We start from the raw sequence: 55,745 nt of genomic DNA, 5'->3' as shown, positions 1-55,745 counted from the left end.
ACCGGCGGTCCGCCGCGACGCACGAGCGGGTCGCGGACGAGATCGACCGGGCGCTCACGACGATCGCCGACGCGCTGCGGGCGGTCTCCTAGGACTGCCGGTCCGCCGAGCGGCGCTGCAGGACGTGTCGCTCCCGGCTCGCGGCCGCCCCGGCGAACCCCTGCACGACGAGCAGGGCCACCAGCACGACGATCGGCACCGTCCAGCTCCCCGTCACGGTGTGCAGCAGCCCGATCCCGAGCGGTCCGAGCCCGGCGAGCAGGTAGCCGATGCCCTGCGCCATCGTGGAGACGTGCGCGGTGTGCCGGGCGTCGGGGGACCGCCACACGATGTAGCTCAGGGACAGGCTGATCGCCCCGCCCTGACCCAGGCCGAGCAGGGTCATCCACAGCCACGCCCCGGCGGCCGGTGCGACGCCGAGCCCCACGAAGCCGGTGACGCAGAGGGCCACGACGACCAGGACCGGCACCCATGACGGGCGGACCCGTCGGGCGAGCGCCGGACCCGTGATGCCGGTCAGGATCCCGGGCAGGCTCGAGTACGCCAGCATCAGCCCCGCGGTGTGCGCGGAGACCCCGGCGTCCTGCAGCACCGTGGGCGCCCACGTCAGGAACGCGTAGTACGACAGGCTCTGCAGCCCCATGAACCCGGTCACCGCGATCGCCACCGGGTCCCGCAGCAGGGCCGCCATCCGGGGCTCGTCGGCCTCTCGCGGGGCGTCGGCGACCCGGCGCGACCCCCGGACGTGCCCGGGACTGCGGAGCGCCCGCGGGAGCCACACCACGAACGCCAGGGCCGCCGGCAGCGCCCAGAACGCCAGGGCCGGGCGCCACGCACCGCCGAACGCGGTCATCAGCGGCACGACGGCCGCCGATGCCACTGCCGCGCTCAGGAAGAGCGCCGTCGAGTAGAGCCCCATCATCAGGCCGACGCGGTGCGCGAAGTCGGTCTTGATCGCCGCGGGCATCAGCACGTTCGCCACCGCGATGGCCGCGCCCGCCAGGACGGTCCCGCCGTAGAGTGCCCACCCGTGCGGCTCGAGGCGCAGCGCGATGCCGAGCGCCAGGACCGCCATCGTCAGTCCGAGCAGCCGGTGCAGCCCGATCCGCCGGGTCAGGACCGGCGTCAGGAACGCGAAGGCACCGAACGCGAACACCGGGATCGTCGTCAGCAGGCTGGCCGCCGAGGGAGACAGGTGCAGGGACCGCTCGATCGCGGCCAGCACCGGTCCGACCGAGGCGACGCCCATCCGCAGGTTGATCGCCACGAGCAGGAGCCCCGCCCCGACGTACCACGCCGCCAGGACCCGGCGCCGAGCGGTGGGGACGGGGACGGATGCGGTGCTCGCGGTGGCCATGGCTCCATCCGACCAGCTGCCGCGGCTGCGCGGAACACGTACACTGCCGATCGATGTCGGATTCCCGCCTTGCTGACGACCGGCCCGAGGCCGCCTTCCGGTTCGACCACGCCGAGACCACCGAACCGCACACCCATCCGCGCGGGCACCTCGTCTACGCCGCGAGCGGCGTGCTCTCGCTCATCACGGACGGCGGCGCGTGGATCGCGCCACCCAACCGGGTGGCCTGGGTGCCGGCCGGTGCCGAGCACCGGCACCGGGCGCACGGGGTGACCGACATGCGCGTCGTGTACCTGTCCCGGGAAGCCGCCACGAGCCTCCCGTCGGGTCCCGCCGTCCTCGCGGTCACCGCGCTCGCCCGGGAGGCCGTGCTCGCCATCACGACGGACGGCCACCGTTCCGACGTGGCCAGGTCGCACCTGCGCGCGGTCCTGGTGGACGAGGTCGCGTCCGCCCCGGAGCAGCCGCTGCACCTGCCGGAGCCGGCCGACCCCCGGCTGCGCCGTGTCGTCGCGCTCGTCGAGCGGGACCTGGGCGCCCCGCGGTCGCTCGCCGCCCTCGCGCGGGAGACGGGCGTCGGGGAGCGGACGCTGACGCGCCTGTTCCGGGAGGAGACCGGGATGGGCTACCGGCAGTGGCGGGCGCAGCTCCGGGTGCACCGCGCGCTGGTGCTCCTGGCGCAGGGGCGGTCGGTCACCGACACGGCGGCTGCGTGCGGCTGGGCCACGACGAGTCAGTGCATCGAGCAGTTCACGCCGCTGGTCGGGCTCACACCGGGTGCGTGGCGTCGCGCTGCGGAACGCGGCTGACGTCCGCGGACGGGTCGGGTGACGCCTGTCCGCTGAACGCGGGAGGGGTCGGGGGACGTGTACCCCGGAAGTGCGTCGCACCGCCCCGGGAAACCGGGAACAGCCGATGGTCGGCATGAACGGAAGCCGTGAATCGACGCGGGCCCATGGCGAGCGAGGTCGGTGACGCCATACGGTCGTACCACCGCACGATGTACCCCGGAACGCGACAGGAGCAGCGCCATGAGCATGACCGCCAGCAGCACGAAGCCGCAGCGTGAACTGACCCTCGACACCGACACGGTCGACACGATCGCGGTGCTCGAAGCCGAAGCGACCAGCAGCATCCGTCCCGCGCGGGCCAAGCTCACCTGGACCCAGGAAGACGCCGGTGAGTGGATCGCGAACTACGGCGGCTACTTCGGCGGCTCCGTTGACAAGCGCGACGGCCGGTACGTCGCCTCCGACACCTTCGGCCTCGTCGTCGGCGAGTTCGCCTCGCTCGAAGACGCCCAGGCGAACCTGGCGGACCGGCTGCACGTGATGCTGCCGACCGTCATCCGCCCCGTCGAGTAGTCGGCCGCAAGAACCAGCAACCGCCCGGGCAGGGCACCGCGTCGCGAAGGAACACCACGAGCATGACCGACACACACCACGCACCGGCCGAGGTCACCCTCGACACCGAGACCATCCGCGTGATCACCGCGATCGAGGCAGAGGTCGTCGCTCCCGAGCAGCGCGCGCACATCACCTGGAGCCGTCCGGACACCGGCCTGTGGGCCGCGAACTACGGCGGCTACTACGGAGGCACCGTCGACCGGCAGGGCACCCACTTCTTCGTCTCCGACACCTTCGGGCAGTACGTCGGGGACTTCCGATCGCTCGACGAAGCGCAGGCGGCCCTCGGGGAGCGACTGCACCGGATCCTGCCCGACGTCATCCGGCCCGTCCGCCCGTAGTCCCGGAGCCCCGGAGTCCCGTCCGGGGGGTGACCCCGCACCCCGTGGAGTGCTCGGCGTGGGTGATCTCTGCGGTGGCGGTTTCCCGCACGGATCCCGATGACGCTGGCTCGAGTCCACCGGCGTCTCTAGCCTCGGCCCCGTGAGCATTGCTGACGTACAGGGGCGACGCAGCCTCGGCGCCCGGTTCGATCCGCGCAGGAACTCGCTGAACGCGATCCGGCTGATCCTGGCCGGACTCGTCGTGCTGTCCCACTCGTGGCCCATCGGTGGGTACGGCCCCGATCCCGTGCTCGGGGACCAGGGCCTCGGGAGCTGGGCCGTCGCCGGCTTCTTCTGCATCTCCGGCTACCTCATCACCACGAGCCGGGTGAACAGCCGCTCCCTCGTCGACTTCGTCTGGCGCCGGGTGCTCCGGATCTACCCGGCGTTCATCGTCGCGCTCGTCGTGGTCGCCTTCGGGATCGCCCCGGCCGTCGTCGCGATGTTCCCCGGCGGCGGGACCTGGACGTTCACGGGCGCGGCGGGGTACGTCTTCCACGACGCGTTCCTCTACATCCGCCAGTACGGCATCACGGGCACGCTGGGGCACGTCCCGTACCCGAACGCGTGGGACGCCTCGCTGTGGACCCTGTTCTTCGAGTTCCTCTGCTACCTCGCGATCGGGTTCCTGGTGTCGCTCGTCGCCGTGCGGTGGCGGACGCGCGCGGTCGTCGCGCTGCTGGTCGTCTGTGCCGCGATCGTCCTCCTGCAGGCAGCCGGGGTGCTGCACCTCCCCGGACAGATCGAGGCCACCGCCCGGCTCGGCGGGTACTTCGGCGGCGGTGCGCTGCTCTACCTGCAGCGCGACCGGATCCCGGTCGCCTGGCCGCTCGTGCTGCTGGCCGCTGCACTCGTGGTGGCCGTCGCGGCGCTCGGGGTGTCCGGTGCGCTGGTCGGCGTCCCCCTCGCCTACCTGTGCCTGGTCGCCGGCATCCTCCTGCCGCTGCACTGGATGGGCGCCCGCAACGACGTCTCGTACGGCCTGTACATCTACGGCTTCCCCGTGCAGCAGACGATGGTGCTCGCGTTCCCGCACCAGCAGCTGCCGGTCGTCGTGTTCGCGGCGCTGTCGGTCGTGGCGGCGCTGCCGTTCGCATGGGCGAGCTGGCTGTTCGTCGAACGACCGGCGATGCGCCTCAAGCGGGTGTTCGCCCGACGCCCCGTCGATGCCGAGGGGCACGTCGAGGAGCGGTCCCTGTCGGCTACGCCACCGGCTCGATGAGCTGTGGGCCGTTGTTCTTCACGCTGTTGACCGTCCGGGAGACCTCGTACTGCTCGAGGCCCGCGGCCACCGCGAGCGACTCGTGGTCGAGCAGCGCGAGCAGGTCGTCGGTGTGGAGCTCCCCGCCGAGCCAGTCGTCGTAGCCGTCCGGGGTCAGGAAGGCCGGCATCCGGTCGTGCACTTCCCCGGGGGCGACGTGGGCGTCCCTGGTGATGATCGCCAGCGACAGCTTCCACTTGTCCGGGTCACCCTCGGGCTTCGTCGGGTCCGGCCACGCGCTGACGACCCCGGCCATCGCGAGGGCACCGCCGGGCTCGTGCACGAAGTGCGGTTCCTTGCCGTCCTCGCGCACCACCCACTCGTAGTAGCCCTGCGCCGGGACGATGCACCGGTTCGTGGAGAAGGCGCGCTTGAACATGCCGCTCGTCGCGACGGTCTCGATGCGGGCGTTGATCGGCTTCGGCCGCTGCTTCTGGAAGTCCTTCGCCCAGCTCGGGACGAAGCCCCAGCTGATCTGCGGGAGTTCGCGCTCCCCGTGGCGCTGCCGGACGGCGAATACCGGGTCCGTGGGGGCGACGTTCCAGCTCGGGACGAGCCCGGTGCCGACGACGCCGGTGTCCTCGTCGACGTGCTCGGTGCGATCGGCGAGTTCCCCGATGAGCTCGGGGAGCAGGTCAGCGGTGGTGTCGGAGACGACGAAGCGGCCACACATGCGCCCAGTGTGCCCGCTGCCGCCGACAGTCGTCAGTCCCCGGGGAGCTGGATCTTCGACCCGTTCGGGGAACGCCGTCGCCCGGGCGGCCGCTCCGGAGCGGCCGGGACGTCGGGGAGCGTCGCGGCGAGGGCTCGGGCGCGCTCGACGCGGCCGAGCCGGATCACGTTCATGACGGTCCGCACCGCCGTGATGAGCGCCACCCAGACGACGATGCGTGCGGGGAGGTCGAGGAGGGCAACGCCGGCGACGGCCAGGACCGTCGCCGCGACGACGACCAGCCCCCGGTAGACCTCGGGGAGCACGCCGGCTCGGACGGCCTCGGCATCGCGCAGCACGTCGTCCCGGTCGCGCGGGTCGATCGTCGGGGCGGTCCTCGCCCGGAAGTACCGTTCGACGTGGTCCGGCGCAGCCATCTGCGATCCCGACCAGTACAGCCGTGCGCCGTCGGCGGTCCGCGGGCGGAGCGGGACGAGGGCGACCGCGAAGGCGCCGAGTCCGGTTGCGAGCAGCGCGGCTCCGATCCACGCCGCCGGCCCCTGGAGGTCCGGCCACGGGGCGACCAGGCCGACGACCACCAGCACCACGAACGCGGCGACCGCGGTGACGACGCCGACGACGAACCCGAAGCGGCGTCGGTCCGCGGGCACGTCCCGGCCGAAGTGGTCGCGGAAGACGCGCCAGCCGAGGGCGTACGTGCTCATGTGGTCCCTGGTACTCCTCAGCGCTGAGCATCGCTCGGACACGCCCGACGAACCGGGTTCGGACGCGCGCCGGTCCGCGTCGCGGAGCCGCTCGTCAGGAATCGTCCAGACAGGCACGGTCACCTGATCCCATGAGTCTCGACATCGTCTACACCGCCGTCGCCCACGCCTCGGGAGGCGGCCGCGACGGGCACGTCCGCAGCGAGGACGACCGTCTCGACCTGGACACGCGTCCCCCGAAGGAGATGGGCGGCAGCGGTGAGGGCACCAACCCGGAGCAGCTCTTCGCCGCCGGCTACGCGGCGTGCTTCCTCGGCGCGCTGCACGCGGCGGGCAAGGAGCTCGGCGTGGACACCACGGACGCGGAGGTCTCGGCGGAGGTCGGCATCGGCGGCAACGGCAACGGCGGCTTCGGGCTGGCCGTCGAGCTGGACGTCTACACGCCGAACGTCGAGCAGGCCAAGCGGCAGCGGGCCGTCGAGCGCGCGCACGAGATCTGCCCGTACTCGAACGCCACCCGGGGCAACATCACCGTCACGCTGTCCCTCGTCGACTGACCTCGTGGCCACCACGCGCTGTCCCTGTCTCAGCGGGAACCCGTACGACGAGTGCTGCGGCCCGCTGCACGCAGGCGCCGCGGCGCCGACGGCGGAACGGCTGATGCGCTCGCGCTTCTCCGCGTTCGCGCTCGGGCTGCCCGAGTACCTGCTGCTCTCGTGGCACCCGAGCACCCGACCGGACACGCTCGAGCTCGACGCGGAGCAGCGGTGGACACGGCTCGACGTCCTGTCCACCCGGGACGGAGGCCCGTTCGACTCGCGCGGACAGGTCACGTTCCGCGCGTGGTGGCGCACCGACAGCGAGCGTGGCACGCTCGAGGAGACGAGCGACTTCGTCCGCGAACAGGGCCGCTGGTTCTACGTCGACGGCGTGGTCGCCACCTGAGTCCCGACAGGAGTGCCCATGCCGTCCCGTGACCTCGCCGCCTTCGGTGCCCGGACCACCGCCGCCGAGGTCCTCGACGGCATCGACCTCACCGGACGGACGGCGATCGTCACCGGCGCCGCCTCGGGCATCGGCATCGAGACCGCCCGGGCGCTCGCCGGCGCCGGTGCCGTCGTGACGATGGCCGTGCGCGACGTCGCAGCGGGGCACCGTGTGGCAGACGACATCGCCCGGTCCACCGGACGAGCAGCACCCGCGGTGCGTGCACTGCACCTCGACCGCCCCGATTCCGTCGAGGCCTTCGCGGCGGACTGGGACGGCCCGCTCGACGTCCTGGTGGCGAACGCCGGGATCATGGACGCGCCGGAGTCGTACACGGCGGCCGGGTGGGAGTCGCAGTTCGCGACGAACCACCTCGGGCACTTCGCGCTCGCACGCGGCCTGCACCGGGCACTCGCCGCGTCCGGCTCCGCGCGGATCGTCGCCGTGTCGTCGAGCGGCCACGGATCATCGCCCGTCGTGTTCGACGACCTGTTCTTCCGCCGCCGTCCCTACGAGCCCGGGCTGGCGTACGCGCAGTCCAAGACGGCGAACGCCCTCTTCGCCGTCGGGGTCGGACTCCGCTGGGCCGAGGACGGCATCACCGCGAACTCCTGCATGCCGGGCGGGATCTGGACCGGGCTGCAGAAGCACTGGGACCCGGACGTCCTGGCGGCGACGAAGGTGGCTGCCGCCGACGTCGTGAAGACACCCGAGCAGGGCGCGGCCACGTCCGTCCTGCTCGCCACCGCTCCGGAACTCGCCGGAGTCTCCGGCCGGTACTACGAGGACTGCCACGAGGCCGCCGTCGTCGACGCGATCCAGGACGGGCTGTACGGGGTACGGCCGTGGGCGCTCGACCCGACGGACGCCGACCGGCTGTGGGACGTGTCGGTCGCGCTCCTCGACGCCGAGGGCCGGACCCGACAGGCCTGAACGGACGGCCGGGGTCAGCCGCCGATCTGCTCGGGCAGTCCGACGGCGACGCGCATCGCACGGCGGACCGCGGCCTCCGACGGCAGGAGCTCGTCCTCGTCGCCGGTCAGGAAGAACCGGATCTGGCCGATCGCCTGCTCGGTGAGCATGTCCAGGCCGTTCAGCACCCGTCCGCCGGCGGCTTCCCAGCGCGTGGACGCCGCGGTCGGCCACGGCTCGTACGCGACGTCGAAGAGCACCGCGTCGGGGCCCGACGGGCGCAGTGGCAGCTCGTCGGCCGCGCCGCCGGGGAGCGTCGAGATCACGAAGCCGAGCGGCCCCGCCTGCTCGAGGTCGGCGAGGGGGTGCACCTCGAGCGTGATCCCGAGCCGGGTCGCGAGGCCGACGAGGTCCCGCGCCTTCGCGGTGTCGCGGAGGAACACCCGGACGAGACGGGCGCCGAGGCGGAGCGATGCCGTCAGCGCACTCGCCGCCGTCGCCCCGCCGCCGAGGATCGTCGCCTCACCGGGGACGTGCCCGAGGGCAGCGACCGGACGGACCAGTCCCTCGACGTCGGTGTTCGCGCCGGCGCGCACCACCCGGCCGCCCTCGGAACGGAACGCGAGCGTGTTGGCGACCCCGAGCTCGTCCACGAGCGGTGTCGTGCGATCGAGCAGCGGGAGCACCTCGCGCTTCAGCGGCATCGTCAGGCTGAGCCCCCGCTGATCTGGACCGAGCCCGGCGATGAACGCGTCCAGACCGCCGGAGGCGACCTCGTGCCTCCCGTACGTGAAGGGCAACCCCAGGACGTCGTAGGCCGCTGCGTGGAGCGTGGGCGAGAGCGAGTGTGCGATCGGCGAGCCGAGCACGGCGAGGCGTGTGCGATCGGGGTCCTGGTACGACGTGGCCACGGGTCCAGAGCCTATCCATCCGCGTTTCGTGGCGGACCCTTAGGTTAGGCTTACCTTCGTGATCCGTACCTCCCTCTCCAAGCAGCGCTTCCGGCGCGTACTCGCCGCCGCCGGTGCCGTGGTGGCCGCCTCGCTCGTCCTCGCCGGATGCTCGTCCGGCTCGTCGACCACCTCGCCGGAGGCATCGTCGTCCTCCGCCGACGGTCAGTTCCCGGTGTCGATCACCACGGCACTCGGCACGACGAAGATCGACTCGCAGCCCAAGCGCGTCGTCGCCCTCGGCTGGGGCGACGCCGAGACCGCACTCGAACTCGGCGTGCAGCCCGTCGGTGCCAGCGACTGGCTCGCCTTCGGCGGCGACGGCGTCGGCCCGTGGCTCAAGGGTGCGTACACGAAGTCCCCGAAGATCATCAACACGCTCGAGCCCAGCTACGAGGACATCCTCAAGCTCAAGCCGGACGTGATCCTCGACGTGAAGTCCTCCGGCGACAAGGACCGCTACGCCAAGCTCTCCGCGATCGCGCCAACCGTGGCGATCCCGAAGGGCGCGGAGAACTACCTCGCCTCGACGAAGCAGCAGACCACGATGATCGCGAAGGCGCTCGGCAAGGTCTCCGAGGGCAAGAAGCTGCTCGCCGGCGTCGACGACGCGTACGCCGCCGCGCGGAAGGCGCACCCGGAGTTCCAGGACAAGACCGCGGTGATCGGCGCCTACACGTCGGAGGGCTTCGGTGCCTACGCCTCCGCGGACAGCCGGGCCACCTTCATGCAGAACCTGGGCTTCACGATCCCGGCGAAGATCGACCAGGAAGCGGGCAAGCAGTTCTCCGTCCACCTCTCGGACGAGAACCTCGACCTGCTGAACGCCGACCTCACGGTGATCCTGCCGATCTACGTCGAGGCGTCGGCGGCAGAGTCCGATCCGCTGTTCCAGAAGGTGCCGTCGGTCGAGGCCGGCCACTTCATCGTGTTCTCCGACAAGGACGTCTCGTCCGCGTTCTCGATGGGGACCACCGCTGCGATCGAGTGGGCGCTCAAGCGCCTGCCGGACCAGTTCGCGTCGAAGCTCGGCTGATCAGCGCGGTCAGTTCGCGAAGAGCGAGCCGAGGAACGCGAAGAGCAGCGTGATGAGCGGCAGGGAGCCCTGGACGAACGCGGAGTTGAGGTACCGGCGACCGGTCCCCGCGAGGATCACCGCGGCGCCGAGCATGCTCGCCGTCGAGAAGACGATCAGCGTCCAGCCGCTCACCGCGCTGCCCGTCACGACGAACAGGACACCGAGCACCGCGCCGATCGCGAGGAACAGGTTGTAGAAGCCCTGGTTGAACGCGAGGGCTCGCGTCGCCCGGGCTTCGGCGTCCGATGCCATGCCGAAGATCCGCCGGACCCGGGGGCTGGTCCACGCCACCGACTCGAGGAAGAAGATGTACACGTGCACGAGTCCAGCGAGGACCGCGCACACACTCGAGATGACGAGGAGCACCGACATGGGTTCCATTGTCCCAGCACCGAAGGGGTGCTCAGGTCCCACTCAGCTTCGGACGTGGCGCGCTCTCGCGTAACCGACACCTGGCGGCCAGCCGGACGCCGTTAGGCTCGGCACATGAGCGAGTACGACGACGCGGCCGTGGCGGAACTGCAGAGCATCCGGCAGAGCATCGACAACATCGACGCCGCCGTGATCCACATGCTCGCGGAGCGCTTCAAGTACACCCAGCGTGTGGGGTACCTCAAGGCCAGCGCGGGGATGCCGGCGGCGGACCCCGACCGCGAACGCATCCAGGTCGCCCGACTGCGCTCCCTCGCCGCCGAGTCCCACCTGGACCCCGCGTTCGCGGAGAAGTTCCTGAACTTCATCGTCGCCGAGGTCATCCACCACCACGAGCAGATCGCCGAGGAAGAAGCGTGAGCGCTCCGGCGCTGCCCACGCTGCTCATCGGGTCGTACACTGCCACCGGCGGGGGCACCGCGACCGGCATCTCCGTCGTCGAGGACGGCGTCGCCTCGACCGTCGCCGTGCTGGACGACCCCTCGTTCCTGGCCGTCTCCGGCGACCGCGTGTACGCCGTTTCCGAGCTCGCCGACGGCAGCGTGAGTGCCTTCCGCCGACGCGGCACCGCCCTCGAACACCTCTGGGACGCACCGTCCGGCGGGGACGCCCCGTGCCACGTCCGGGTCGATCCGTCCGGTGCGCTCGTCGTCACGAACTACGTGTCCGGCACCGTCACGGCCGTGTCCCTGGCCGCGGCGGAGTCACTCGCCGCGTCCGTCCTGGCGAGCGACGGGGTCGTCGGTGCGCACGGGGCAGGGGACTCCGTCGTCGTCCCGGAATCCGCCGTGGACACCGCGGTGCTCCCCGACGCCACCGGCCCCGTCGAGGACCGGCAGGAGGGGCCGCACGCCCACCAGTCGATCGCGACGCCCGACGGCACGCTGCTCGTCGCGGACCTCGGCGGGGACGCACTGCACGAGTACCGGGTGGACCTCGGTCCGGAGTCCGTCGCGCTCGAGGTGGTGCGCGTGCACCACGTCGAGCCCGGCGTCGGCCCGCGGCACATGGCCTGGTACGACGGCGACCTGTTCGTCGCGGGGGAGCTCGACGGTCGCGTGCACCGCCTCCGTCGTGACGAGTCCGGAGCGTTCCGCGTCGTCGCGTCCGCACCGACGTTCGACGGTCCGGTCGGCGAGTCGCTCCTCAGCCACATCGAGGTGGACGAGGACGGCCGCGTGGTCGTCGCCGTCCGTGGACGTGACGTGATCGTCGTGCTGGACGCCGCGGACGGCGGGCTGACGCTCGTCGGGTCCGCACCGTGCGGCGGTGTGTGGCCGCGGCACTTCGCCCGGGTGCCCGGGTACGTCCTGGTCGCGAACCAGATGTCGGACGCGATCGCGGTCCTGCCCGTGGGTGATGACGGCGTCCCCGGGGAGGCAGTCGCGCAGATCCCGGTCGGGACGCCGACCTGCATCGTCCCGCTGTAGCGGTCCTGCGGGCCGCGCTGGCTTGCGGACCTGCGGGCCTGCGGGCCTGCGGGCCGCGGACCTGCGGGTCGCGCTGGCTTGCGGCTCGCGCTCGGTCAGACCTCGATGAGGTTCTCGAACGCGCGGCCCTCGGCCAGCGCCGCCACCTGACGGCGCATCAGCTCGATGGACCGCGGCACGCTGAGGTCCGTGTTGCCGCCGACGTGCGGTGTCAGCACCGTGTTCGGCGTGGTCCAGAGCGGGTGCCCCTCGGGGAGCGGTTCGGGGTCGGTGACGTCGAGCCCGGCGGACAGCCGGCCGCTCGAGAGCTCGGCGACGAGGGCGTCGGTGTCCACGACCTTGCCGCGCGCGACGTTCACCACCAGGGCGCCGTCGGGCAGTGCGGCGAGGAGATCGGCGTCGACGAGTCGTTCGGTCTCGTCCGTCAACGGCGTGATGAGCACGAGCACGTCGGTCGTCCGCGCGAGCTCGGGCAGCTCGCTGAACGCGTGCACGTGCCGGCCGTCCTGCTCGCGGGCGGTCCGAGCCACCACGGTCACCTCGGTCTTGAACGCCTCGAACCGGGTGGCGATCGCACCGCCGATCGCGCCGTAGCCCACCACGGTGACCCGTCGGTCCGCCAGTGACCGGGTCTGCCGGACGTCCCAGACGCCCTTCGCACGGTCGAACTGGAACTGCCCGAGTTCGCGGAGGGACGTCAGCGCGAGCCCGACGGCGAGTTCCGCCGTCTCGTCGTCGTGGATCCCACGGCCGTTCGCCAGCTGCGCGTGTCCGGGGACGTGCGGCACCGCGTGCTCGTAGCCGGCGCTCGGCAGCTGCAGGAGCTGCAGGTTCGGCAGGTCGTGCACGTACTGCCAGCGGTGGCGCCCCTGGAAGTAGAACGGCAGGAGCGTGACCGCGACCTCGTCAGCGCGCGGGTACGGCGCCTCGAGGTCCCAGACGTCGAGCTCGACGCCGTCCGGCACGGGGCCGAAACGGTCGACGAGTTCAGCGAAGGGCAGCGTGACGATCGGCACCGGGGATCAGCTGTCGGTGCGCGGCGAGAAGGTGCCGTCCGAGGCGAGCGGGCCACGGCCCAGGACACCTTCGGTGACGGCCTCCTGGATCACGTCGCCGAAGTGGCCGGGCAGGGTCGCGCCGTGCGTGCCACGGAGCTCCTCCACGGTCGCTTCGAACGCGCCCTGGACCTCGAGCGCCTGCGAGGTGCCGTCGGTCACGCCGATGCGGAGCACCGGGAAGCCCCGGCCGTTGCAGAGACCCTGGAAGCGGACGTCGTCTTCACGGCGGACGGTCACGATGACGCGGGCCGTCGACTCCGAGAAGAGCGCCGTCGCGGTGTCGACGCCGTCACGGCTCTCGAGCTCGTCGAGCACGACGCGTGCACCGACGCCGAAGCGCAGGACCGACTCGGCGAGCGACTGGCCGAGGCCGCCGTCCGCGAGGTCGTGGGCGCTCGTCAGGAGCTGCTCGTCCGCAGCGGCGTGCACGAGCTCGGCGAGTGCCTTCTCGCGCGCGAGGTCGACGCGCGGCGGCCGACCACCGAGGTGACCGTGCACCGTGCCGGCCCATGCGGAGCCGTCCAGCTCGAGGTTCGTCGTGCCGAGCAGGTAGATGTTGTGACCGTCGTCCTGCCAGCCGGACGGGATCCGGAGTGCGACGTCGTCGATCACGCCGAGCACACCGACGACCGGGGTCGGGTGGATCGGGGTCGACCCGGTCTGGTTGTAGAACGACACGTTGCCGCCGGTGACCGGGATCCCGAGCTCCATGCAGCCGTCCGCGAGGCCCTCGACGGCCTCGGAGAACTGCCACATGACCTCGGGGTTCTCCGGGGAGCCGAAGTTCAGGCAGTCGGTGACCGCCGCGGGAACGGCACCGGTGACGGCGACGTTCCGGTACGCCTCGGCGAGGGCCAGACGCGCGCCCTGCTTCGGGTCGAGCTGGCAGTAGCGGCCGTTGGCGTCGGTGGCGATCGCGACGCCGAGCCCGGTCTCCTCGTCGACGCGGATCATGCCACCGTCGTCCGGGAAGGAGAGCGCGGTGTTGCCGAGCACGTAGGTGTCGTACTGGTTCGTGACCCAGTTCTTCGACGACAGGTTCGGCGAGCCGAGGAGCTGGAGGAACTGCGCCTTGAGCGCCGGACCCGTCTCCGGGCGGTCGAGCGAGTCCGCGCCGTCGGCCTGCAGGGCGTCGATCCAGGTCGGGTACGCGACCGGGCGGTCGTAGACCGGACCGTCGACGGCGACCGTGCGCGGGTCGACGTTCACGATCTCCTTGCCCTGCCAGTCGATGACGAGGCGGCCGGTGCCGGTGACCTCGCCGAGGACGCTGGTCTCGACCTCCCACTTGTCGACGACGGCCAGGAAGGCGTCGAGCTTGTCGGGGCGGACGACCGCCATCATGCGCTCCTGGCTCTCCGACATGAGGATCTCCTCGGCGGTGAGCGTGGGGTCGCGCAGCAGGACGTCGTCGAGCGAGATGTGCATGCCACCGTCGCCGTTGCTGGCGAGTTCCGAGGTGGCGCAGGAGATGCCGGCGGCGCCGAGGTCCTGGATGCCCTCGACGAGCTCCTTCTGGAACAGCTCGAGGCAGCACTCGATGAGGACCTTCTCGGCGAACGGGTCGCCGACCTGCACGGCGGGGCGCTTGGTGGGGCCGCCCTCGGTGAAGGTGTCGGACGCCAGGATCGACGCGCCGCCGATGCCGTCGCCGCCGGTGCGGGCGCCGAAGAGGACGACCTTGTTGCCGGCGCCGGAGGCGTTCGCCAGGTGCAGGTCCTCGTGACGCAGCACGCCGACCGCGAGCGCGTTGACCAGCGGGTTGCCCTGGTACACGGAGTCGAAGTAGGTCTCGCCGCCGATGTTCGGCAGGCCGAGGCAGTTGCCGTAGAACGAGATGCCGCCGACCACGCCGTGCACGACGCGCGCCGTGTCCTCGTGGTCGATCGCGCCGAAGCGGAGCTGGTCCATCACGGCGACCGGGCGGGCGCCCATCGAGATGATGTCGCGGACGATGCCGCCGACACCGGTGGCAGCACCCTGGTACGGCTCGACGTAGGAGGGGTGGTTGTGCGACTCGACCTTGAAGGTCACCGCCCAGCCGTTGCCGACGTCGACCACACCGGCGTTCTCGCCCATGCCGACCATCAGGTTCTTGGTCATCTCCGGCGTGACCTTCTTGCCGAACTGCCGGAGGTAGTTCTTGCTCGACTTGTACGAGCAGTGCTCCGACCACATCACGGAGTACATCGCCAGCTCACCCGAGGTGGGGCGGCGGCCGAGGATCTCGCGGATCTTCGCGTACTCGTCCGCCTTGAGCCCGAGGGCTTCGTAGGGCTGGTCCTTGTCGGGCGTCGCTGCGGCGTCCTGGACGGTGTCGGGCTCGGGGCGCACGAAGGTCGTCACGGTGTTGTCGTTCCCTGCTGCAGTGGAGTCGGTCACGTCGGTCGGCTCGGTCACTTGACGAGCGTCGACTCGATCACGGAGGTGAAGAAGGTGAGGCCGTCCGTGCCGGAGGCCATCGCCGCGGGGGTGTCCGGGCCGAAGCCGGGCTCGGTCGCGTGCTCGGGGTGCGGCATCAGGCCGACGACGTTGCCGCGCTCGTTCGAGACGCCGGCGATGTCGTCGATGGACCCGTTCGGGTTCACGCCGAGGTAGCGGAACACGACCTGGCCGTTGTCCTCGATGCGCTTGATCTCGTCGGCGTCCGCGACGAAGCGGCCGTCGGCGTTCTTCAGCGGGATGGTGATCTCCTGCTGCGCGGTGAACCCGGAGGTCCAGGCGGTGCCGGCGTTCTCGACGCGGAGCTTCTGGTCGCGGCGGATGAACTGCTGGTGCGCGTTGCGGGTGTGGGCGCCGGGGACCAGGCGCGCTTCCGCGAGCATCTGGAAGCCGTTGCAGATCCCGAGGACCGGCATGCCCTTGCCCGCGGCGTCGATGACCTCGGCCATGATCGGCGCCTTGGCGGCGATCGCTCCGGCACGGAGGTAGTCGCCGTAGGAGAACCCGCCGGGGAGCACGATGGCGTCGACGCCCTGCAGGTCGTGGTCGCCGTGCCACAGCGCGACGGGGTCGGCGCCGGCGAGACGCACGGCGCGCTGGGCGTCGCGGTCGTCGAGCGAACCGGGGAACGTGATGACACCGATGCGCATGGAGGTCACTCCGCGTCGGCGACGCTGACCGAGACGACGTCCTCGATCACGGCGTTGGAGAAGATGTCGGCCGCGATCTCGCGGACCTCGGCGAGCTTGGCGTCGTCGACGGGGCCGTCGACGGTCACCTCGAATCGCTTGCCGATGCGGACGTTGGTCAGGTCGTTCTTGCCGAGGCGGGCGAGGGCGTTGCCCACCGCCTTGCCCTGGGGGTCGAGGATCTCGGCCTTCGGCATGACCTCGACGACGATCGTTGGCACGTGTTCACTCCAGCACGGGGGGTCGGGTGGGGACCGCATCAGTCTATGCGGCGCGCGCGGCGCGCCCGACCGGTTGTGAAGAACTCCTCCAACGCGTATATTCCAACTCGAATAGTCCACCCGGAACATCTGACTGGAGGCTCGTGTGACGTCGCTCACGCCGCTCGCGTTCGCCTCGCTCGGCCTCCTCGCCGAGGGGCCGATGCACCCCTACGAGATGTTCCAGACGATGATCCACCGCAAGGACGACCGACACGTCAAGGTGCGGCCCGGCACGCTCTACCACCAGGTCGGCCGTCTCACGGAGCTCGGCCTGGCCGAGGTCGTCGGGACCGACCGGGACGGCAACCGCCCCGAACGCACCACCTACGCCATCACCGACGCCGGGCGTTCCGCGCTCCGCGACGGGCTCCGACGCATGGTCGCCGAGCCCGCCGAGGAGTACCCGGAGTTCCACCTCGCCCTCGCGGAGATCGAGAACCTCCCCGTGCCCGAGGCGGTCGATGCCGTCCGGGTGCGAGTGGCGGCGCTCCGTGACGAACTGGCCTTCTACGACCAGGGACTCGCGGACATGCGCGCCAAGGGCCTCGCGGAACGCTTCCGCCTGGACGTGGCGTACGTCCGTGCCATGCTCACGACGCAGATCGAGTGGCTCTCCGCCACGGCCGACCGGATCGCGAGCGGCGACATCCCCTGGGACGGTCCGGCCGTCCCCGACGACATCACCACGAACAGCAAGGAAACCACTCGATGACCACCGTCACGCCCCCGCGGACGACCGAGAAGAAGCCGTGGCCCGCGCTCTGGGCGCTCGTCGTCGGCTTCTTCATGATCCTCGTCGACTCGACCATCGTGTCCGTCGCCACCCCCACCATCGCGCAGAAGCTGGACGCGGACATCAACGCCGTGATCTGGGTGACCAGCGCCTACCTCCTCGCCTACGCGGTCCCGCTGCTCATCACCGGACGCCTCGGTGACCGGTTCGGCCCGAAGGTCCTGTACCAGGTCGGCCTCGTGGTCTTCACGCTCGCCAGCCTCTGGTGCGGGCTCTCCGGCTCGATCGAGATGCTCATCGTCGCCCGCGTCGTGCAGGGCCTCGGCGCCGCGATGATGACCCCGCAGACGATGTCCGTCATCACGCGGATGTTCCCGCCGCAGAACCGTGGCGCGGCCATGGGCCTGTGGGGTGCCACCGCGGGCATCGCCTCCCTCGTCGGTCCGATCGCGGGCGGCCTGCTCGTCGACGGCTTCGGCTGGGAGTGGATCTTCTTCGTGAACGTCCCCGTCGGCGTCGTCGCGTTCGTCCTCGCGCAGCGCTTCGTGCCCTCGTTCGACCGGCACCAGCACCGCTTCGACTACCTCGGCATCGTGCTCTCCGCGGTCGGCATGTTCCTGCTCGTCTTCGGCATCCAGGAAGGCGAGACCTACGACTGGGGCACCATCGCCGGTCCGATCTCCGTCTGGGCGCTCATCATCGCCGGCCTCGTCGTGCTCGCCGCGTTCGTGGTCTGGCAGGGCGTGCAGAAGACCGAGCCGCTGCTGCCGCTCGGGCTCTTCAAGGACCGCAACTTCACGCTCGCGAACATCGCGATCACGGCCGTCGGCGTCGCGATCTCCTCGTTCGCCCTCCCGCTGATGCTCTGGGCGCAGGACGTCAAGGACTTCAGCCCGACGCAGGCCGCGCTGCTCCTCGTCCCGATGGCCGTGCTCTCCGCGGCCCTCGCACCGCTGGTCGGCAAGAACCTCAACCGCTGGAACCCGCGCTGGGTCGCCGCGTTCGGTCTCGCCTGCTTCTCGGGTGGTCTGTTCTGGTTCGCCGGCCTCGTCGCGGCGAACGCCGGCTGGCAGGTCATCCTGCTGCCGAGCGCCCTGCTCGGCATCGCCAACGCCTGCATGTGGGGTCCGCTGTCGGTCTCCGCGACGCGGAACCTCTCGCCGCGCCTCGCCGGTGCCGGCTCGGGCGTGTACAACACCACGCGCCAGATCGGTGCGGTGCTCGGTTCGGCCGGCATCGCCGCCCTGATCGAGGCCCGCATCACCGCGAACTTCCCGTCCTCCACAGGTGGGTCGTCCGCGGGCGGCGCCGAGCAGCAGGTCGGTTCGCTGCCGTCCTTCCTGCTCGACCCGTTCTCGAAGGCCATGGGGCAGTCGCTGATCCTGCCGGCGGTCGTCCTCGTGGTGGCCATCGTCGCCGCGCTGTTCCTGGCGAAGCCGAAGCAGACCGTCGCCTGGGCGCAGACCGGTGCGGTCGCGACGCAGCCCGGCGCCCCGGAAGAGCCGGCCCGCGCCGAGCACGGCTCGCACGCCGCCGGTGCCGCGCCGACGAGCCCCGAAGCGGAGCTCGCCGCGTCCGATCACCACGGTCGTCACGCCGACGTGTGACCCGCGCCACCCGGAGCCCCCGCCCACCTCGGTGGACGGGGGCTCCGTCGTGCCTGGCCCGGCGCGTTCGGCCTGCTCCGCTCGGCCCGGCGCGACAACACCGCTGTCGTACGACAGCGGTCCTGTCGTCCGCAGGCGTGCGCAACAGTTGCGCACACCGCCTGACGACGAGGTCGTTGTCGTACGACAGCGGGCCTGTCGTTCCGAGTCGACCCTTCGCGACGCCCCGCAGCCGCGCCACCCGACCCGCCGGCGCGCGGCGCTCACCCGCGGCGGGACAGGTGCGCCCGCGTGAGCGCCTCCATCTCCTCGTCGGAGAGGGCGTCGACGGCGCGGGCCTCGCGGCGGTCGGTCCGCTGCCACCGCACGAACAGCGAGATCAGCACCGGGATGTCCGCGACCTCGGCGATGAACCACAGCAGGTCTCCGGCGAGGTGCTGGTCACGCAGCGGCGACGGGAACCACCCCGGCCCGACGGCCATCCGCGTCGCACCGTCCAGCACGTGGTCGGTGATCCGCAGCACGATGCCCGGGATCGCGTCGAGCATCAACTCCACGAACGCGAGCAGGAACTCCGCCGTGACGAACGTCGACGAGCGCAGCACCCCGGGCTCGGACAGCGGCGCGAGCAGCCCGAACCCGAGCACCGGGACGAGCACCGTGATGGCGATGGCCCAGACCGAGGACGTCCGGATCGCCGCCGACAGCGGTGTCAGCAGGAGGCAGAACAGCGCGAGTGCGACCAGTGGCGACACGATCGCGTTGCCGAGCACGCGCACCGGACGCGACCCCATCAGGACGGAGGCTCCGCGGGCGAGCCGATCCGGGCCTCCCGTCCAGAGCAACGTGACCGGCGCTGCGAACGCGGCGAACGTGGGGACCGCGAAGAAGAGCAGCGAGAGCCGCAGCACGAACGCCCACCGCAGGGTCTGGTCGTAGACGCCGACGATGCCGAACTGCAGGATCCCGAACAGGACCAGGGCTCCGGCGAAGGACAGCGTCCGCCACCACGGCCAGGGCGCGCCGCGTCGGTGTGCGCCGACGACCCACCAGCCGTACGTCACGCCGGCGACGGCGATCAGGACCGCGGCGAGGGGGTCGAGGTGCCAGGTGCTCCAGAACTCGGACGGTGACGGCGTGGGGTGCCTCCTGTGGTCGCTGCACCGACAATCCTCCGCGCACGACCGGGTGGATCGGGGCCGTCCGCCGTGAGAACCGGTTCAGGAGCAGAACCGTGTACAGTGGTGTTGTCTTGATTGCTGCAAAAGAAGGGGACCCCATGGACGCCGATGCAGACCTGCTCCGCACCGCCGGTCTCCGCGTCACGACCCCGCGGCTCGCGGTCCTCCGTGCGACCGAGACGATGCCGCACGCAACGGCCGACGACATCGTCACCGCACTCGCGGCGGAGCTCCCGACCACCAGCCACCAGGCGGTCTACGGCGTCCTCGCGGCGCTGACCGGCGTCGGGCTCGTCCGCCGGATCGAACCGGCCGGCAGCCCCGCACGCTACGAACGCCGCACCGGCGACAACCACCACCACATCGTGTGCACCATGTGCGGCACCATCGCGGACGTCGACTGCGCCGTCGGGCACTCGCCGTGCCTGACCCCGTCGGATGCGCACGGGTTCGCCGTCACCACCGCCGAGGTCACCTACTGGGGGATCTGCGAGCAGTGTGCGGCGGCCGAGCGCGACGACGCCGAGCCCGTCACGGCCTAGCCGCGCCAGCACGAACCGGCGCGAGCGCGAGCACCAGCGCAACCGCCCCACCGACCACCCGAAGCACCCCTGACCGCACAACCGTTCCAACCGAGGAGGACCCGTGTCCGACCAGAACACGACGCCCGGCCAGCCGGCCGGCACCCCCACCACGACCACCAACAGCGGCGCCCCCGTGTCGAGTGACCAGCACTCCATGGGCGTCGGCGCGGACGGGCCCCTCGCCCTCCACGACCACTACCTCGTCGAGAAGCTCGCCCAGTTCAACCGTGAGCGCGTCCCGGAGCGGGTCGTCCACGCGAAGGGCGGCGGCGCCTTCGGCACCTTCACCGTCACGCAGGACGTCAGCCGCTTCACCCGCGCCGCGTTCCTGCAGCCCGGACAGCAGACCGAGATGCTCGCCCGCTTCTCCAGCGTCGCCGGCGAGCAGGGCTCCCCGGACACCTGGCGCGACCCCCGCGGCTTCGCGCTGAAGTTCTACACGACCGAGGGCAACTACGACCTCGTCGGCAACAACACCCCGGTGTTCTTCATCCGCGACGGCATCAAGTTCCCCGACTTCATCCGCTCGCAGAAGCGTCTGCCCGGCTCGCACCTCCGCGACCACGACATGCAGTGGGACTTCTGGACGCTCTCGCCCGAGTCCGCGCACCAGGTCACGTGGCTGATGGGCGACCGTGGTCTGCCGGCCTCGTGGCGGAACATGGACGGCTTCGGGTCGCACACGTACCAGTGGGTCAACGCCGAGGGCGAGCGCTTCTGGGTGAAGTACCACTTCCTCACCGAGCAGGGCCACGCGACCCTGACGCAGGAGGACGCCGACCGCATCGCCGGCGAGGACGCGGACTTCCACATCCGCGACCTCCACGCAGCGATCGAGCGTGGCGACAACCCGCGCTGGACCCTCAAGGTGCAGGTCATGCCCTACGAGGACGCCGCGTCCTACCGCTTCAACCCGTTCGACCTGACGAAGGTGTGGCCGCACGCGGACTACCCCCTCATCGAGGTCGGCACGATGGAGCTGAACCGCAACCCGGAGAACTACTTCGCCGAGATCGAGCAGGCCACCTTCGCGCCGTCGAACTTCGTGCCCGGCATCGCGGCGAGCCCGGACAAGATGCTCCTCGCGCGCATCTTCAGCTACGCGGACGCCCAGCGGTACCGCGTCGGCACGAACCACGCGCAGCTGCCGGTGAACGCGCCGAAGAACGAGGTGCACTCGTACTCGAAGGACGGCGCGATGCGCTTCGACTTCCAGAAGTCCGAGGTCCCCGTGTACGCGCCGAACTCCCTCGGTGGCGCACACGCCGACCCCGCCGCGACCGACGACGCCCCCGGCTGGGAGTCCGACGGTGCGCTGCAGCGTTCCGCGGCGACCCTCCACCCGGAGGACGACGACTTCGGTCAGGCCGGCACGATGTACCGCGAGGTCCTCGACGACGCCGCCCGCGAGCGCCTGGTCGGCAACATCGCCGGTCACGTCTCCAAGGTGACGCGCGACGACCTGCGTGAGCGCGTCTTCGCGTACTGGACGAACGTCGACGCCGACCTCGGTGCGCGTGTGCGCGCCGCGGTCGCGCCGAGCGCGCCGGGTTCGAACGAGGACCCGGAGAAGGTCGCGGTCGAGGCGTAAGCCCCGATCTCCACGGACGGGAGGCACGGTGCCAGCTGGCACCGTGCCTCCCGTCCGTTGGTTGGGTCGAGACCTGCTGGACCTGCGAGACCTGCTGGCCGTCTGCTAGACCTGCTGGCCGTTCAGCCAGATGGGGCCTGCCGGCCAGTCCTCGAGTGCTGCGGTCACCGACCGCACCATCCAGCCGCCCTGCTCGGTGTTGCTGACGCCGGCGCCCTCGGCGGTGAACGCCGAGAACGTGCCGACCGCCTCCGGGAACTCGTGCCAGCCGAGGTGGCTGTAGAACGGGATCCGGTTCTCCCCTGCGCCGAGGAACCCGTAGGGAACGCGGAGCCCGTCGAGCACGGCGTGTGTCCTGGTCATGAGTTCGCGGCCGACGCCGGTGCCCTGCAGCCGAGGGGAGACGGCCACGAGGCCGGTGTCACCCACGAGGACGTCCTCGCCGCCGACCGTGACGAACATCCGCCGGATGCCGACGTGCGCGAGGACCACCCCGTCCGCATCGCGCGCGATCACCCGGCGTTCGGGTTGCATGCCGGACCAGCTGCGGCCGCCCACGTACCAGTGCGACCAGTCCGGGAACGCCTGCCCCAGCATCGCCGCGATCGCCTCGTGGTCGGGGAGGGTCAGCGTGCTCTCCTCGACCACCTCCCACCGGATGTCGTCGCTCATGCGTCCATCCTGCCCGACGGCTCCCGAGGGGCTTGCGCTGTTGGACGTCACTGCGAAGCGCTCGCGGATCGGCAGGGACCACCATGGGCATCACGAAACTGCTCCTCGGGGCTGTGGAGTGATCCCGGAACGCGACAGGCGTCAGCCTCGGCCGGGGGCCGTCACCTCGATGCGGTTCGACCACGGGTCCTCGAGCGCGACCGTCCGCCCGTCGTCCGCGGTCTGCACGCCGTGGTCGCGCATCCGGGTCGTCAGCGCGCCCAGGTCGTCCGTGCCGGGGACCTCGATGCGGACGAGGCCGAGCCCGAGCGCGAGTTGCCGCCGTCCGGCTCCGCGCGAGTTCCACGTGTTCATCGCCATGTGGTGGTGGTACCCGCCAGCGCTGACGAAGAGTGCCTCGCCCCAGCCCGCCGTCGTCGCGAAGCCGAGCTTGTCGACGTAGAAGTCCTTCGCGGCGGTGACGTCGCCGACCGACAGGTGCACGTGTCCGACCCGGCCAGGGGTGGTCGCTGTGGACTCCAGCGCGGAGGACGTCAGGTGCTCCTGCAGGAAGGCGTTCGGGTCCACGTACTTCGTGTCCATGTCGACCATGCCGTGCGTCCACGACCACGCGGTGCGGTCGCGGTCCCAGTAGAGCTCGACGCCGTTGCCCTCGGGGTCCGTGCAGTAGAACGCGAAGCTGACCAGGTGGTCGGCGCTGCCGGTGAACGTCTGCGGGTACTTCGTGGCGACCGAGTACAGGGCGGCCGCGAGGTCGGCCTTCGTGTCGAAGAGGATCGCGGTGTGGAACAGGCCGGCCTCGTGGGCGCCGGCGTGTGCGAGCGCGGGGGAGTGCTCGAGGATCACGATCGGCACGGCGACGCCTGATGGGGACGGCCGTCCGAGGACGGCGACGCCGCCGTCGTTCGCGAAGAGCGACAGTCCGATGCCCTCGCGGTAGTAGCCGATCATCCGGTCGAGGTTCGCGACCCGGAGCGTGACGGCGCCCATCCCGGTGTCGGCGGCGAGGAGGTCCTGCGTGTGCATGGGACCAGTGTCCGCCCAAATAGTTGACGCGTCAACCAAATGTCGCCCTCAGCATCGCACTCGGCGTCCTGTCGGCGGAGCGCGGTCGGGCAGGGCCAAGATGGAGGGATGCCACGCTCACGACGCGCCACCGATCGCGCCCGACCTCCCCGCGGTCGGGGTCCGGACGGGCAGGGTCCGGACCGGCGGGGCCCGGACGGGCGGGGCCCGGACGGGCGGGGCCCGGGCGGGCGGGCGTTCCCCGTTGCGCAGATGCGCGACCGGATGTCCTCGTACATCTACGGGAACATCACCGTGCTCGCTGCTGCCATCGCCGTCGACCCCGAGGCGATCCACCACGGCTCGGCGGTGTGGGCGGTGCTCGCGACGGCGGTCCTGACGTACCTGGCGCACGTGCTCTCACACCTCGTCGCCCACGGCATCGGCGACGACGAGACCGACGACGACGTCCGTCGCGAGTCCGTCGTGAGCATCGTGCGCAACGCGAACCCGATCGCCACCTCCGGCTTGATCCCCGCGGTGCTCTACGCCGCGGCGTGGATCGGCTGGATCCCGGCGCCGTGGGCGCAGACGGCAGCGCTCGTGATCCTCGTCGTCCGCATCGGCATGGTCGGCGTGTTCATGCAGCGGTTCAGCGGCAAGCGCCCGACGTTCCTCGGGCTGTGGGGCGGCATCGTGCTCGCCGCCGTGGCCTTCGTGATCGGCCTCGTGAAGGTGGTGTTGACGCATTGAGCGGATCCTCGACGACCGGCAAACGGTCGAACTGGCGGTTCCTGCGGGACCTCGTGATCATCGTCGTGGCCGCGCTGCTCGCGTCGTTCCTCGTCAAGGCGTACCTGGTGCGCTCGTTCTACATCCCCTCGGCGTCGATGGAGAACACGCTGCTCGTGGGGGACCGGGTGCTCGTCAACGAGCTCGTCCCGAAGGCCGTCGGCCTGCAGCGCGGTGACGTCGTCGTCTTCAAGGACCCGGGCGGCTGGCTCGGGCCGGGACTCGGTGACGACCTCATCAAGCGGGTGATCGGACTGCCGGGCGACACGGTCTCGTGCTGTGACGCGCAGGGACGACTGCAGGTGAACGGGCACGCGGTCGACGAACCGTACGTCCTGCACGACCAGGGATCGGATCGCGTGTCGACCGACTTCACCGAGACCGTCCCGGCGGGCAAGATCTGGGTGATGGGCGACAACCGGTACAACTCCGCGGACTCGCGGGTGCACGGCCCCGTACCGGAGTCGGACATCGTCGGCCGCGCCTTCGTCATCACCTGGCCGATCAGTCGGTGGTCGACGCTGTCGCGCTACGGCAACGAATGGGACGCGGTACCGGACCCGAACTGATCGCGGTACCGTGTCGCGTGGCCGAGACACCGCCGTTCGAGTACGTCACCGGGGGTGACGACGACGTCCGTCTGCGGCGGATCGGCACGAACGGCCCGCAGGCCGGCACGATCGGCCCCCGACCGGACCACGTGCTGTTCTGGCTGTCCGACGGTCGAGCGGTCGTCACCGCGGACACGGGCGAGCGCTGGGAGGTCGAGGCAGGGCGGCCGGTGATGCTCTCCGCCCCGGTCGCGTACGCCTTCGAGACCGATGCCACCCGGATGACACTGCTGCACCTGTCGCCGTCGTTCCTGCACACCGTCGCGGCTCGGGCGGACGCCGGGACGGACCCGTGGGAGTTCGTCCAACCCGTCGCCGGCGACATCCGGCTCGAGCCGCTCCGGACGCTGCTCCGCGAGGTCACCACGCAGATCCTCGACCCGGGACTGCCGGACGCCGACCGGCGGGCCGTGAACCGCCGGGTGGCGAAGGTCGTCCTGTCGACGTTCACCCGGTCACGCTCGGACGTCGAGAACCGGTTGCGTCGCGTGGTGCGGTTCGTGCACGAACACGCCGCGCACGACGTCACCGTCGGCGACATCGGCGATGCAGCGGGCCTGAGTGAGCGCGGGGTGCAGGACCTGTTCCGCCGGACGCTCGACGTCACGCCGATGCAGTACCTCAGGGAGGTCCGGCTCGACCGGGTGCACCTCGAGCTGCAGGTGCGCCGTCGTGGCGTCGTCACGGTGCGGGAGGTCGCCGGGCGGTGGCAGTTCGCGCACCTCGGGCGCTTCGCCGCCGCGTACCGCCGGCGGTTCGGGGAGAGCCCGAACGAGACGCTGGCGCGGACTGGCGGCGCCTGACCCGGGCGGGTGTGAATACAACATGTTTCGTCTGCGGATGCCCGCGGACCTAGCGTCGCCGGCATGGGAGACCCCGTTCCGAGAGATTACGTCCAGACGCTCGACCTGCTGAAGGAGCAGGTGCGCAGCGCACGGTTCACCGCCCAGCGGCGCGTGAACACCGAGCTCGTCCGGCTCTACTGGCGCATCGGCGCGATCATCCTCGATCGCCAGCGGCGGTCGGGGTGGGGGTCGGGTGTCGTCGCTCGTCTGGCAGCCGATCTGCGAACCGCGTTTCCGTCCATGAAGGGATTCTCGCCGCGCAACCTGGCGTACATGCGCGCGTTCGCGAGGGCGTTGCAGGACCCTGAGGATCTGCAACAGCCTGTTGCACGATTACCGTGGGGCCACATCACCGTGCTGTTGAGTCGCTTCGACGATCGGTCACGACGTGACTGGTACGCCGAGCGTGCGGTTCACCACGGGTGGTCACGAAGCGTCCTGGAACACCACATCAGGACGAACGCGCACGAACGGTTCGAGGGCGCACCGACGAACTTCGAGCGTGCACTCGCGCCCGGGGCCTCCGACCTCGCGAAGCAGATCACGAAGGACCCCTACGTCCTCGACTTCCTCGCTCTCGACGGGGACAGCGGTGAACGCGCGCTCGAGCAGCGGCTCGTCGACCGTATCTCCGGCACCCTCCGGGAACTCGGCAACGGATTCGCGTTCGTCGGGCGGCAGGTGCACTTCGACGTGGGTGGGGACGACTTCTTCGTGGACCTGCTGTTCTTCCACGTGGACCAGCTGCGCTACGTCGTGATCGAGTTGAAGACGGGGAAGTTCCGACCGGAGCAACTGGGCCAGTTGTCCTTCTACGTCGCGGTCGTCGACGATCGTCTTCGTCGGTCCACGCACGCCGAGACCGTCGGTCTCCTGCTCGTCGCCGGCAAGAGCGAGTCCACCGTGCGGTACTCCCTCGGAGCGCACCAGAGCCCGGTGGGCGTCGCGACCTACGATCTGCTGCCGGAGGACGTACGGGGCGCGCTGCCCTCAGAACATGAACTGGAGGGCTTGTTGGCTGCGAGTGTCGGTGACTGAGTCGGGTCAGCAGCCGCTGGACGTCAGCGTCACGTCGGTGACCTCGCCGCTCGCGATCGTCGCGGTCTTCGCGCACAGGCCGTCGGCGCGCACGGTGACCTTGCCGACGGCGATGCCCGCGAAGTTCAGGGTGTCGCCGGGGAACGCCTTCTGGTGCGCCGCGGCCCGACCGTTCGGGACGAGGACCTCGACCAGGTAGCCGTGCTCGGCTTCGTTCGCGGAGACGGTGATCGAGATCCGTCCGGTGGAGTCCTGTGCACCGCACCCGGTCAGGACCAGGCCCGCGGCGAGACCGAGGACGAGGGCAGTGGGGAGACGACGGAGCACCCGCCAAGCCTACGCGGAACCGAGCAGCCACCCGTTGTCGGCGGCCACGCGCAGCGCCTCGGTGGCGTTCCTCGCGGCGGTCTTCCCGATCGCCGCGGACAGGTGGTTCCGCACGGTGCCCTCGGACAGGTGCAGCGCTGCGGCGACCCCGGCGACGGTGGGCGCGGTCCGGAACGCGATGAGCGCGTCGGTCTCCCGTGGCGTGAGCGGGGACGGGCCTGCGGCGAGCGACTCGGCGGCGAGGACCGGGTCGACGACGCGGAAGCCCCCGGCGACCCGACGGACGGCGTCGGCGAGCTGTTCGGCGGGCGTGTCCTTCACGACGAACCCGGCGGCGCCGGACTCGAGCGCTCGCCGGAGGTACCCGGGGCGGCCGAACGTCGTCACGATCAGGGAGCGGCAGGACGGCAGCGACGCGGCGAGCTGGGCTGCTGCGGTGAGCCCGTCGGCGCCGGGCATCTCGACGTCGAGCAGCGCGACGGTGGCACCGGACTCGCGGGCGGCGTCGAGGACCAGGTCGCCCCTCGCCACCTGCGCGACGACCTCGATGTCGGGTTCGAGGGACAGCAGGGACGCGAGCGCCCCGCGGACCAGCGCCTGGTCGTCGGCGAGCAGCACCCGGATCGTGTCGGTCATCGTCTCCCTCGTTCCACCCGGAGCAGGAAGCCGCCGAGGTCGCTCGTGCCCGTGACGAGCGTCGCACCGACGGCGTCGGCCCGCTCACGGAGTCCACGGAGCCCGTTCCCCCCGAGTGTGTCCCCGCCCCGGACGCCAGGACCACCGGCAGGGCCGGCAGCGCCAGCACCACCGACACCGGCACCGGCACCGGCACCGGCAGCGCCAGCACCACCGGCACCGAGCACCCCGGTCCCGTCGTCCTCCACCGTCAACGACGTCCGCGTCAGCGTGATCCGCACCGCCGACGCCGCAGCGTGCCGCACGACGTTCGTCACGCCCTCGCGGAGCACCCACGCGAACAGGCTCCGCACGTCCGTCGCGGCGACGTCGCCCGACACGGGCAGGTCCGCGTCGATCGACGCCGCGGACAGTGCAGCCCGTGCCGACACGAGCTCCGCGGACAGGTCGGCCTCCCGGTACCCGCTGACCGCCTGCCGGAGTCCCTGCAGTGCCTCGCGGGAGAGCCGTTCGACGTCCTGCATCTCGGCCTTGGCCCGGGCCGGGTCGACCTCCACCAGGCGCGCCGCGAGTTCGGACTTCATCGCGACCACGGTCAGGGAGTGGCCGAGCACGTCGTGCAGGTCGCGGGAGAAGCGGGCGCGCTCCTCGACCACTGCCAGCCGGGTGATCTCGTCCTGGGCGACGCCGAGTCGCTGCTCGGCGTCGCGTTGTCGGCCGAAGAAGAGCATCGACGCACCGACGGAGACGGTGATGACGGGAGCGAACAGGATCCCCAGGTCCGCCGCGTTCGACCAGCCCATGACCGCTGCGACGACGAGTTCGCCGAGCACGGTGAGCACGACGACGACGAGGGCGACCCAGAACCGGGCGGCGACGAACCCGGAGAGCGCCACGAGGAGCGGCCAGGACCACACCGCCAGGGGGCCGACGACGACGAGCAGGAGCGCCGAGCAGAGGGCGTAGAAGCCGACGACGACGGTGCGTCCGGTCAGCCCCCGCCGCCACATCAGTTCCGGCGCGACCAGGTAGAACGCGTAGACGAGCGTCAGCGTGACGGTCGCGACGACGTGGTCCGTCAGCGAGCGGCCGTCGGTCCACAGCGCCACGATGAGCAGCACCTGCCACAGCAGCCCGAAGACCGCTCCGCCGTACCAGCGTCGACGTGCGTGCGCGATCTCCGCCGCGTCGCTGCTGGGCGGAGCGGCCCACGGGAACGAGCGTGGCCCCTGACGGGAGGCCCGGCTCGGGCCCGCCACGCTCGTCACCTCGTCCATGGACGCAAGGCTAGGGCCGTCAGCACCGGTCGTGCGCGCGCCGGTGGAGTGGCTCACTGCCGCGCGGCGTCGCGACGGTAGCGCCACATGATCACGGCGCCGAGCACGATCGCCCAGCCGGTGAGGACCAGCGCGGGGTCGAGCATGCCGCTCGTCCCGGTCGCGCCGGCACCCATCTGCCCGATCCGGTTCAGCCAGTACGAGGGCAGCAGGTGCGCGATGCTCCCCATCCACGCGGGCATGATCGACAGCGGCACCCAGAGCCCGCCGAGGATGGCGAGCCCCATGAACACGACCATGAAGAGGGGCTGCGCGAAGGACGGCTTCGCGAACTGCCCGATCAGGATGGCGATGAGCGCGAAGGGCACGACCCCGCACCAGATGCCGAACGCCGCCGCGAGCCAGTGCATCGGGCTGAGCGACGCGTGCAGCGCCAGGACGGACACCAGGATCGTCACCGCGATCGACATCGCGGAGAAGGCCATCGCGGCGATGACCTTCGACACCAGGAAGCCCCATCCGGAGAGCGGCGTGACCCGGAGCTGCCGGTTCCAGCCGATCGAGCGCTCGTTGACGATCGCGAACGCCTGGCTGAGCGCCGCCATCATCGCGCCGTACGACGCCATCTGCAGCGTGGTGACGACGAGGTAGGGCAGCCCCGTGGTCGGGTCGTGCTCGGCGCCGTACGCGGCGCCGAAGACGAGGAGCATCACGACCGGCACGGCGAAGGTGAACACCATCGCCCGGACGTTCCGGAGCTGACGCTTGGTCTCGAGGAGCACGTAGCGGACGGGCATCCGGCCGCCGCGGCCGGCGGGGACGGACAGGGGCGCGGCGACGGCGGCCGCGGAGGTCGTGGTGGTCATGCGGGGACTCCGATCGGGTCACGGGTGAGTGCGAGGAAGGCGTCGTCCATCGTGGAGGCGACCACCTCGATGTCGTGCGCCTCCGGGAACGAGGCGAGGAGGGCCCTGAGCGTGACGTCCGAGCTGTCGGTGCGGAGCGTGACGGAGCCGTGCCGCGCCTCCAGGCCGACCGTGCCGGGCAGTGCCAGGAGCGCGTCGTGCGCGGTCTCGGGGACCCCGCCGAACCGGATCGTCCGCGTCGCGGCGATCGCCTTGATCTCGGCGGGGGTGCCGTCGGCGACGACGCGACCGGAGCGCAGGATGACGATGCGGTCCGCGAAGGTGTCGGCCTCGTCGAGGTAGTGCGTGGCGAAGACGACCGTGCGGCCGGCGTCGGTGAACTCCCGCATCGAGGACCAGAACGTGTGTCGGGCCTCGACGTCCATCGCGGCGGTCGGCTCGTCGAGGACCAGCAGGTCCGGGTCGGAGACCACGGCGACCGCGAAGCGTGCCCGCTGCAGCTGCCCGCCGGAGAGCTTGTTCACCCGGCGGCCGGCGATCTCGGTGCAGCGTGCGCGGCGGAGGGCCTCGTCGATCGGCATCGGGCTCCGGTGCGCGGCGCCGACGAGGGCGACCGCCTCCCGGACCGTCATGTCGGGCAGCAGCGCGCCGCCCTGGAGCATCGCGCCGACGCGGCCGTCGATCACCGCACGGCGCGGGTCGTCGCCGAACAGGCGCACCGTGCCCTCGGTGGGGGAGGACAGCCCGAGCGCGAGGTCGACCGTCGTGGTCTTCCCAGCCCCGTTCGGGCCGAGCAGGGCGACCACCTCGCCGGTGCGGATGGTGAGGTCGACACCGTCGACCGCGGTCACCGGGCCGAAGCGCTTCCGGAGACCGCTGAGCTGGATCACGGGTGCTGGGTTCATGTCCTCCAGCATCCGGGGCGGGCGCGACTCGCCCATGGGGCAGCCGTCACGGATCTCCCGTGACTTCTGTCACGGTGGCCGTCCACGGCGGAATGGCCCGTCTACTGGGGGCGCTGGTCCTCCGATGTGGGGACAGGACCTGTCCGGTTAGCGCGTTAGCGTGGAGCCATGACAGCCGAGACCGCGACGACAGTGCCGTCGACACCCCAGACCGACGCGGTCCGGCGCGCGGCACTGCTCGCCGCGCTCGACGTCGTCGAGGGTGGCGCGGAGGAACGCTTCGACCGGATCACCCGCATCGCGCGAGAGGCGTTCGGTGTCTCCGGCTCGTTCCTCAACCTGGCGGGCGACGACCACCTGGTCATCAAGTCGCAGCAGAGCGCCAGGGTCTTCGAGCCGGTCATCCCGCTGCAGGACACCTTCTGCGGGCGGACGCTCGCGAGCACCGGGCCGGTGCTCGTGCCGGACGCGCAGATCGACGCACGCTTCCGCGACCTGCCGATGGTCACCGGCGACCCGAACGTGCGGTTCTACGCCGGGGTGCCGCTGCACGTCGGGTCGGAGGACGTCAAGGTCGGCACGCTCTGTCTCATCGACCCGACCCCGCGGACGCTCGAACCCGACGACGTCGCCCTGCTCGAGGAGCTCGGCACCTGGGCTGCGCGGGAGCTCGCGGCCGGCGCCGACGAGGACCGGTTGCGTTCGGTGCTCGCCGGCCTCGAACCCGGAGCCGTCGACGTGCCCGGCTACCGCGTCACCGGGATGTCCGTCCCGCACGGTGTCGTGTCGGGTGACTTCCACGACTGGCACGTGTCCGACCGGGGACTCCACGTCACCGTCTCCGACGTGATGGGGAAGGGGATGTCGGCGGGGCTCCTCGCGGCGAACATCCGCGGCGCGCTGCTCGCACACGCCACGTCCCCGGCGGACGCAGCCGTCACCGCGCTCGAGGCCCAGGTCGCCCCGGAGCTCAGCCGCGCCGAGTCCTTCGCCACGCTGTTCCACGGGGTGCTCTCTCCGGCGACGGGTCGCGTGGACTTCGTCGACGCCGGGCACGGCCTCGTCCTGCAGCTGCACACCGACGGCACCGAGACCATCCACCGCTCGTTCGACCTGCCGCTCGGACTGCACCCGACGGGGCTGTCCCGCACCGCCGGGTCCCTGCTGCTCGAGCCGGGGGACACCCTGATCCTGGTGAGCGACGGCGCGCTCGAGCTGTGGGACTCCACGCTCGCGTCGCTTTCCCGGCTCGGCGGGCTGTACCGGAAGTCGGCGGACGCCGCGGTGTTCCTGGAGCGCATCCGGGCCCGCGCGGCGTCCCACGACCCGGGGGACGACCTGACGGTCGTCGTCGTCGCGCGCGACGCCTGAGTGCGCGCGCGTCGCGCGCGCGCGTCGCGTCGCGTCGCGCGCCCGCAGTCTCGGTGAGGTCGCACTTCGTGTCGAACCTGCGCCGAATAGGCGACACCAACTGCGATCTCAGCGACGCGCGGTGGTCGCGGCGACCGGACGGGACCGCCTGGAGGCCCGGTGCCGGTCCGGCGGTGTGGCACCGTGCCTCCAAGCGGTGCGTTCTGACTCACAACGCGCGCCATGGAAAGCGGAAACGCGCGTCGGCGGTCGGGAGAACTGACCACCGACGCGCGAATCGACCACCTTCGCAGAGGGGGGCGAGCGAGCGCGCTACGCGCCCAGGCGCTCGATGAGCTCGCGGTAGCGGGCGGCCGTGCGCTCGACGATCTCGTCGGGGAGCACCGGCGGCACGCCCTGCTTGTCCCAGTGGTCGCTGAGCCAGTTCCGCACGATCTGCTTGTCGAACGAGTCGGTCCGGTTGCCCTGGTCGTACGAGGTGGCGTCCCAGTACCGGCTGGAGTCGCTCGTCAGGACTTCGTCCCCGATGCGGATCTGCCCGGAGGTGTCGTGCCCGAACTCGAACTTCGTGTCGGCGATGATGACCCCGCGCTGCAGGGCGATGGCCGCCGCCTCGGAGTAGACGTGCAGCGACAGGTCGCGGAGCTGCGCCGCGATCTCGGGCCCGACGAGTTCTTCCGTGCGCTCGAACGAGATGTTCTCGTCGTGCTCGCCCTGCGGCGCCTTGTACGCCGGCGTGTAGATCGGCTCGGGCAGCCGGTCGCCGTTGGCGAGCCCCTCGGGGAGCGCGACACCGCAGACGCTGCCGGACTCCTGGTACTCGGCCCAGCCGCTGCCGACGAGGTACCCGCGGACGACGCACTCGATGGGGAACATCCGGAGCGGCATCACGTGCATCGAGCGGCTCGCGATGTCCGCCGGCACCGGTGTGCTCGTGCCCGTCGGGCCGAGCAGGTGGTTCGGGACGTCGCCGAGCTGCGTGAACCAGAAGCGGGACAGGCGGGTGAGGAGTTCACCCTTGCCCGGGATCGGCGGTTCGAGGGCGAAGTCGTAGGCGCTGACCCGGTCGGACGCGACGAGGAGGAGCTCGGTCGCGCCGGCCACGTTCGCGGTGTCGGCGGGGACGTAGAGTTCACGGACCTTGCCGGAGGAGACGTGCTTCCATCCGTCGACCCGGGGTGCTGCTGCGCTCATCGGGTGACCTTCGCGGCGATGTCGGTGCGGGACTGCGAGCCCTGCAGGGTGATGTCGTGGAGACCGGCGTACGCGCGGTCCCGCGCTTCGGTGAAGTCGGCGCCGGTGGCGACCACGCTGAGCACCCGGCCGCCGGTCGCGACGAGCTTGCCGTCGAGGAGCCCGGTGGCGGCGTGCAGCACCGAGACGCCGTCACGGGCGTTCGCGGCGTCGATGCCGGTGATCACGCGGCCGGTCTTCGGGTTCTCCGGGTAGCCCTCGCTCGCGAGGACGACGGTCACGGCGGCGTCGTCGTGGAACACGGGCGCCGGGTGGCTGCCGAGCTGCCCTGACGCGGCTGCGAGGAGGAGCTCGCTCAGCGGGGTGGCGAGGCGGGGGAGGACGACCTGCGTCTCCGGGTCGCCGAAGCGCGCGTTGAACTCGATGACCCGCACGCCCTGCTCGGTGACGATCAGGCCGCAGTAGAGCAGGCCGACGAACGGCGTGCCTTCGTGCTCGAGACGGCGGACGGTGGGCAGTGCGACGAGGTCCGCGACCTCGGCCACGAAGGCGGCCTCGGAGCCCCAGCGGTCGGCGAGCCACGGGAGCGGCGAGTAGGCGCCCATGCCGCCGGTGTTCGGGCCGGCATCGCCGTCACCGAGGCGCTTGTAGTCCTGCGCGGGGCTGAGCGGCGCTATGTCGTGACCGTCGCTGAGGAAGAACAGCGACACTTCTTCGCCGTCGAGGAACTCCTCCACCACGACGGGGCCGTGCTGCAGCCAGTAGGTGGCGTGGTCGACGGCTGCCTGGCGGTCCTCGGTCACGAGGACGCCCTTGCCCGCCGCGAGCCCGTCGGCCTTGACGACGTAGGGGGCGCCGAGCTCGTCGATCGCGGCGACGGCTTCGTCGATGGTGCCGGCGTACACCGGGCGACCGGTCGGCACGTTCGCTTCGGACATGATCCGCTTCGCGAAGGCCTTCGACCCCTCGAGCGCAGCGGCGGCCTTGCTCGGACCGAACACCGGGATGCCGCGGGTGCGGAGCGGGTCCGCGACGCCGGCGATCAGCGGCGCTTCCGGCCCGATGACGACGAGTTCGATGTCGTTCTCGATCGCGTACTCGGCCACGAGCGGCCCGTTCGTGGGGTCGAGCGACACCGTCTCGACGTCGGCTGCGATGCCGGCGTTGCCGGGCGCTGCCGTGATGACGTGACCGGCGGACTCTGCGAGGAGCGCCGTGATGATCGCGTGCTCGCGGGCACCGGAACCGAGGACGAGGATTCGCACCAGATCACCCTACCGAGCCAGGGGCCCGCGCTGCGATGCACCGGCTAGCCTGTGGACATGCCTGGCAGGACGATCGACGACGCGGAAGGCGCCGCTGCACTGGCGGCGGTGGTCGCGGGGGCGACGGACCGCCCGAGCGTCGCGACGGCCGTCCGGTGGACGCTGCAGCGCCTGGCCGAGGACGTCCCCGGGAACGCCGTGGAGGTGCGCGTCCCACCGTTCGCCGCCGTGCAGGCGGTCCCCGGACCACGGCACACGCGCGGGACGCCCCCGAACGTCATCGAGACGGACGCGACGACGTGGATCGCACTGGCCACCGGGGCACTGCGCTGGGATGACGCGGCGACGGCAGCGGCGGTGAGCGCCTCCGGTTCGCGGGCCGACCTGGCACCGTTCCTGCCGGTGCGGACGAGCGCCTGACGGGCACTTGACGAGCGTTTCACGACCGACCGCGGGGACCGCCACGACGCGGCACGACCAGATGCGTACCGACCGGGATCGAATTAGGTAGGCCCTACCGATGCGGTGGCCACGGCGACGGCCGTAGCGTAGAAGCCGCCGGGATTCGGACCCGACCCGAACGGGTCCGAACCCGGCGACGGACCCAACGGTACGCGATGTTCCGCGTCACGTGTCAACCATTCGGCGTGGCGTGCTGCATTCCGCAACGGATTTGCGATTTCATCGCACCCGCAAGTCCGAAAGCCGCAATGTCAGCGGACGCGGCCCCCCCCGAGCGGTCGACTCAGAGCAGCGCGCTCAGCTCGGACCGCGCGTGCAGGTCCCACTTCGCGAACACCCGCGACAGGTGCGCGTCGATGGTCCGCACCGACAACCCGAGCTGTTCCGCGATGCGCCGGTTCGACAGCCCCTGCGCCGCGAGCCCGGCCACCTCGTACTCGCGCCGGGTGAGCGGGGGACGCACCCGCCCCGCCGTGACGGCCATCCCGCACGCGGCCAGCACCGTCTGCGCCGCGATCGTCCGGGTGCGGTCGCCCGCCCGGATCGCGTCCGCGTACTCGACGATCGCGCCGGCGAGTGGCCCGTCCACCCGGCTGGCCGCGTCCCGCATCCGGTCGAGCGACGCGGTGGTGTCCTGCCCGTTCAGCATGTCGTTCGCGTAGTGCAGCGTCTGCGCGTACATGACGTGGGTCCACGCGCCGCTCGCGGTCGCCCGCTCGATCAGCTCGTCGGCGTGCTGCAGTCCGGCCGGGTTGCCGAGCACCGCCTCGGTCCAGGAGATGGTGGTCGCGATCTGTTCGCCGGTGATGCGCATGGCGCGTGGCGGGGTCGTCCGGGCGCGCTCGAGGGCCGCGCCGGCCTCCTCGGCACGGCCGGCGTACGCCAGCGCCATCGCCAGCCGGGCCCACGGGTACGCCCCGAACCCGCCGTGGTCGGCCACCGCGTACCGCTCGCAGGCGGCGGAGAACGCGGCGATGGCGTCGTCCCAGCGGCGCTGTCCGAGCGCCAGGTTGCCGGCGCCGATCAGCTCGAGGGTGAAGTCGTACTTGAGGAAGGGGCTCGACCGGTTCAGCGAGACCTCGGTGAAGAGGTCGTCGATCTCACCCCGCCACACCTGGACCTGGTGCAGGACGGAGATGATCTCCCCGACGCTCCACGGTGCTTCCTCGATGTGCACGGCCGCCGTCGCCAGGGACGCTCGCCCGAGCGTCATCGCGTCGTCGAGCCGGCCGCCCGTCGCGAGGGCCATCACCGCGCACGGTGCGACGCAGAGGAACGACACCGGGACGGTCGGTGCGTCGACGATGCCGGTCCGGTCGATCTCCGCGCGGATCTCGTCGAAGCGGCCGCCCCACCCGAGGTGCGCGAGCCGGAGCAGTCGGAGCCGTTCGGCCGCGTCGGCGCGCACCAGTCCCATCGCCACGTCGGTCAGGGCGGCGGCGGCCAGGGGGTCGTCGTCGTGGAACTGCCGGATGTTCGCCAGGGTCTCGCAGGCCTCGACCACCGCGGAGTCCGCGACCTCGTCGCTGCGGGTCCGGGCGATCTCCCACGCGGCCTCGGCGTCGGCGCGGCCGGCCTCGCGACCGCTGCTGTAGCCGTGGGCGAGGGACCGCAGGCAGAGCGCCGCGACGCGTTCGGTCGGGGACAGCTCGGCGCGGAGCACGGCGGAGCTGAGGGCGACCGCGCTCTCGAGCTCCTGCAACCGGGTCGCGACGTGTGCGGCGTCGAGGAGCTGCGGCACGGGTGGGAGCACCCCGCACTCGAGCGCCCACAGCGCTGCGCGGAGTCGTGCCGCGGGGACGGCGCCGGCTGGGTGATCGGTGCGGAAGGCGTTGGCCCGCGCGAACAGGGTCGTGCGCCGGGCGACCGGGACCAGGGAGCGCACCACTTCGCCGACGAGCGGGTGGGAGGGGCGGACGACCGGAGCGCCGTCGGCGAGCGAGTCGATGCGGACGAGTCCGAGTGCCACGACGCGGTCCACGTCCCCGCCGCCGACCAGGCTGAGCAACCGGGACAACGGGATCGGGTCGGCCAGCGCCACGATGTCCACAACGTCGCGGAGGTCCTCCGGCAGCGTCCCGAGCTCTGTCCGGTACATGTCCGCCAGGCTGTTCGACGCCGTGATCCGACCGCGCCAGTACCAGCCGGACGCGGTGTGCTCGAGCGCCCCGGACGCGAGCGCGGCCCGCACCACCTCCCGCAGGTACAGCGGGTTGCCCTCGGTCGCGCGGTGCACGCGTTCCACCGAGGCGGACTCGAGCGGGGCTGCGAGCGCGTCGCCGATCAACGCGGCGGTGTCCTGGAGATCCAGCGGTCCGAGGTCTATCCGCTCGAGCAGGTCGTCCTGCCACAGCGACCGCAGCGGCTCGGCGAGCGCGGTGAAGTCCCGGCAGGTGAGCACGAGTCGCGCCCCCTGGAACCGGACGAGCCACGCGACGTACCGGGCGGAGATCGCGTCGAGGTGGTCGGCGTCGTCCACGCGGAGCAGCAGGTCACGGTCGACCACGTCCGCGGCCTCACGCAGGCGCTGTTCCGCGCCGGCCGCGTCGGCGAGGACCTCGGCCGGCAGGTCGCCGAGACGTTCGGAGACGGCGCCGAAGGGCATCGACGCCCCGGTCGCGACGGCGGTGATCGGGACGACGAGCAGGCGGCCGGGTCCCTCGCGCCCGGCGACGCGGTCGGTGACACGGGCGGCGGCGGTGCTCTTGCCGAGCCCGGGCGCTCCGACGAGGGCGACGCTGGTGCGGTGCTCCGCGACGACGGACACGGCGCGGTCCTCTTCGCGTCGCTGCACGATCGGCCAGGCGATCCGAGCGGGGACGGGGCGCCGGCGGGGGTCGGCAGCGGTCGAACCGGTCATCCAGCGTCACCTCCACCCATGGGATACCACTCGGTACGGTCCATCTTGCCTCGGAACGGGCTCCACGGGCAGGCCGGAGCACGTCCCACAGTGGGGGACAATGGAGTCGTGAGCAACACCGATCGACCCGACGACGCTCCGGTTCCTGAGCCCGCCACCGTGTCCTCCTCGGACGAGGTCACCATCCGCCGCGCCCCGAAGTTCGGGGTCTTCATCGTCGGCGGCGCAGTCCTCGGCTTCGTGGTGACGGTCATCGTGATCGCCCTCACCCTGAACCTGGACCGCGGCGACCAGACCGAGACCGTCGGCTTCAGCGGCCTCGTCGGCTACTTCGGCCTGTGGGGCGTCGCGATCGGCGGCTTCGTCGGCGCGGTCGTCGCGATCGTCCTCGACCGGGTCTTCGCCCGCCGGGCGGCCCGCCTCACCGCGGAGCGCGTCGCGGTGGACATGCCCCCGGAGACCGTCGACGGTGAGATCGAGGACCACGGCGACCAGCAGCGGTAGCCGCGACCAGAGCCACCGACGGGAGGCACGGTGCCAGCTGGCACCGTGCCTCCCGTCCGTTCGGTCGTCGCGTTCGCGACCCCCGCTCAGCTGAGCTGGTTGGCTTCCACCCAGGACAGGTACTCCGGGCTCACCGTGCCGGTGACGTACTCACCCGTGAAGCAGCTCATCTCGAGGTCGGTGACGTCCGAGCCCTCGATGATGGCGTCCCGCATGTCGCCGATCTCCTGGTAGATCAGGTGGTCGCTGCCGAGCACGCGGTTGATCTCCGGGATCTTCCGGTCGTGCGCGATGAGCTCCTGCCGCGTCGGCATGTTGATGCCGTAGACGTGCGGGAACCGGACCGGGGGAGCGGCGCTCGTGAAGGTCACCTCGTTGGCTCCGGCGGCGCGGGCCATCTCCACGATCTCCTTGCTCGTCGTGCCGCGCACGATCGAGTCGTCGACGATGAGGATGTTCTTGCCCTTGAACTCGGACGACATCGCGTTGAGCTTCTGGCGCACGGAGCGCTTCCGCTCCGCCTGCCCGGGCATGATGAACGTCCGGCCGACGTAGCGGTTCTTGTAGAAGCCCTCGCGGTACTCGATGCCGAGCTTCTGCGCGACCTGCATCGCGGCGGGACGGCTCGAGTCGGGGATCGGCATGACCACGTCGATGTCACCGGTCGGGGCGTACTGCGCGATCGTGTCCGCCAGGCGGTTGCCGAGGCGGAGACGGGCGTCGTACACCGAGATGCCGTTCATCACGGAGTCGGGGCGTGCGAGGTAGACGTACTCGAACGAGCACGGCACCAGGCGCGGGTTCGCCGCGCACTGCCGGGCGTGCATCGTGCCGTCCATCTCGACGAAGATCGCCTCACCGGGGGCGACGTCGCGGACGATGTCGTAGCCACCGGACTCCAGGACGAGCGACTCGGACGCGACGACCCACTCGGACTTGCCGGCGTCGTCGAACTTGTGCCCGAGGATGAGCGGCCGGATGCCGAACGGGTCGCGGAACGCGAGCAGTCCGTGCCCGGCGATCGTCGCGATGGCGGCGTACGAGCCCTCGACACGCTGGTGCACGCGCTCGACGGCGTCGAAGACCTGACCGGGGTCGAGGTCCTTGCCGCGCACCTGGCCCTGCAGCTCGTGCGCCAGGACGTTCACCAGGAGCTCGGTGTCCGAGCTCGTGTTGAGGTGCCGACGGTCGATGTCGAAGAGTTCACGCGTCAGTTCCCGCGTGTTCGTCAGGTTGCCGTTGTGGACGAGGACGATGCCGTAGGGCGCGTTCACGTAGAACGGCTGGGCTTCCTCTTCGTTGCTGGCGGCACCCTTCGTGGCGTACCGGACGTGCCCGAGCCCCATCGTGCCGAGGAGGGCACGCATGTCACGGGTGCGGAACGACTCCCGCACGTGACCACGGGTCTTGTGCATGTGGTGGATGTGACCCTCGACCGTGGCGATGCCCGTCGAGTCCTGTCCCCGGTGTTGCAGGAGGAGCAGAGCGTCGTAGATGGATTGGTTTGCAGGCCCCTGCGCAACGAGGCCGACGATGCCGCACATTCGCGGAGTGCTCCAGACCGTAGAATCGGGTGGTACCGAACAAGTCTGCCATGCCACGACGGAGGACTCCGCATGCCCAACCCGTACGCAGAGGCCGGGGTCGACACCGCAGCCGGTGATCTGGCCGTCGAGCTCATGAAGTCCGCCGTCTCGGCGACGCACAACGACTCCGTGCTGGGCGGTGTGGGCGGATTCGCGGGGCTCTACGACGTCTCGTTCCTGAAGGACTTCTCACGGCCGCTCCTCGCCACCTCGACCGACGGCGTCGGCACGAAGGTCGCCATCGCGCAGGCGATCGACAAGCACGACACCATCGGCCAGGACCTCGTCGGGATGGTCGTCGACGACATCGTCGTGGTCGGCGCGAAGCCGATGTTCATGACGGACTACATCGCGTGCGGCCGGGTCGTCCCGTCCCGCATCGCGGACATCGTCGCCGGGATCGCCCGCGGCTGCGCGCTGACCGGCACCGCGCTGGTCGGTGGCGAGACCGCCGAGCACCCGGGGCTCCTCGGTCCTGACGACTACGACGTCGCCGGCGCAGCCGTCGGTGCGGTCGAGGCCTCCGAGGTGCTCGGCGCCGAGCGCGTGCTCGACGGGGACGTCGTCGTCGCGATCGCGTCCTCCGGGCTGCACTCGAACGGGTACTCGCTCGTCCGCCACATCCTGTCGTCCCGCGGGGTCGCCTACACGGACTCACTCCCGGAGCTCGGCGGGCTCGTCGGCGAAGCGCTCCTCGAGCCGACCCGGCTCTACACGACGCCGCTGCTCGGCCTGCTGGCGGACCACCCCGGCGCCGTGCACTCGATGTCCCACGTGACCGGTGGCGGCATCGCGGCGAACCTGGCGCGCGTGCTGCCCGTCGGGTCCTGGGTCGAGGTCGACCGTGCCACGTGGGAGCCCCTCCCCGTGTTCCGGGTCCTCGCCGACATGGCCGGGACGCCGATCGAGGACACCGAGGGCACCTGGAACCTCGGCATCGGCATGTTCGCCGTGGTGTCCGCTGCCGCCGCGTCCGACGTCATCGCATCACTCGGGTCGGCCGGGCTCGCGTCGTGGCCGGTCGGGACGGTGTCGATGTCCGCGCGCGACCTCGACGGGTTCGAGCAGGGCGCGAAGGGCGTCGACGGCGGAGCCGTGCGGCTCACCGGGGCGTACGCGGGCTGAGGCGCGGGCGCTTCGCGGCGCTGCCGCGCTGCTGCCCGCTGCCGCAGCTGCCGCAGGACTCTTTCGACATCGCTGGAGTCGATCGACTCGTGTCGTGTCGAAACTTGCAGACGCAGAGGATGCGTCTGCAGGGATCGACACCGCCGAAGTCGATCGACTCGTGCGGTGTCGACTCATGCGGACGTAGAGGCCCGCGCACGCGCCGGACACGCACGAACGCCGCGCTCCCGGAAGGGTGCGCGGCGTTCGGGATCCGCGAGTCAGGCGGACTTGTTCTGCTGGTCCTGCTGGGGCTCGAACTCGTCGTCTTCCTCGTACTGGTCAGGTCCGTATTGGTCTGCCCAGCGGTCGACGTAGGAGTTCTCGTCCGAGTCGTGCCCGGCGGAGAGCTCGCGTTCGAGCGCACCGTAGTTCGTCTCCGGGCTGAAGTACTTCAGCTCCCGGGCGACCTTGGTGTGCTTTGCCTTCTGACGGCCGCGCCCCATGCGTGACCCCCTCGTGTGTCGGCTCGTGTCCAGCGCTACGGGAGACGAGTCATCACCCGGAGAATCCGAACGGTTCGTGGTTGGAAATCTGCCGATCACTCTACCATGTACCCCTATCTGGACATGGCCCCCGACCGTGCGCGTCCAGCAGAATCGGAAGTGATGACGGACCTGACACCGACCACCGACGACCAGCACGCCCGGGTGGTCGTGATCGGTGCGGGGCAGGCGGGTCTCTCCGTGGCCTACCACCTGCGCCGACTGGGCCTCGAGCCCGGCACCGACCTCGTCGTCCTCGACCGGGCGCCGAGCACGGGCGGCGCCTGGCAGTTCCGGTGGGAGGCGCTCCGGCTCGGGTCGGCGCACCGCGTGCACGACCTGCCCGGGATGCGGGCGATGGGGCTCGCGTTCGAGGACGCCGACCGCTCCCGTCCCGCGCGGGACGTCGTCGGCGCGTACTACCGCCGGTTCGAGGAGCACTACGGACTCCGGGTGCGCCGCCCGGTCGCGGTGACGAGTGTCACCCGGACGACCGGCGGGCTCTGCGTGGCGACCCGGACCGCTGACGGACACGAGGGCCGGATCCACGCCGAGGTGGTCGTCAACGCCTCGGGCACGTGGGGCACCCCCTTCGTGCCGTGGTACCCGGGACGCGACACGTTCGCCGGGCGACAGCTCGACACGACGGAGTACCGGAGCGCCGCGGAGTTCCAGGACCAGGACGTCGTCGTGGTCGGCGGCGGCACGAGCGCGATCGGCTTCCTGCTCGAGCTCGACGGCGTCGCCCGGTCCACGCGGTGGTTCACCCGACGGCCGATGACGTGGTCGGGCACGTCGGCGCTCGACCTCGAGTCCGCGGTCGCTGCGGTCGACGAGCAGGACCGGGCAGCCCGGGCCGGTGAGGTCCTGCCGAGCATCGTCAGCGGGACGGGCGTCCCGGTCTCCCGGCGGATCCGGGCGGGACTCGACCGTGGGGTGCTCCGTGACGAGCGGGTGTTCGCGCGCATCGAGCCGTCCGGGGTGGTCACCGCGGACGGCGAGCACGTGCATGCCGACGCGATCGTCTGGGCGACGGGGTTCCGCGCGGACCTCCGGCACCTCGCGCCGCTGCACCTGCGGACGGCGAAGGGCGGCGTGGTGGTCGCGGACGGTCGTTCGGCGGAGGAGCCGCGGCTGTTCCTCGCTGGGTACGGTCCCCAGGCCTCGACGATCGGCGCGAACCGGGCCGGCCGGCTCATCGCGCGCCAGGTGATGGACGAGCTCGCCGCGTCCTGACCTCGCACACTGCGGGAGCCGCGCGTGCGGAGCGTGCGGCGCCGCGCTACGCGGGCAGCGGCTCGGCCACGCCGCGTCGGCGCCGCCGTGCCCGCAGCACGAGCGCGTCGAGCGACAGCCGCCCGGGCCCGGTGAGCGCCACCGCGAGCGCACCCGCGGCGAGCACGAGCACGTACTCGAACCCGCCGTCCTGCGAGAAGAACCCCGCGGAGGAGTGCGCGAGCACCCCGGCGACGACCATGTCGACCGCGAGCAGCACGCCCACGATCCGCGTCGCGACACCGAGGACGAGCAGGACCCCGCCGACGAGTTCGAGTCCCGCCACGAGCGGCGCCGCCACCTCGGCGAGGGGGACGCCCATCCCGGAGAACCCGTCGGCCACGGCGGGGATGCCCTGCCCGAACTTCTGCGCCCCGTGGGCGATGAACACCACCCCGAGGACGACGCGGAGCACGGTCAGGCCGATCGATGTCGATGTCGTTCGCATGCCCACGACGGTAGGGATTGACGTGTCATCGATCACCCCTGTCCGGGGGTCTCGCCGGGTATCGCCAGGACATGCCCAGCCCGGGGTCCTCACAAGAGCGGACCCGTCAGGACGTCGCCCCGATCGTGCCGGAGGTGTCCGTGCTGTCCGGGGTGCCCCGTCCGGTCTTCGTCTGCAGGCGGTCGATGTGCTCCGAGGCCTCGGCCTTGGAGAGGTCGGCGGGCAGTTCCTCACCGGCTTCGCGCGCGAGGGTGTCGAGGTAGCTGCGCTGCGGGCCCGTCATGGGCTCGTCGCCGGTGACCCACTGCTCGGGGTCCTTGCTCGCGGTGGTCGAGGGGTCGGGGCGTGCGCCACCGAGGGTCTCACCAGATGCATCACTCATGCCGTGGACGCTACGCCGGGCCCACGACACCGAGATCAGGCCCGGCGCAGATCGGGGGACGCCCGGAACCGCCGCCCGTGGCAGAACGGGACGCCCGGAACCGCCGTCAGCCCGGGACCGCCGTGTACCGGACCAGGTCCGGCCCGACCTCGTTCGCCGCGAGCGGCACCGACCGCCCGTCGCGCGTCACCCAGAGCGTGTTCGCCGGTTCGTCGAGCCGCTCCACCGGCAGCAGCACCCCGTCGAGGAGCACCGAGGCGCTCACCAGCACGGTCCCGGACGCGGGGCGCGGCGGCAGGCCCGGCACGTCGTCCGCGTACGCCGGGTACGTCCCCGGTGCGAGGAGCGGGCTGATCGGCGTCGTGACGATCTCCACGCCCGCTGCGCCGGAGGTCGTCGTCGCATCGGCCGTGACGGTGACCAGTCGGACCACCTGGTCCTTCGGGAGCGGCGCGTCGACGGCCCCGGAGCCGGCCAGTGCGCGGAAGGCGGGCCGACCGTCGGGGGCGAGGTGTGCCTCCAGGCCGTCGATCTGGACGCGACCACGTCCGCGGGTGTCCGCGTAGATCCCGGCTTCGAGGCCGGAGCGACGTGCCTCGATGAGCGGCACGACGACCCGGTCTGGTCGGTACCAGTCGCGGAGGGTGGCCGGGTCGACCCAACCGATGCTCGCGACGCCGCGGGCGAGTTCCGCGTCGTCGTCGACGGCGCGTTCGTCGAGCGCGCCGAGCGGGTGTTCGCCGCGGACCGCGACCAGGCCGGCGTACCGCTCGTCGAGCGGTGCATGGTCGAGGACCTCGACGCGCTTGGACACCTTGCCGCCGTGGCCGTCGAACGTCGCGTAGGTGCGCAGGTCGGGAACGTCGGTCATGGCTTCAGATCGTATGCCGGGAGGCCCGGATCACTCCGCGGACGTCGGCGTGCGTCCCGGGGACGCCGGCACCAGGGCCTTCAGCTCGCCGGTGCACTGGGCCGGGTCGACGCCGTCGGCGGGACCGGCCGGTCGGGTCACCCGGCGGGGCTGTGCGCCGGTGCGCTGCACGGCGAGGCTGTTGCGGTGCGCCGAGCGGAGGAGGCGGTCCTCCTCCTCGCTGCGGAACACGCCGTTCGGCGAGCGGCGGAGCGCCGGTCGGACGGGCTCGCCGCGGCGGTCCTGGCCCGGGAACGGACGCGAGCGGCGGCCGTAGAGGAGCTCGGACGAGTCGAGCAGCCACGGCACGAGGGCGACGGTGACACCGTGCACGAGCAGCAGCTTCTTCCGGATCCGACGGCCGCGGTGGTTGTGGAGGAGGCCCTCCCACCAGTGGCCGACGATGAAGACCGGTGTGTAGACCGTGACGACCTCGGAGCCGTGCTGCATCCGGTGCGCCTTGATGTACTTGATCAGGGGCATCGAGATGTCGCGGTACGGGCTCGGGACGATCGTGAGCGGGACCTCGATGCCGTGCTCCGCCCACTGCTGCCGGAGCAGTTCCGCGTCGGCTTCGTCGATGGAGACGTGCACCGCTTCGAGTCCGGCGTGCTTCGCGGCGATCGCGTAGTCGAGTGCCTTGAGCACCGGCTTCTGCAGCTTGTTCACGAGGACGATCGCGTGGTCGCCGGTCGCACCGAACTCGGTCTCGACGTCGGCCTGGATCTCGTGCTTGACGTCGCGGTAGTAGCGGTTCACGCCGAGCATCAGCACGAACAGGATCGGCATGATGACGAACACCAGCCAGGCGCCGTGCGTGAACTTCGTGATGGTGACGATGACGAGGACGACGAACGTGAAGGTGGCGCCGGTCGCGTTGATCGCGCGGGACCGCATCACCTGGCCGCGGTTGACGGGTTCGGCCGCGGTGCCGGCCCGGTCCTCGCGGAGCAGGCGGGTCCAGTGCCGGACCATGCCGGTCTGCCCGAGCGTGAACGACACGAACACGCCGATGATGTAGAGCTGGATGAGGCTCGTGACGTTCGCCCGGTAGACCACCAGGAGTGCGGCCGCGACGAGCGCGAGCACGATGACGCCGTTGGAGTAGATCAGCCGGTCGCCGCGGGTCGAGAGGGCCTTCGGCGCGTAGGAGTCGCGCGCCAGGATCGAGCCGAGGAGCGGGAACCCGTTGAACGCGGTGTTCGCCGCGAGGAGCAGGACCGCCGCCGTCGTCGCCTGGATCACGAAGAAGAGCAGCGAGTTGTCGCCGAAGGTCGCCGCGGCGATCTGGGCGATCAGGGAGCGCTGCGGGGTGGTGGCGCAGTTCGCGAAGCCCTGCAGGTCGCACGCGCGTTCGGCGTAGTGCACGCGGGAGACCAGCGCGAGGGTGATCAGCCCGACGAACAGGACGATCGCGATGCCGCCCATCGCCACCAGGGTCGCCTGCGCGTTCTTGATCTTCGGGCGGCGGAAGGCCTGCACGCCGTTCGCGATCGCTTCGACACCGGTCAGCGCGGAACAGCCGGATGCGAAGGCGCGGAGGAGCAGCAGGATGAAGGCCGCCTGCGTGGTGTGCTCGACGTTCGTGATCGTGTAGTTCGCGGACTCGGCGACCGGGGCGTTGCCGGCGAGCACCCGGATGAGGCCGGTGACGACCATCACGAAGACGCTCGCGACGAACAGGTAGGTCGGGATCGCGAAGGCCTTGCTGGACTCCCGGACGCCACGGAGGTTCGCCGCCGCGAGGAGCACCACGAACACCAGTGCGAGTTCGACGCGGAACTGGTTGAGGACCGGCAGTGCCGAGATGATGTTGTCCACGCCGGACGCCACCGACACGGCGACGGTCATCACGTAGTCGACGAGCAGCGCGCTCGCCACGACCAGGCCGGCCTTCTCGCCGAGGTTCCGGTGCGCGACCTCGTAGTCGCCACCGCCGGACGGGTACGCCTTGATGAGCTGCCGGTACGACGCGACGACGACGAGGAGCAGCAGGACGACGAGTGCGGCGACCCACGGCGCGAAGGTCAGGAACGACATCCCGCCGAGCAGCAGGATCATGAGGAGCTCCTGCGGGGCGTAGGCCACCGAGGAGAGGGGGTCGCTCGCGAAGATCGGGAGTGCCAGGTGCTTCGGGAGCAGCTGTCCCTCGAGCTTCTCGGAGGGGAGGGGATCCCCGATCAGTCGCGACTTCAGCGACCGGATCTCGTTCGTCACGAGCGGCAAACCTACTCGGTTCCGGGCGCGAGTCAACACGAGTGCGGGACGGGGTATTCCGCCCCGGGTCACGTGCTGTCGACCGGTTCCCAGATTGACCCTTGCGGTTGACGCTGCGTCAACCCGTACCGTGTCCTGCATGAGTGATCCGACAGGCACCGCCGACCCAGCTGCGAAAGCGCCCCACGGCATCGCCGACGTCGCTCGTTCCGCCGGTGTGTCGAGCCGGACGCTGCGGCACTACGACGCGATCGGCCTGCTGCCCGCGACCGCGGTCGGGGACGGCGGGCTCCGGCGGTACGACGACCGGGCGCTCGTCCGGCTCCAGCGCATCCTGCTGCTCCGCGGACTCGGCCTCGGGCTGTCCGCGATCCGGGACGTCCTGGACGGCGAGCAGGACGACGTCGTCGCACTCACCGCACACGTCGCGTGGCTCGAACGGGAACGCGACCGCATCGCCCGGCAACTGCAGGCGGTGCGCACCACCATCACCAGGCTCCGGAAGGGAGAGGACATGACCATGCACGACACGTTCGACGGATTCGACCAGTCCCGGTTCCGGGAGGAGGTGGCCGAACGCTGGGGCGCCGACGCCTGGGAACGCGGGGCGGCGTGGTGGGGCGCGCAGGACGGCTCCGCGAAGGACGCGTTCCAGGCCGAGCAGCGCGCGATCGCGACGGATGCGGCAGCGCTCGCCGCGTCCGGGGCGGCGCCGACCTCGGAGCAGGGCGTCGCGCTCGCGCGGCGGCAGTTCGCCTGGCTCGCGCAGGCGACCCCGCCCGCCGAGCTGACCGCGGAGCGGTTCCGCACGCTCGCCGACATGTACATCGCGGACGAGCGGTTCACGCACGCCTACGAGTGGGCGGGGGCCGGCGCGTCGCGCGCGCTCCGCGACGCGATGTACGCGCTGGCGGACGCGGGGCTGTAGGCGGGGCGCCGCGGGCGCCGCGGGCGCCGCGGGCGGCGCCGTCGCCGGCGGTGCGGGGCGCCGCGGGCGGCGCCGTCGCCGGTGCGGGGTGGCTCCGCACAACCGAAACCGGCCCGAACCACGGAATTCCGTGGTTCGGGCCGGTTTCGGTAGTGCGACGGGCCGGCCGGGCGACGGGCCGGCGACGGGCCGGCGACGAGCCGACGGGAGGCCGGCGAAGAGCCGACGGGAGGCCGTGGCCGCCGCCCCGTCGGCGCGGCCCTCAGAGTGACTTGCGCAGCGCCTCGAGACCGTCGCGCAGGCGCGTGACGGTGTCCGGACCGAGCGTGCCGCGGGTCGCCCGGCGACGGAGGTCGGCGCGGACCTGCTGCCGGAACGAGGACAGCGCCATCTCGAGCTCGCGGAGGGCGCGGGCGCTCTCGGACGGGACCGACACGGGTTCTTCGGCGGTGGCGCTCTGCGCGGAGGCGGCGAGGTCGGCGCGGAGGGACCGCATGGCGTCACCGACCGAGGCGCGGACGCCGTCGGCCAGGGACTTCACGGAGTCGTTGACGCCTTCCTCGAGCGAGGCGATCTCGTCCGCACGGGCGGCCAGTTCGGCACGGCCGGCATCGGTGATCGCGTAGACGGTCTTGCGGCCGTCGGCGGTCTTCGTGACCAGGCCGTCGTCCTCGAGCTTCGCCAGGCGCGGGTAGACCGTGCCGGCGCTCGGGACGTACGTCCCGCCGAAGCGGTCGCCGAGGGCCTGGATGACCTCGTACCCGTGCATCGGGTGGTCGGCGAGCAGCACGAGCAGGTACAGCCGCAGGTGTCCGTGCGCGAATACCGGGCTCATTCGGGTGCCTCGCTCTCGTCGACGACGGACGTGGTGGCCGACGGGAACCCGGCGGTCGTGGTGGTGTCGGTGTCGGCGGGGGAGGTGGCGGCCACCGGCGGCGCGTGCAGCACGGCGATGTCCCCGGAGACCGAGTTCACGCGCAGGTCGAGCCAGGCGCCGGAGAGCTCACCGCCCTGCTTGACGTAGGAGCCTCGGACGCCCTTGATCTCGGCGTCGTCGAACTGCAGCTTGCCGGAGGCGGTGCTGACGGTGCACTGGAAGGGCACGCCGTCTTCGAGCCGGACGCTGACCGAGCCCGACACGGTGTTCACGCGGGCGGAGTCCGGCGTGCCGTGCAGGTCGAGCACGACGTCCGCGGAGACGCCGTCGGCCGAGAAGCGCGGGATCTCACCGGTGGCCACGACGTCGCCCGAGACGGTGTGCACGGTGAGGGCGCCGTCGAGGTCGCGCATGGTCGTCGTGCCTGAGACGGCGTTGACGGTGACGTCACCCGCGACCCCGTCGACGACGAGGTCCCCGGAGACGGTGTTCAGCGTCGCGCCGCGGTTCGTGCCGGAGAGCAGCGCGCCGGCCGACACCACGCCGAGGGTGACCCCGGCGTCGCGCGGGACCAGGATGCTGACGTCGGCGTGGGCCTTGCCGCGGAACGACTTGAGGAACCCGATGGGGTCGTCCCAGCGGATCTGCGGGTGGTCGACGGTGAGGGTGTCCCCGTCGAGCTCCACCTTGAGCGCCTTGCCGGACACGCTGTGGACCTCCACCCGCGCAGTGGGTTCGTCGTGTGCGACGACGTCGACCTGCCCGCCGACGAGGCCGACGCGCAGTGACCGGACGATGCCGGTGTCGATGACCTTGGGCTCTTCGACGAGCCACTTCTCCTGAGCCATGTTGTCTCCTCGAACTCGCGATGTATCGCGTCTGTTGCCGACACGTTATATCGCGTCTCGCGGAGCCGCAAGGGGACTTGGAGAACTCACGGGACGGCCGTGGGCTCCGTGGCGGGGGTGAGCCGTGCCTCCCGTTCGGTGGAGGCGTGACCCGCGCGTTCCGGCGACCACGGGAACCGGCGGAAGACCGGCATCAGGGGCTGGACCATCGGGCCGATCACGAACGCCGCGATCACGGTGCCCGCGCCGACGTCCCCGCCGAGGAACCACCCGACGATGACCACGGTGACCTCGATCACGGTGCGGGCCAGCCAGATCGGCCACCCGAACCGCTGGTGCACACCGACCATCAGCCCGTCGCGCGCGCCCGTGCCGAAGCCGGCACCGATGTAGAACGCGGTGGCGAGGGCGAGCAGCAGGAGTCCGGCGATGAACAGGCCGATCCGGGCCAGCAGGCCGTCCGGGGTGGGCACGAGCCAGAGCACGAGGTCCGCGGAGGGGCCGATCGCCAGGGCGTTGAGCAGGGTGCCGATGCCGGGCTTCTGGCGGAGCGGGATCCAGAAGAGCAGGATGACGCCGCTCGACGCCACGGTGATCAGCCCGAACGACCACGGCACCACGTTCTCGAGCCCCTCCGTGAGCACGGTCCACGAACTGACGCCGACGACCGCGCGGACCTGCAGCGCGGTGGAGGCGCCGTAGAGGAACAGGCCGACGAAGAGCTGCGCGAAGCGGAGGGTGAGTGCGGTGGGGCGGGACATGCGTCGATGCTCGCGCTGATTGGACTGCCGGTCGAGAGCCAATTCGGCTAGCGTGGATCGCATGACCCCGGTCCTCCTCAGCGCCCGTTCCGCAGCCCTGCTCCTCCACGAGTGGCGCGACGGTGCCGACGCACCCGCCTACGAGGCCCTCGCCGACGCGATCCGCGTCCTCGTCATCGACGGCCGGATCCCGCTCGGGGCCCGGATGCCGGCGGAGCGTGGGCTCGCCGACACGCTCGGGGTGTCCAGGACCACCGTCGCGAACGCGTACGCCCGGCTCCGGTCCGACGGCTTCCTGCTGTCGCTCCGCGGATCGGGGAGTGTCGTCCAGCTCCCGCGCGACCTCGCCGGTCGGCCGGACCCGGAGCGCCTCGGCGGGGTCGTGACCGGGGACGTCCTCGACCTGCGGAAGGCGGCGATGCACTCCGCACCCGGGGTGGCGGAGGCCGTCGAGCGGGCGGTGCGGCACGTGCCCGCGGCGCTCGCCGGGATCGGCTACGACACCGTCGGCGACCCGGGACTCCGCACCGCGATCGCCGAGCGGTACACCGCGCGCGGCCTGCCCACCGCGCCGTCCGAGATCGTCGTGACGATCGGCGCGCAACACGCGATCGCGCTGCTGGCCCGGGTGCTCGTCCGACGCGGCGACACCGTGCTCGTCGAGTCGCCGACGTACCCGCACGCGCACGAGGCCTTCCGCGAGGCCGGCGGCCGGCTCATCGGCGTGCCCGTCGACTCCCGGACCGGCTGGGACGTCGGGGTGCTCGAGACGGCGCTCCGGCGCTCGGCACCGTCCGTCGCCTACGTGATGCCGGAGCTGCACAACCCGACCGGGGCGACGATGTCCGCAGACGCCCGGGACACGCTGCTGTCCATCGCCGCGTCGGTGGGGACGACGGTGATCGCGGACGAGACGATGGGCGAGCTCCGGATCGACGGGGTCGCCTCGCCGCCGTTGGCGGCCACCGCCGCCGGGTCCGGCGCGTCCGTGGTGATGATCGGCTCGGCCGACAAGGTCTTCTGGGGCGGCCTCCGGATCGGCTGGATCCGCGCGTCGCCGGACCTGCTGCAGCGACTGCTGCTCGCCCGTCCGACGGGCGACCTCGGCACGCCGGTGCTCGACCAGCTGGTCGCGCGGGAGCTGGTGCCACGGACCGACGCCGTCCTGGAGGCTCGGCGCGAGTCCCTGCGACAGGGTCGCGACGAGGTGGTGGGCGCGCTCCGAGCGCGGCTCCCGGAGTGGGACGTCCCGTCGCCGGCGGGCGGGTTGACGACGTGGGTGGGGCTCGGACGCCCGGTGTCGAGCGCGCTGGTGCTCGCCGCCCGGACCGAGGGCGTGGTGCTCGCGTCCGGCGGGGTCTTCGGGCCGGACGGCGGGTTCGAACGGTTCCTCCGGGTGCCGTTCACGATGCCGCCCGCGGACCGGACCCGGTTGGTGGACGTGCTGGAGCGGGCGTGGGCGCGGACCGGGGGATCGTCGGCCGAGGTGCGGGGGTCCCTGGCCGCGGTGGTGTGAGCGGCGCCGTGGGTCATCCTGTGGGTTGATCTCGGTCCGTCGGGTTTGGGTCCTTCGGGTGATGTCCGGTCGCGGCGCGCTCACCATGCTGGAGGCATGACCCCGATCATCTCCGCTCCGCCCGTCCCGCCGGTCCCCGCGGTGCCGGTCGCCGCCCGGGTCTCGATGGTGCTCGGCGGCGCACTGCTGGCCGGCGTGCTCACGTCGTACGGGCAGGGCGTGCCGGGGCTCGCGACGGCGTCGAACGCCGCGGGGCCGTGGTTCCTCGTCGCCGTGGCGCTGCTGCTCGTCGCCGGCGTGCGCGGCGGCCGCGTCGGGATGCCGCTGGCGATGGTGGGCGGGGTCGTCGTCCTCGAGTGCATGCACGTCGGGTACTGGGCGACGTCGAACCTCCGTGGGTTCCCCGACGTCCTCGCGATCACGAGCTTCTGGGTCCTGATGGCGGTCCCAGCGGGGGTGCTCGCCGGCGCAGTTGCCGTGCTCGTCCGCTCCCGCGATGCACGCTGGCGGGGCGCGGCGTACGGGGTGACCGGGGCGGTGCTCGTCGGTGAGGGCGTGCGGGCGCTGCTGCGGGTGGCGTCGTCGACCGGTGCGACGTCCTGGATCGTCGAGATCGTCGTCGGGGTGCTCGTCGTCGCTCTGGGGGTGGTGCTCGCGCGGTCGCCGATCGGCCGGGTCGTCGCGCTCGGGGTCGGGGTGGTCGGGACGGTCGGGGTGCTCGTCGCGTACCTGGCGGTCGGCGGGTAGTCGGAGCGAGCGAACCGGTGTCGGCGCATCCTGCGAGGATCGGACCGTGCACCTCCTCTCGGTCTTCAGCCTGCGGAACCGCGCGCTCATCGCGCTGGTGACGATCGTCGTCGCGATCTTCGGCGGCATCTCGCTGTGGAGCCTCAAGCAGGAGCTCATCCCGAGTGTCCAGTTCCCGCAGGTGGCGATCGTCAGCGCCTACCCGGGGGCCACCCCGGAAGTCGTGTCGAACGACGTCTCGACGAAGATCGAGCAGGGGATCCAGGCGGTGCCCGACCTCAAGTCCACGACGGCGACGTCCTCCACCGGGCAGAGCGTGGTGTCGGCCGAGTTCGACTACGGCTCCAACCTGGCCAGCGCCGAGGACAAGATCCAGACCGTCGTGAACGCGCTGTCGCTGCCCGACTCCGTGCAGACCCAGATCGTCACGGGGTCGTTCGACGACCTGCCGGTGATCCAGCTCGCCGTGTCCGCGAGCGGGAACCAGGAGCAGCTCGTCGACCGGTTGACCGCGACGGCGATCCCCGACCTCGAGAAGCTCGACGGCGTCCGCGAAGCCGACGTGTACGGCAACCCCGGGCGCCGCGTCCTGATCACCCCGGACCGGGACGAGCTCGCGGCGCGTGGCCTGTCCGAGACCGCGATCAAGGACGCCCTCGACGACAACGGCACGCTCATCCCCGGCGGCACCATCACCCAGGACGGCTCGACGCTCTCGGTGCAGACCGGGCAGCGGATCGCGTCCGTGGCCGACATCGAGGCGCTGCCCCTGACCGGCGGCGCCACTGCGACCACGGTGGGCGACGTCGCGACGGTGGCGATCACCGAGTCGCCCCGGACGTCGATCAGCCGGGTCGACGGCCGACAGGCGCTCACGATCTCCATCACGAAGACGCAGGAGGCGAACACCGTCGACGTGTCGAAGACGGTCCGCGCCGCCCTGCCCGACATCGAGTCGAAGATCGACGGCAACCCGCGCTTCACGGTCGTCTTCGACCAGGCACCGTACATCCAGCAGTCGATCGACTCCCTCGCGGAAGAGGGCCTGCTCGGCCTCGGGTTCGCCGTCGTCGTGATCCTGGTGTTCCTGCTGTCCGTGCGGTCGACGATCGTCACGGCGATCTCGATCCCGACCTCGGTGCTGCTCGCAGCGATCGGCATGCGGGCGGCGGACTACACGCTGAACATCATCACGCTCGCCGGGCTCACGATCGCGATCGGCCGCGTGGTCGACGACTCCATCGTCGTCATCGAGAACATCAAGCGGCACCTCCAACCGGGCGTGGACCGCAGACAGGCGGTGCTCGACGGCGTGCGGGAGGTCGCCGGGGCGGTCACGGCGTCCACGCTGACGACCGTCGTGGTGTTCCTGCCGGTCGCCTTCGTCGCCGAGCTCGTGGGCGAGCTCTTCCGGCCCTTCGCGTTGACCGTGACGATGGCGCTCATCGCGTCGCTGCTCGTCGCGCTGACGATCGTGCCGGTCCTGGCGTACTGGTTCCTCCGCGCGCCGAAGGGGCACAAGCACGCGGGCACGGTGGCGCCGGCGTCCGCCACGGACTCGACCCTGCGGTCCGCCGCCGACCTCCACGACGCCGGTGCGCCGGACCGACTCCGCCGTGGGTACCTGCCGGTGCTGCACTGGGTCCTCCGGTTCCCGGCGCTCGTCGTCGTGCTCGCCGTGCTCGTGCTCGGCGGGACCGTGGCCGCGCTGCCGTTCGTCAAGACGAACTACCTCGGCGACTCCGGGCAGAACACGTTCACGGTGACGCAGGACCTGGCGCCCGGCACCTCGCTCGACGTGCAGTCCGACGCCGCGCGCAAGGTCGAGCGGCAGCTGCGGGCGGTGGACGGCGTCGACACCGTGCAGACCACGATCGGGTCGAGCGGCCAGTCGATCCAGGCGGCGTTCGGCGGCGGCGGGACGGCGTCGATCCAGTACGCGGTCACGACCGACTCGGACGCCGATCAGGCCCGGATCCAGTCCGACACCCGGAAGCGGCTCGACGCGCTGAGCGGTGCCGGCGAGATCGCGCTCTCGTCCTCCGGGGGCAGCTTCGGCGGCAGCAGCGACATCGAGGTCGACGTCACCGCACCGACCCAGGCGCAGCTGAAGACCGCGGCGGACAAGGCGCTCGACCGCCTGGAGGACGTCGCGCACACGACCGGGGCGTCGAGCAACCTCTCCGCCGCCGAGCCGTACCTCGCCGTCCGGGTGGACCGCGTACAGGCCGCGGCGCTCGGGCTCACCGAGACGCAGGTCGGCGGGATCGTCGCCGCCGCGGTCTCGCCGCAGGACACCGGCACGGTCGAGATCGACGACGCCTCCCTCGACGTCTACATCGCCGACCCGGAGCCGCCGACCACCGTCGACGCCCTGCGCTCGCTGTCCGTGCCGACCTCGACCGGGCCGGTCCCGCTGTCCGACGTGGCCACGGTCGAGAAGGCCGACGGTCCGACCACGGTCACCACGTCGGACGCAGTCCGCACCGCGACGATCACCGTCACGCCGGACTCCGCGAACCTCGGCGCCGCGGTCACGGCGGTGACCTCGGCCGTCGACCAGCTCGACCTGCCGAAGGGCGCGTCGGCGACGATCGGCGGGGTGGCCTCGAGCCAGTCGTCGGCGTTCAGCCAACTGCTGCTCGCCGCGCTCGTCGCGATCCTCATCGTCTACGTGGTGATGGTGGCGACCTTCCGGAGCCTGCTGCAGCCGCTGCTGCTCCTGGTGTCGGTGCCGTTCGCCGCGACCGGGGCGATCCTGCTGCAGATCGTGTCCGGGATCCCGATCGGTGTGGCGTCCCTGATCGGCGTGCTCATGCTCGTCGGCATCGTCGTGACGAACGCGATCGTCCTCATCGACCTCGTCAACCAGTACCGACGGCGGGGGCTCCGCGTGCGTGAGGCCCTGATCGAGGGGGCGACCAGGCGACTCCGCCCGATCCTGATGACGGCGCTGGCGACGATCTTCGCGCTCGTGCCGATGGCGATCGGGGTCACCGGACAGGGCGGTTTCATCTCGCAGCCGCTCGCACTGGTCGTGATCGGCGGTCTGGTGTCCTCGACGCTGCTGACGCTCGTCGTGCTGCCGGGGCTGTACTTCCTGGTCGAGCGGGGGCGGGAGCGCCGGGCCGACCGTCGAGCGGGGCAGGTCTAGCTGTAGTTCCCCGGGACGTTGTGAACGGGTGACGTAAGTGAAGACCTCCGGGACGATGTGAGTTACCACACACCACGTCGTCACCGGAGGTCTTCG

57 protein-coding genes (1 of these 57 running past the window's edge) are annotated in these 55,745 nt (G+C 71.5%); 28 read left to right on the top strand and 29 right to left on the bottom strand.

Annotation, left to right across the window (positions count from 1 at the left end; translation table 11 throughout):
- Positions 1–92, top strand: partial view of a low molecular weight phosphatase family protein gene (locus tag EDF27_RS00345; protein WP_123701367.1) — the final stretch only. It extends 466 nt beyond the left edge of the window; only the last 92 of its 558 coding nucleotides appear in the window; the start codon falls outside the window, past its left edge; the stop codon is at positions 90–92.
- Here the strand turns inward: EDF27_RS00345 and EDF27_RS00340 are convergent.
- Positions 89–1,357, bottom strand: a complete 1,269-nt coding sequence (locus tag EDF27_RS00340) for an MFS transporter (RefSeq protein WP_123701368.1) — start codon at positions 1,355–1,357, stop codon at positions 89–91. The two genes, EDF27_RS00345 and EDF27_RS00340, sit on opposite strands and share 4 nt — an antisense overlap.
- A gap of 53 nt (positions 1,358–1,410) precedes the next feature.
- Here EDF27_RS00340 and EDF27_RS00335 point away from each other — a divergent pair, with 53 nt between their 5' ends.
- The 4 genes from EDF27_RS00335 to EDF27_RS00320 all read left to right on the top strand — a co-directional run bounded on the left by EDF27_RS00335 (position 1,411) and on the right by EDF27_RS00320 (position 4,368).
- Complete coding sequence (locus EDF27_RS00335; RefSeq protein ID WP_132046714.1) at positions 1,411–2,166, top strand: helix-turn-helix transcriptional regulator; 756 nt, start codon at positions 1,411–1,413, stop codon at positions 2,164–2,166.
- Between the two features lie 222 nt (positions 2,167–2,388).
- Entirely contained in the window at positions 2,389–2,721 is a 333-nt protein-coding gene (locus EDF27_RS00330; RefSeq protein WP_132046712.1) for a hypothetical protein, read from the top strand.
- Between the two features lie 62 nt (positions 2,722–2,783).
- Positions 2,784–3,104, top strand: coding sequence for a hypothetical protein (locus tag EDF27_RS00325; RefSeq protein WP_123701371.1), 321 nt, complete (start codon positions 2,784–2,786; stop codon positions 3,102–3,104).
- A 142-nt stretch (positions 3,105–3,246) separates the two neighbouring features.
- Positions 3,247–4,368: an acyltransferase gene (locus tag EDF27_RS00320; protein ID WP_123701372.1), complete on the top strand. Its 1,122-nt coding sequence runs from the start codon at positions 3,247–3,249 to the stop codon at positions 4,366–4,368.
- On the opposite strand, the gene EDF27_RS00315 is transcribed toward EDF27_RS00320, so the two are convergent.
- Complete coding sequence (locus EDF27_RS00315; RefSeq protein WP_132046710.1) at positions 4,349–5,080, bottom strand: SOS response-associated peptidase; 732 nt, start codon at positions 5,078–5,080, stop codon at positions 4,349–4,351. The two genes, EDF27_RS00320 and EDF27_RS00315, sit on opposite strands and share 20 nt — an antisense overlap.
- Positions 5,081–5,112: 32 nt before the next feature.
- Entirely contained in the window at positions 5,113–5,784 is a 672-nt protein-coding gene (locus tag EDF27_RS00310; protein WP_132046708.1) for a hypothetical protein, read from the bottom strand.
- 131 nt (positions 5,785–5,915) lie between these two features.
- On the opposite strand from EDF27_RS00310, the gene EDF27_RS00305 reads away from it, so the two are divergent.
- From EDF27_RS00305 to EDF27_RS00295, 3 genes are read left to right on the top strand one after another with little or no spacing between them, the layout of a single operon-like run.
- Positions 5,916–6,341, top strand: coding sequence for an organic hydroperoxide resistance protein (locus EDF27_RS00305; RefSeq protein ID WP_132046705.1), 426 nt, complete (start codon positions 5,916–5,918; stop codon positions 6,339–6,341).
- Positions 6,342–6,345: 4 nt separating this feature from the next.
- Positions 6,346–6,729 (top strand): YchJ family metal-binding protein, encoded by a 384-nt coding sequence (locus EDF27_RS00300; RefSeq protein WP_123654429.1) that lies wholly within the window; start codon positions 6,346–6,348, stop codon positions 6,727–6,729.
- 18 nt (positions 6,730–6,747) lie between these two features.
- Entirely contained in the window at positions 6,748–7,704 is a 957-nt protein-coding gene (locus tag EDF27_RS00295) for an SDR family NAD(P)-dependent oxidoreductase (RefSeq protein WP_132046703.1), read from the top strand.
- Between the two features lie 14 nt (positions 7,705–7,718).
- Here EDF27_RS00295 and EDF27_RS00290 read toward each other — a convergent pair whose 3' ends face one another.
- Complete coding sequence (locus tag EDF27_RS00290) at positions 7,719–8,594, bottom strand: shikimate dehydrogenase (RefSeq protein ID WP_132046701.1); 876 nt, start codon at positions 8,592–8,594, stop codon at positions 7,719–7,721.
- A gap of 58 nt (positions 8,595–8,652) precedes the next feature.
- Here EDF27_RS00290 and EDF27_RS00285 point away from each other — a divergent pair, with 58 nt between their 5' ends.
- A complete protein-coding gene (locus EDF27_RS00285) occupies positions 8,653–9,669 on the top strand; it encodes an iron-siderophore ABC transporter substrate-binding protein (RefSeq protein ID WP_165931284.1) in 1,017 nt (338 codons plus the stop codon).
- Between the two features lie 9 nt (positions 9,670–9,678).
- Here the strand turns inward: EDF27_RS00285 and EDF27_RS00280 are convergent, their stop codons facing one another.
- Entirely contained in the window at positions 9,679–10,083 is a 405-nt protein-coding gene (locus tag EDF27_RS00280; RefSeq protein WP_123701378.1) for a DUF1304 domain-containing protein, read from the bottom strand.
- 114 nt (positions 10,084–10,197) lie between these two features.
- Here EDF27_RS00280 and EDF27_RS00275 point away from each other — a divergent pair, with 114 nt between their 5' ends.
- A complete protein-coding gene (locus EDF27_RS00275) occupies positions 10,198–10,503 on the top strand; it encodes a chorismate mutase (RefSeq protein WP_123654425.1) in 306 nt (101 codons plus the stop codon).
- On the top strand, positions 10,500–11,573 hold the full coding sequence (locus EDF27_RS00270) for a beta-propeller fold lactonase family protein (RefSeq protein ID WP_132046699.1): 1,074 nt from the start codon (positions 10,500–10,502) through the stop codon (positions 11,571–11,573). Before EDF27_RS00275 ends, EDF27_RS00270 begins: the two co-directional genes overlap by 4 nt.
- Before the next feature lie 95 nt (positions 11,574–11,668).
- Here EDF27_RS00270 and EDF27_RS00265 read toward each other — a convergent pair whose 3' ends face one another.
- Genes EDF27_RS00265 through purS form a run of 4 tightly spaced genes read right to left on the bottom strand, consistent with a single transcriptional unit; the run spans position 11,669 to position 15,983 of the window.
- Complete coding sequence (locus EDF27_RS00265; RefSeq protein WP_123701380.1) at positions 11,669–12,589, bottom strand: 2-hydroxyacid dehydrogenase; 921 nt, start codon at positions 12,587–12,589, stop codon at positions 11,669–11,671.
- A gap of 6 nt (positions 12,590–12,595) precedes the next feature.
- Positions 12,596–14,977: a phosphoribosylformylglycinamidine synthase subunit PurL gene (gene purL, locus EDF27_RS00260; protein ID WP_123701476.1), complete on the bottom strand. Its 2,382-nt coding sequence runs from the start codon at positions 14,975–14,977 to the stop codon at positions 12,596–12,598.
- Between the two features lie 50 nt (positions 14,978–15,027).
- Positions 15,028–15,723 carry a phosphoribosylformylglycinamidine synthase subunit PurQ gene (gene purQ, locus EDF27_RS00255; RefSeq protein ID WP_123654422.1) on the bottom strand — a complete coding sequence of 232 codons (696 nt, stop codon included), beginning with the start codon at positions 15,721–15,723 and terminating at the stop codon, positions 15,028–15,030.
- A gap of 5 nt (positions 15,724–15,728) precedes the next feature.
- Positions 15,729–15,983 carry a phosphoribosylformylglycinamidine synthase subunit PurS gene (gene purS / locus EDF27_RS00250; protein ID WP_123654421.1) on the bottom strand — a complete coding sequence of 85 codons (255 nt, stop codon included), beginning with the start codon at positions 15,981–15,983 and terminating at the stop codon, positions 15,729–15,731.
- Positions 15,984–16,128: 145 nt separating this feature from the next.
- On the opposite strand from purS, the gene EDF27_RS00245 reads away from it, so the two are divergent.
- Together EDF27_RS00245 and EDF27_RS00240 are read left to right on the top strand one after the other, a co-directional pair.
- Positions 16,129–16,737, top strand: coding sequence for a PadR family transcriptional regulator (locus tag EDF27_RS00245; protein WP_243698158.1), 609 nt, complete (start codon positions 16,129–16,131; stop codon positions 16,735–16,737).
- The gene (locus EDF27_RS00240) at positions 16,734–18,365 is read left to right on the top strand and encodes a DHA2 family efflux MFS transporter permease subunit (protein ID WP_123654420.1); all 1,632 of its coding nucleotides are present in this window, start codon (positions 16,734–16,736) and stop codon (positions 18,363–18,365) included. The genes EDF27_RS00245 and EDF27_RS00240 overlap by 4 nt, the downstream gene beginning before the upstream one ends.
- 263 nt (positions 18,366–18,628) lie before the next feature.
- Here the strand turns inward: EDF27_RS00240 and EDF27_RS00235 are convergent, their stop codons facing one another.
- Entirely contained in the window at positions 18,629–19,429 is an 801-nt protein-coding gene (locus tag EDF27_RS00235) for a cytochrome c oxidase assembly protein (protein ID WP_165931283.1), read from the bottom strand.
- Between the two features lie 215 nt (positions 19,430–19,644).
- On the opposite strand from EDF27_RS00235, the gene EDF27_RS00230 reads away from it, so the two are divergent.
- Both EDF27_RS00230 and EDF27_RS00225 read left to right on the top strand, forming a co-directional pair.
- On the top strand, positions 19,645–20,088 hold the full coding sequence (locus EDF27_RS00230; RefSeq protein ID WP_123654418.1) for a Fur family transcriptional regulator: 444 nt from the start codon (positions 19,645–19,647) through the stop codon (positions 20,086–20,088).
- Positions 20,089–20,191: 103 nt separating this feature from the next.
- A complete protein-coding gene (locus EDF27_RS00225) occupies positions 20,192–21,721 on the top strand; it encodes a catalase (RefSeq protein ID WP_123701382.1) in 1,530 nt (509 codons plus the stop codon).
- 105 nt (positions 21,722–21,826) lie between these two features.
- Here EDF27_RS00225 and EDF27_RS00220 read toward each other — a convergent pair whose 3' ends face one another.
- On the bottom strand, positions 21,827–22,393 hold the full coding sequence (locus EDF27_RS00220; RefSeq protein ID WP_123701383.1) for a GNAT family N-acetyltransferase: 567 nt from the start codon (positions 22,391–22,393) through the stop codon (positions 21,827–21,829).
- A gap of 141 nt (positions 22,394–22,534) precedes the next feature.
- Positions 22,535–23,419, bottom strand: coding sequence for a VOC family protein (locus EDF27_RS00215; protein WP_123701384.1), 885 nt, complete (start codon positions 23,417–23,419; stop codon positions 22,535–22,537).
- Between the two features lie 264 nt (positions 23,420–23,683).
- Between EDF27_RS00215 and EDF27_RS00205 the strand changes: the two genes are divergently transcribed.
- From EDF27_RS00205 to EDF27_RS00190, 4 genes are all read left to right on the top strand, one after another.
- A complete protein-coding gene (locus EDF27_RS00205; protein WP_132046695.1) occupies positions 23,684–24,151 on the top strand; it encodes a hypothetical protein in 468 nt (155 codons plus the stop codon).
- Positions 24,148–24,759: a signal peptidase I gene (gene lepB / locus EDF27_RS00200; RefSeq protein WP_123701387.1), complete on the top strand. Its 612-nt coding sequence runs from the start codon at positions 24,148–24,150 to the stop codon at positions 24,757–24,759. The genes EDF27_RS00205 and lepB overlap by 4 nt, the downstream gene beginning before the upstream one ends.
- A gap of 17 nt (positions 24,760–24,776) precedes the next feature.
- Positions 24,777–25,604, top strand: coding sequence for an AraC family transcriptional regulator (locus EDF27_RS00195; protein WP_165931282.1), 828 nt, complete (start codon positions 24,777–24,779; stop codon positions 25,602–25,604).
- Between the two features lie 63 nt (positions 25,605–25,667).
- Positions 25,668–26,684, top strand: a complete 1,017-nt coding sequence (locus tag EDF27_RS00190) for a PDDEXK nuclease domain-containing protein (protein WP_123701388.1) — start codon at positions 25,668–25,670, stop codon at positions 26,682–26,684.
- A 6-nt stretch (positions 26,685–26,690) separates the two neighbouring features.
- Here the strand turns inward: EDF27_RS00190 and EDF27_RS00185 are convergent, their stop codons facing one another.
- The 5 genes from EDF27_RS00185 to EDF27_RS00165 are packed head-to-tail and all read right to left on the bottom strand — an operon-like array spanning position 26,691 to position 30,695.
- Complete coding sequence (locus EDF27_RS00185; RefSeq protein ID WP_123701389.1) at positions 26,691–27,011, bottom strand: hypothetical protein; 321 nt, start codon at positions 27,009–27,011, stop codon at positions 26,691–26,693.
- A gap of 9 nt (positions 27,012–27,020) precedes the next feature.
- Entirely contained in the window at positions 27,021–27,647 is a 627-nt protein-coding gene (locus EDF27_RS00180) for a response regulator transcription factor (RefSeq protein WP_123654409.1), read from the bottom strand.
- Positions 27,644–28,924, bottom strand: a complete 1,281-nt coding sequence (locus EDF27_RS00175) for a histidine kinase (protein ID WP_132046693.1) — start codon at positions 28,922–28,924, stop codon at positions 27,644–27,646. Before EDF27_RS00175 ends, EDF27_RS00180 begins: the two co-directional genes overlap by 4 nt.
- Before the next feature lie 53 nt (positions 28,925–28,977).
- On the bottom strand, positions 28,978–29,790 hold the full coding sequence (locus EDF27_RS00170) for an ABC transporter permease (protein WP_243698157.1): 813 nt from the start codon (positions 29,788–29,790) through the stop codon (positions 28,978–28,980).
- Positions 29,787–30,695, bottom strand: a complete 909-nt coding sequence (locus EDF27_RS00165) for an ABC transporter ATP-binding protein (RefSeq protein WP_123654407.1) — start codon at positions 30,693–30,695, stop codon at positions 29,787–29,789. The genes EDF27_RS00170 and EDF27_RS00165 overlap by 4 nt, the downstream gene beginning before the upstream one ends.
- 168 nt (positions 30,696–30,863) lie before the next feature.
- Here EDF27_RS00165 and EDF27_RS00160 point away from each other — a divergent pair, with 168 nt between their 5' ends.
- Entirely contained in the window at positions 30,864–32,066 is a 1,203-nt protein-coding gene (locus tag EDF27_RS00160) for a GAF domain-containing SpoIIE family protein phosphatase (protein ID WP_123701391.1), read from the top strand.
- Between the two features lie 312 nt (positions 32,067–32,378).
- On the opposite strand, the gene EDF27_RS00155 is transcribed toward EDF27_RS00160, so the two are convergent.
- Both EDF27_RS00155 and purD read right to left on the bottom strand, forming a co-directional pair.
- Positions 32,379–33,260 carry a phosphoribosylaminoimidazolesuccinocarboxamide synthase gene (locus EDF27_RS00155; RefSeq protein ID WP_123701392.1) on the bottom strand — a complete coding sequence of 294 codons (882 nt, stop codon included), beginning with the start codon at positions 33,258–33,260 and terminating at the stop codon, positions 32,379–32,381.
- Positions 33,257–34,525 (bottom strand): phosphoribosylamine--glycine ligase, encoded by a 1,269-nt coding sequence (purD, locus tag EDF27_RS00150; RefSeq protein WP_123701393.1) that lies wholly within the window; start codon positions 34,523–34,525, stop codon positions 33,257–33,259. Before purD ends, EDF27_RS00155 begins: the two co-directional genes overlap by 4 nt.
- 57 nt (positions 34,526–34,582) lie before the next feature.
- Here purD and EDF27_RS00145 point away from each other — a divergent pair, with 57 nt between their 5' ends.
- A complete protein-coding gene (locus tag EDF27_RS00145) occupies positions 34,583–34,945 on the top strand; it encodes a sterol carrier family protein (protein ID WP_123654403.1) in 363 nt (120 codons plus the stop codon).
- A gap of 325 nt (positions 34,946–35,270) precedes the next feature.
- On the opposite strand, the gene EDF27_RS00140 is transcribed toward EDF27_RS00145, so the two are convergent.
- Positions 35,271–37,847: a helix-turn-helix transcriptional regulator gene (locus EDF27_RS00140; protein WP_123701394.1), complete on the bottom strand. Its 2,577-nt coding sequence runs from the start codon at positions 37,845–37,847 to the stop codon at positions 35,271–35,273.
- Positions 37,848–37,955: 108 nt separating this feature from the next.
- Between EDF27_RS00140 and EDF27_RS00135 the strand changes: the two genes are divergently transcribed.
- Complete coding sequence (locus EDF27_RS00135) at positions 37,956–38,351, top strand: hypothetical protein (protein WP_123654401.1); 396 nt, start codon at positions 37,956–37,958, stop codon at positions 38,349–38,351.
- Positions 38,352–38,437: 86 nt separating this feature from the next.
- Here EDF27_RS00135 and purF read toward each other — a convergent pair whose 3' ends face one another.
- Positions 38,438–39,895 (bottom strand): amidophosphoribosyltransferase, encoded by a 1,458-nt coding sequence (purF, locus tag EDF27_RS00130; protein WP_123654400.1) that lies wholly within the window; start codon positions 39,893–39,895, stop codon positions 38,438–38,440.
- A 72-nt stretch (positions 39,896–39,967) separates the two neighbouring features.
- Here purF and purM point away from each other — a divergent pair, with 72 nt between their 5' ends.
- Positions 39,968–41,062, top strand: a complete 1,095-nt coding sequence (gene purM / locus EDF27_RS00125; RefSeq protein WP_123701395.1) for a phosphoribosylformylglycinamidine cyclo-ligase — start codon at positions 39,968–39,970, stop codon at positions 41,060–41,062.
- Positions 41,063–41,322: 260 nt separating this feature from the next.
- Here the strand turns inward: purM and EDF27_RS00120 are convergent, their stop codons facing one another.
- Positions 41,323–41,547, bottom strand: coding sequence for a DUF3073 domain-containing protein (locus tag EDF27_RS00120; protein ID WP_123654398.1), 225 nt, complete (start codon positions 41,545–41,547; stop codon positions 41,323–41,325).
- Between the two features lie 162 nt (positions 41,548–41,709).
- Here EDF27_RS00120 and EDF27_RS00115 point away from each other — a divergent pair, with 162 nt between their 5' ends.
- Positions 41,710–42,822: an NAD(P)-binding domain-containing protein gene (locus tag EDF27_RS00115; RefSeq protein WP_123701396.1), complete on the top strand. Its 1,113-nt coding sequence runs from the start codon at positions 41,710–41,712 to the stop codon at positions 42,820–42,822.
- Between the two features lie 46 nt (positions 42,823–42,868).
- Here the strand turns inward: EDF27_RS00115 and EDF27_RS00110 are convergent, their stop codons facing one another.
- From EDF27_RS00110 to EDF27_RS00095, 4 genes are all read right to left on the bottom strand, one after another.
- Positions 42,869–43,309 (bottom strand): DoxX family protein, encoded by a 441-nt coding sequence (locus EDF27_RS00110; RefSeq protein WP_123701397.1) that lies wholly within the window; start codon positions 43,307–43,309, stop codon positions 42,869–42,871.
- A 106-nt stretch (positions 43,310–43,415) separates the two neighbouring features.
- Positions 43,416–43,691 carry a DUF3072 domain-containing protein gene (locus EDF27_RS00105; RefSeq protein WP_123654395.1) on the bottom strand — a complete coding sequence of 92 codons (276 nt, stop codon included), beginning with the start codon at positions 43,689–43,691 and terminating at the stop codon, positions 43,416–43,418.
- A 106-nt stretch (positions 43,692–43,797) separates the two neighbouring features.
- Positions 43,798–44,562: a hypothetical protein gene (locus tag EDF27_RS00100; RefSeq protein WP_123654394.1), complete on the bottom strand. Its 765-nt coding sequence runs from the start codon at positions 44,560–44,562 to the stop codon at positions 43,798–43,800.
- Between the two features lie 30 nt (positions 44,563–44,592).
- Complete coding sequence (locus tag EDF27_RS00095) at positions 44,593–46,827, bottom strand: APC family permease (RefSeq protein WP_123701398.1); 2,235 nt, start codon at positions 46,825–46,827, stop codon at positions 44,593–44,595.
- Between the two features lie 130 nt (positions 46,828–46,957).
- Here EDF27_RS00095 and EDF27_RS00090 point away from each other — a divergent pair, with 130 nt between their 5' ends.
- Positions 46,958–47,746, top strand: coding sequence for a MerR family transcriptional regulator (locus tag EDF27_RS00090; RefSeq protein WP_132046691.1), 789 nt, complete (start codon positions 46,958–46,960; stop codon positions 47,744–47,746).
- 262 nt (positions 47,747–48,008) lie between these two features.
- Here the strand turns inward: EDF27_RS00090 and EDF27_RS00085 are convergent, their stop codons facing one another.
- The 3 genes from EDF27_RS00085 to EDF27_RS00075 form a co-directional block, all read right to left on the bottom strand.
- A complete protein-coding gene (locus EDF27_RS00085; protein WP_123654391.1) occupies positions 48,009–48,581 on the bottom strand; it encodes a PadR family transcriptional regulator in 573 nt (190 codons plus the stop codon).
- Complete coding sequence (locus EDF27_RS00080) at positions 48,578–49,471, bottom strand: DUF4097 family beta strand repeat-containing protein (RefSeq protein ID WP_123654390.1); 894 nt, start codon at positions 49,469–49,471, stop codon at positions 48,578–48,580. Before EDF27_RS00080 ends, EDF27_RS00085 begins: the two co-directional genes overlap by 4 nt.
- 86 nt (positions 49,472–49,557) lie before the next feature.
- Entirely contained in the window at positions 49,558–50,232 is a 675-nt protein-coding gene (locus EDF27_RS00075; RefSeq protein ID WP_207909538.1) for a hypothetical protein, read from the bottom strand.
- 61 nt (positions 50,233–50,293) lie between these two features.
- On the opposite strand from EDF27_RS00075, the gene EDF27_RS00070 reads away from it, so the two are divergent.
- The 3 genes from EDF27_RS00070 (at position 50,294) to EDF27_RS00060 (ending at position 55,649) form a co-directional block, all read left to right on the top strand.
- Positions 50,294–51,748, top strand: a complete 1,455-nt coding sequence (locus tag EDF27_RS00070) for a PLP-dependent aminotransferase family protein (RefSeq protein ID WP_123654389.1) — start codon at positions 50,294–50,296, stop codon at positions 51,746–51,748.
- A 96-nt stretch (positions 51,749–51,844) separates the two neighbouring features.
- Positions 51,845–52,495, top strand: coding sequence for a DUF6518 family protein (locus EDF27_RS00065; protein ID WP_123701400.1), 651 nt, complete (start codon positions 51,845–51,847; stop codon positions 52,493–52,495).
- Positions 52,496–52,541: 46 nt separating this feature from the next.
- The gene (locus EDF27_RS00060; protein WP_123701401.1) at positions 52,542–55,649 is read left to right on the top strand and encodes an efflux RND transporter permease subunit; all 3,108 of its coding nucleotides are present in this window, start codon (positions 52,542–52,544) and stop codon (positions 55,647–55,649) included.
- Positions 55,650–55,745 lie beyond the last annotated feature (96 nt).

The sequence above is a fragment of the Curtobacterium sp. PhB136 genome (genome assembly GCF_004346855.1).
Classification (GTDB): Bacteria; Actinomycetota; Actinomycetes; order Actinomycetales; family Microbacteriaceae; genus Curtobacterium.
The sequence above is the reverse complement of the archived record's forward strand: the minus strand, read 5'-3'. Positions and strand labels throughout refer to the sequence as shown.

Excerpts from the sequence above, each read along its gene's own strand:
- EDF27_RS00215 (WP_123701384.1), bottom strand. The coding sequence starts at position 23,419 with ATGCACACGCAGGACCTCCTCGCCGCCGACACCGGGATGGGCGCCGTC.
- purM (WP_123701395.1), top strand. The coding sequence starts at position 39,968 with ATGCCCAACCCGTACGCAGAGGCCGGGGTCGACACCGCAGCCGGTGAT.
- EDF27_RS00070 (WP_123654389.1), top strand. The coding sequence starts at position 50,294 with ATGACCCCGGTCCTCCTCAGCGCCCGTTCCGCAGCCCTGCTCCTCCAC.
- purQ (WP_123654422.1), bottom strand. The coding sequence starts at position 15,723 with ATGCGCATCGGTGTCATCACGTTCCCCGGTTCGCTCGACGACCGCGAC.
- EDF27_RS00295 (WP_132046703.1), top strand. The coding sequence starts at position 6,748 with ATGCCGTCCCGTGACCTCGCCGCCTTCGGTGCCCGGACCACCGCCGCC.
- EDF27_RS00065 (WP_123701400.1), top strand. The coding sequence starts at position 51,845 with ATGACCCCGATCATCTCCGCTCCGCCCGTCCCGCCGGTCCCCGCGGTG.
- EDF27_RS00280 (WP_123701378.1), bottom strand. The coding sequence starts at position 10,083 with ATGTCGGTGCTCCTCGTCATCTCGAGTGTGTGCGCGGTCCTCGCTGGA.
- EDF27_RS00340 (WP_123701368.1), bottom strand. The coding sequence starts at position 1,357 with ATGGCCACCGCGAGCACCGCATCCGTCCCCGTCCCCACCGCTCGGCGC.
- EDF27_RS00085 (WP_123654391.1), bottom strand. The coding sequence starts at position 48,581 with ATGAGCCCGGTATTCGCGCACGGACACCTGCGGCTGTACCTGCTCGTG.
- EDF27_RS00175 (WP_132046693.1), bottom strand. The coding sequence starts at position 28,924 with ATGGACGAGGTGACGAGCGTGGCGGGCCCGAGCCGGGCCTCCCGTCAG.
- EDF27_RS00325 (WP_123701371.1), top strand. The coding sequence starts at position 2,784 with ATGACCGACACACACCACGCACCGGCCGAGGTCACCCTCGACACCGAG.
- EDF27_RS00335 (WP_132046714.1), top strand. The coding sequence starts at position 1,411 with ATGTCGGATTCCCGCCTTGCTGACGACCGGCCCGAGGCCGCCTTCCGG.
- EDF27_RS00170 (WP_243698157.1), bottom strand. The coding sequence starts at position 29,790 with ATGACCACCACGACCTCCGCGGCCGCCGTCGCCGCGCCCCTGTCCGTC.
- EDF27_RS00230 (WP_123654418.1), top strand. The coding sequence starts at position 19,645 with ATGGACGCCGATGCAGACCTGCTCCGCACCGCCGGTCTCCGCGTCACG.
- EDF27_RS00120 (WP_123654398.1), bottom strand. The coding sequence starts at position 41,547 with ATGGGGCGCGGCCGTCAGAAGGCAAAGCACACCAAGGTCGCCCGGGAG.
- EDF27_RS00090 (WP_132046691.1), top strand. The coding sequence starts at position 46,958 with ATGAGTGATCCGACAGGCACCGCCGACCCAGCTGCGAAAGCGCCCCAC.
- EDF27_RS00080 (WP_123654390.1), bottom strand. The coding sequence starts at position 49,471 with ATGGCTCAGGAGAAGTGGCTCGTCGAAGAGCCCAAGGTCATCGACACC.
- EDF27_RS00220 (WP_123701383.1), bottom strand. The coding sequence starts at position 22,393 with ATGAGCGACGACATCCGGTGGGAGGTGGTCGAGGAGAGCACGCTGACC.
- EDF27_RS00105 (WP_123654395.1), bottom strand. The coding sequence starts at position 43,691 with ATGAGTGATGCATCTGGTGAGACCCTCGGTGGCGCACGCCCCGACCCC.
- EDF27_RS00180 (WP_123654409.1), bottom strand. The coding sequence starts at position 27,647 with ATGACCGACACGATCCGGGTGCTGCTCGCCGACGACCAGGCGCTGGTC.
- EDF27_RS00115 (WP_123701396.1), top strand. The coding sequence starts at position 41,710 with ATGACGGACCTGACACCGACCACCGACGACCAGCACGCCCGGGTGGTC.
- EDF27_RS00330 (WP_132046712.1), top strand. The coding sequence starts at position 2,389 with ATGAGCATGACCGCCAGCAGCACGAAGCCGCAGCGTGAACTGACCCTC.
- EDF27_RS00140 (WP_123701394.1), bottom strand. The coding sequence starts at position 37,847 with ATGACCGGTTCGACCGCTGCCGACCCCCGCCGGCGCCCCGTCCCCGCT.
- EDF27_RS00160 (WP_123701391.1), top strand. The coding sequence starts at position 30,864 with ATGACAGCCGAGACCGCGACGACAGTGCCGTCGACACCCCAGACCGAC.
- EDF27_RS00075 (WP_207909538.1), bottom strand. The coding sequence starts at position 50,232 with ATGTCCCGCCCCACCGCACTCACCCTCCGCTTCGCGCAGCTCTTCGTC.
- EDF27_RS00100 (WP_123654394.1), bottom strand. The coding sequence starts at position 44,562 with ATGACCGACGTTCCCGACCTGCGCACCTACGCGACGTTCGACGGCCAC.
- EDF27_RS00190 (WP_123701388.1), top strand. The coding sequence starts at position 25,668 with ATGGGAGACCCCGTTCCGAGAGATTACGTCCAGACGCTCGACCTGCTG.
- EDF27_RS00145 (WP_123654403.1), top strand. The coding sequence starts at position 34,583 with ATGCCTGGCAGGACGATCGACGACGCGGAAGGCGCCGCTGCACTGGCG.
- EDF27_RS00110 (WP_123701397.1), bottom strand. The coding sequence starts at position 43,309 with ATGCGAACGACATCGACATCGATCGGCCTGACCGTGCTCCGCGTCGTC.
- EDF27_RS00275 (WP_123654425.1), top strand. The coding sequence starts at position 10,198 with ATGAGCGAGTACGACGACGCGGCCGTGGCGGAACTGCAGAGCATCCGG.
- EDF27_RS00165 (WP_123654407.1), bottom strand. The coding sequence starts at position 30,695 with ATGAACCCAGCACCCGTGATCCAGCTCAGCGGTCTCCGGAAGCGCTTC.
- EDF27_RS00240 (WP_123654420.1), top strand. The coding sequence starts at position 16,734 with ATGACCACCGTCACGCCCCCGCGGACGACCGAGAAGAAGCCGTGGCCC.
- purF (WP_123654400.1), bottom strand. The coding sequence starts at position 39,895 with ATGTGCGGCATCGTCGGCCTCGTTGCGCAGGGGCCTGCAAACCAATCC.
- EDF27_RS00155 (WP_123701392.1), bottom strand. The coding sequence starts at position 33,260 with ATGAGCGCAGCAGCACCCCGGGTCGACGGATGGAAGCACGTCTCCTCC.
- EDF27_RS00205 (WP_132046695.1), top strand. The coding sequence starts at position 23,684 with ATGTCCTCGTACATCTACGGGAACATCACCGTGCTCGCTGCTGCCATC.
- EDF27_RS00305 (WP_132046705.1), top strand. The coding sequence starts at position 5,916 with ATGAGTCTCGACATCGTCTACACCGCCGTCGCCCACGCCTCGGGAGGC.
- EDF27_RS00310 (WP_132046708.1), bottom strand. The coding sequence starts at position 5,784 with ATGAGCACGTACGCCCTCGGCTGGCGCGTCTTCCGCGACCACTTCGGC.
- EDF27_RS00315 (WP_132046710.1), bottom strand. The coding sequence starts at position 5,080 with ATGTGTGGCCGCTTCGTCGTCTCCGACACCACCGCTGACCTGCTCCCC.